The 57,671-nt window shown below is 41.2% G+C and carries 47 protein-coding genes (1 of these 47 running past the window's edge); 14 read left to right on the top strand and 33 right to left on the bottom strand.

Features of this window, described 5'->3' with window-relative positions:
- Positions 1 to 585: 585 nt before the first annotated feature.
- Complete coding sequence (locus PHAL_RS0108985; RefSeq protein ID WP_016708064.1) at positions 586 to 1,443, bottom strand: tetratricopeptide repeat protein; 858 nt, start codon at positions 1,441 to 1,443, stop codon at positions 586 to 588.
- 99 nt (positions 1,444 to 1,542) lie between these two features.
- Between PHAL_RS0108985 and PHAL_RS0108990 the strand changes: the two genes are divergently transcribed.
- The gene (locus tag PHAL_RS0108990; protein WP_016708065.1) at positions 1,543 to 2,853 is read left to right on the top strand and encodes a M20 metallopeptidase family protein; all 1,311 of its coding nucleotides are present in this window, start codon (positions 1,543 to 1,545) and stop codon (positions 2,851 to 2,853) included.
- Positions 2,854 to 2,858: 5 nt separating this feature from the next.
- On the opposite strand, the gene PHAL_RS0108995 is transcribed toward PHAL_RS0108990, so the two are convergent.
- The 4 genes from PHAL_RS0108995 to pomA form a co-directional block, all read right to left on the bottom strand.
- A complete protein-coding gene (locus PHAL_RS0108995) occupies positions 2,859 to 4,763 on the bottom strand; it encodes a DNA topoisomerase III (RefSeq protein WP_016708066.1) in 1,905 nt (634 codons plus the stop codon).
- Between the two features lie 50 nt (positions 4,764 to 4,813).
- Positions 4,814 to 5,311 (bottom strand): hypothetical protein, encoded by a 498-nt coding sequence (locus PHAL_RS0109000; RefSeq protein WP_016708067.1) that lies wholly within the window; start codon positions 5,309 to 5,311, stop codon positions 4,814 to 4,816.
- 145 nt (positions 5,312 to 5,456) lie between these two features.
- Positions 5,457 to 6,380: a flagellar motor protein MotB gene (locus PHAL_RS0109005; protein WP_016708068.1), complete on the bottom strand. Its 924-nt coding sequence runs from the start codon at positions 6,378 to 6,380 to the stop codon at positions 5,457 to 5,459.
- 2 nt (positions 6,381 to 6,382) lie between these two features.
- Positions 6,383 to 7,150: a flagellar motor protein PomA gene (gene pomA, locus PHAL_RS0109010; RefSeq protein WP_016708069.1), complete on the bottom strand. Its 768-nt coding sequence runs from the start codon at positions 7,148 to 7,150 to the stop codon at positions 6,383 to 6,385.
- Between the two features lie 303 nt (positions 7,151 to 7,453).
- On the opposite strand from pomA, the gene PHAL_RS0109015 reads away from it, so the two are divergent.
- From PHAL_RS0109015 to PHAL_RS0109030, 4 genes are all read left to right on the top strand, one after another.
- Positions 7,454 to 7,696: an exodeoxyribonuclease VII small subunit gene (locus tag PHAL_RS0109015; protein ID WP_016708070.1), complete on the top strand. Its 243-nt coding sequence runs from the start codon at positions 7,454 to 7,456 to the stop codon at positions 7,694 to 7,696.
- Positions 7,697 to 7,699: 3 nt separating this feature from the next.
- Positions 7,700 to 8,587: a (2E,6E)-farnesyl diphosphate synthase gene (gene ispA / locus PHAL_RS0109020; RefSeq protein WP_016708071.1), complete on the top strand. Its 888-nt coding sequence runs from the start codon at positions 7,700 to 7,702 to the stop codon at positions 8,585 to 8,587.
- Between the two features lie 107 nt (positions 8,588 to 8,694).
- Positions 8,695 to 10,560: a 1-deoxy-D-xylulose-5-phosphate synthase gene (gene dxs / locus PHAL_RS0109025; RefSeq protein ID WP_016708072.1), complete on the top strand. Its 1,866-nt coding sequence runs from the start codon at positions 8,695 to 8,697 to the stop codon at positions 10,558 to 10,560.
- A 418-nt stretch (positions 10,561 to 10,978) separates the two neighbouring features.
- A complete protein-coding gene (locus PHAL_RS0109030; protein WP_016708073.1) occupies positions 10,979 to 13,141 on the top strand; it encodes a YncE family protein in 2,163 nt (720 codons plus the stop codon).
- A 91-nt stretch (positions 13,142 to 13,232) separates the two neighbouring features.
- Here PHAL_RS0109030 and PHAL_RS0109040 read toward each other — a convergent pair whose 3' ends face one another.
- The 10 genes from PHAL_RS0109040 to glyA all read right to left on the bottom strand — a co-directional run bounded on the left by PHAL_RS0109040 (position 13,233) and on the right by glyA (position 23,613).
- Positions 13,233 to 16,319, bottom strand: coding sequence for a ligand-binding sensor domain-containing diguanylate cyclase (locus tag PHAL_RS0109040; RefSeq protein WP_016708075.1), 3,087 nt, complete (start codon positions 16,317 to 16,319; stop codon positions 13,233 to 13,235).
- 29 nt (positions 16,320 to 16,348) lie between these two features.
- Entirely contained in the window at positions 16,349 to 16,834 is a 486-nt protein-coding gene (locus tag PHAL_RS0109045; protein WP_016708076.1) for a phosphatidylglycerophosphatase A family protein, read from the bottom strand.
- Positions 16,831 to 17,805: a thiamine-phosphate kinase gene (thiL, locus tag PHAL_RS0109050; protein ID WP_029216092.1), complete on the bottom strand. Its 975-nt coding sequence runs from the start codon at positions 17,803 to 17,805 to the stop codon at positions 16,831 to 16,833. Before thiL ends, PHAL_RS0109045 begins: the two co-directional genes overlap by 4 nt.
- Before the next feature lie 45 nt (positions 17,806 to 17,850).
- Positions 17,851 to 18,261 carry a transcription antitermination factor NusB gene (gene nusB, locus PHAL_RS0109055; RefSeq protein WP_016708078.1) on the bottom strand — a complete coding sequence of 137 codons (411 nt, stop codon included), beginning with the start codon at positions 18,259 to 18,261 and terminating at the stop codon, positions 17,851 to 17,853.
- Between the two features lie 15 nt (positions 18,262 to 18,276).
- A complete protein-coding gene (gene ribH, locus PHAL_RS0109060) occupies positions 18,277 to 18,741 on the bottom strand; it encodes a 6,7-dimethyl-8-ribityllumazine synthase (protein WP_016708079.1) in 465 nt (154 codons plus the stop codon).
- Between the two features lie 101 nt (positions 18,742 to 18,842).
- A complete protein-coding gene (gene ribBA / locus PHAL_RS0109065; RefSeq protein WP_016708080.1) occupies positions 18,843 to 19,955 on the bottom strand; it encodes a bifunctional 3,4-dihydroxy-2-butanone-4-phosphate synthase/GTP cyclohydrolase II in 1,113 nt (370 codons plus the stop codon).
- 28 nt (positions 19,956 to 19,983) lie between these two features.
- On the bottom strand, positions 19,984 to 20,640 hold the full coding sequence (locus tag PHAL_RS0109070) for a riboflavin synthase (RefSeq protein ID WP_016708081.1): 657 nt from the start codon (positions 20,638 to 20,640) through the stop codon (positions 19,984 to 19,986).
- A gap of 40 nt (positions 20,641 to 20,680) precedes the next feature.
- Entirely contained in the window at positions 20,681 to 21,802 is a 1,122-nt protein-coding gene (gene ribD, locus PHAL_RS0109075) for a bifunctional diaminohydroxyphosphoribosylaminopyrimidine deaminase/5-amino-6-(5-phosphoribosylamino)uracil reductase RibD (protein ID WP_016708082.1), read from the bottom strand.
- 1 nt (position 21,803) lies between these two features.
- Positions 21,804 to 22,253: a transcriptional regulator NrdR gene (gene nrdR / locus PHAL_RS0109080; RefSeq protein ID WP_016708083.1), complete on the bottom strand. Its 450-nt coding sequence runs from the start codon at positions 22,251 to 22,253 to the stop codon at positions 21,804 to 21,806.
- A gap of 103 nt (positions 22,254 to 22,356) precedes the next feature.
- The gene (glyA, locus tag PHAL_RS0109085; RefSeq protein ID WP_016708084.1) at positions 22,357 to 23,613 is read right to left on the bottom strand and encodes a serine hydroxymethyltransferase; all 1,257 of its coding nucleotides are present in this window, start codon (positions 23,611 to 23,613) and stop codon (positions 22,357 to 22,359) included.
- Positions 23,614 to 23,888: 275 nt separating this feature from the next.
- Between glyA and PHAL_RS22915 the strand changes: the two genes are divergently transcribed.
- Positions 23,889 to 24,254 carry a hypothetical protein gene (locus PHAL_RS22915; protein WP_016708085.1) on the top strand — a complete coding sequence of 122 codons (366 nt, stop codon included), beginning with the start codon at positions 23,889 to 23,891 and terminating at the stop codon, positions 24,252 to 24,254.
- Between the two features lie 100 nt (positions 24,255 to 24,354).
- Here the strand turns inward: PHAL_RS22915 and thrC are convergent, their stop codons facing one another.
- The 4 genes from thrC to PHAL_RS0109110 form a co-directional block, all read right to left on the bottom strand.
- The gene (gene thrC / locus PHAL_RS0109095) at positions 24,355 to 25,638 is read right to left on the bottom strand and encodes a threonine synthase (protein WP_016708086.1); all 1,284 of its coding nucleotides are present in this window, start codon (positions 25,636 to 25,638) and stop codon (positions 24,355 to 24,357) included.
- Positions 25,639 to 25,656: 18 nt separating this feature from the next.
- Entirely contained in the window at positions 25,657 to 26,583 is a 927-nt protein-coding gene (gene thrB / locus PHAL_RS0109100; RefSeq protein ID WP_016708087.1) for a homoserine kinase, read from the bottom strand.
- A 9-nt stretch (positions 26,584 to 26,592) separates the two neighbouring features.
- Positions 26,593 to 29,010 (bottom strand): bifunctional aspartate kinase/homoserine dehydrogenase I, encoded by a 2,418-nt coding sequence (thrA, locus tag PHAL_RS0109105; RefSeq protein WP_016708088.1) that lies wholly within the window; start codon positions 29,008 to 29,010, stop codon positions 26,593 to 26,595.
- A gap of 230 nt (positions 29,011 to 29,240) precedes the next feature.
- Positions 29,241 to 29,606 carry a response regulator gene (locus PHAL_RS0109110; protein ID WP_016708089.1) on the bottom strand — a complete coding sequence of 122 codons (366 nt, stop codon included), beginning with the start codon at positions 29,604 to 29,606 and terminating at the stop codon, positions 29,241 to 29,243.
- Positions 29,607 to 29,888: 282 nt separating this feature from the next.
- Between PHAL_RS0109110 and PHAL_RS0109115 the strand changes: the two genes are divergently transcribed.
- Both PHAL_RS0109115 and rdgC read left to right on the top strand, forming a co-directional pair.
- Positions 29,889 to 31,652 (top strand): sensor histidine kinase, encoded by a 1,764-nt coding sequence (locus PHAL_RS0109115; RefSeq protein WP_016708090.1) that lies wholly within the window; start codon positions 29,889 to 29,891, stop codon positions 31,650 to 31,652.
- A 131-nt stretch (positions 31,653 to 31,783) separates the two neighbouring features.
- Positions 31,784 to 32,695, top strand: coding sequence for a recombination-associated protein RdgC (rdgC, locus tag PHAL_RS0109120; protein WP_016708091.1), 912 nt, complete (start codon positions 31,784 to 31,786; stop codon positions 32,693 to 32,695).
- Between the two features lie 87 nt (positions 32,696 to 32,782).
- On the opposite strand, the gene PHAL_RS0109125 is transcribed toward rdgC, so the two are convergent.
- Positions 32,783 to 33,622, bottom strand: a complete 840-nt coding sequence (locus PHAL_RS0109125; RefSeq protein ID WP_016708092.1) for an HDOD domain-containing protein — start codon at positions 33,620 to 33,622, stop codon at positions 32,783 to 32,785.
- A 275-nt stretch (positions 33,623 to 33,897) separates the two neighbouring features.
- Here PHAL_RS0109125 and PHAL_RS0109130 point away from each other — a divergent pair, with 275 nt between their 5' ends.
- On the top strand, positions 33,898 to 35,598 hold the full coding sequence (locus tag PHAL_RS0109130; protein ID WP_016708093.1) for a dipeptidyl-peptidase 3 family protein: 1,701 nt from the start codon (positions 33,898 to 33,900) through the stop codon (positions 35,596 to 35,598).
- A gap of 111 nt (positions 35,599 to 35,709) precedes the next feature.
- Here the strand turns inward: PHAL_RS0109130 and PHAL_RS0109135 are convergent, their stop codons facing one another.
- Positions 35,710 to 36,108 (bottom strand): HIT domain-containing protein, encoded by a 399-nt coding sequence (locus PHAL_RS0109135; RefSeq protein ID WP_016708094.1) that lies wholly within the window; start codon positions 36,106 to 36,108, stop codon positions 35,710 to 35,712.
- Positions 36,109 to 36,219: 111 nt separating this feature from the next.
- On the opposite strand from PHAL_RS0109135, the gene PHAL_RS0109140 reads away from it, so the two are divergent.
- Together PHAL_RS0109140 and PHAL_RS0109145 are read left to right on the top strand one after the other, a co-directional pair.
- Positions 36,220 to 38,445 carry a S9 family peptidase gene (locus PHAL_RS0109140; protein WP_016708095.1) on the top strand — a complete coding sequence of 742 codons (2,226 nt, stop codon included), beginning with the start codon at positions 36,220 to 36,222 and terminating at the stop codon, positions 38,443 to 38,445.
- 153 nt (positions 38,446 to 38,598) lie between these two features.
- A complete protein-coding gene (locus PHAL_RS0109145; RefSeq protein WP_016708096.1) occupies positions 38,599 to 40,236 on the top strand; it encodes a methyl-accepting chemotaxis protein in 1,638 nt (545 codons plus the stop codon).
- 131 nt (positions 40,237 to 40,367) lie between these two features.
- On the opposite strand, the gene cyoE is transcribed toward PHAL_RS0109145, so the two are convergent.
- From cyoE to PHAL_RS0109180, 7 genes are all read right to left on the bottom strand, one after another.
- A complete protein-coding gene (cyoE, locus tag PHAL_RS0109150) occupies positions 40,368 to 41,252 on the bottom strand; it encodes a heme o synthase (RefSeq protein WP_016708097.1) in 885 nt (294 codons plus the stop codon).
- 44 nt (positions 41,253 to 41,296) lie between these two features.
- Positions 41,297 to 41,656 carry a cytochrome o ubiquinol oxidase subunit IV gene (cyoD, locus tag PHAL_RS0109155; protein ID WP_016708098.1) on the bottom strand — a complete coding sequence of 120 codons (360 nt, stop codon included), beginning with the start codon at positions 41,654 to 41,656 and terminating at the stop codon, positions 41,297 to 41,299.
- The gene (gene cyoC / locus PHAL_RS0109160) at positions 41,656 to 42,276 is read right to left on the bottom strand and encodes a cytochrome o ubiquinol oxidase subunit III (protein ID WP_016708099.1); all 621 of its coding nucleotides are present in this window, start codon (positions 42,274 to 42,276) and stop codon (positions 41,656 to 41,658) included. Before cyoC ends, cyoD begins: the two co-directional genes overlap by 1 nt.
- On the bottom strand, positions 42,273 to 44,276 hold the full coding sequence (cyoB, locus tag PHAL_RS0109165) for a cytochrome o ubiquinol oxidase subunit I (RefSeq protein WP_016708100.1): 2,004 nt from the start codon (positions 44,274 to 44,276) through the stop codon (positions 42,273 to 42,275). The genes cyoC and cyoB overlap by 4 nt, the downstream gene beginning before the upstream one ends.
- Before the next feature lie 2 nt (positions 44,277 to 44,278).
- A complete protein-coding gene (gene cyoA / locus PHAL_RS0109170) occupies positions 44,279 to 45,202 on the bottom strand; it encodes a ubiquinol oxidase subunit II (RefSeq protein ID WP_016708101.1) in 924 nt (307 codons plus the stop codon).
- Positions 45,203 to 45,437: 235 nt separating this feature from the next.
- Positions 45,438 to 45,848 carry a hypothetical protein gene (locus PHAL_RS0109175; protein WP_016708102.1) on the bottom strand — a complete coding sequence of 137 codons (411 nt, stop codon included), beginning with the start codon at positions 45,846 to 45,848 and terminating at the stop codon, positions 45,438 to 45,440.
- A 369-nt stretch (positions 45,849 to 46,217) separates the two neighbouring features.
- The gene (locus PHAL_RS0109180) at positions 46,218 to 47,219 is read right to left on the bottom strand and encodes a family 43 glycosylhydrolase (RefSeq protein ID WP_016708103.1); all 1,002 of its coding nucleotides are present in this window, start codon (positions 47,217 to 47,219) and stop codon (positions 46,218 to 46,220) included.
- A gap of 493 nt (positions 47,220 to 47,712) precedes the next feature.
- On the opposite strand from PHAL_RS0109180, the gene PHAL_RS24515 reads away from it, so the two are divergent.
- Positions 47,713 to 50,313, top strand: a complete 2,601-nt coding sequence (locus tag PHAL_RS24515; RefSeq protein WP_016708104.1) for a cellulose-binding domain-containing protein — start codon at positions 47,713 to 47,715, stop codon at positions 50,311 to 50,313.
- 144 nt (positions 50,314 to 50,457) lie between these two features.
- Here PHAL_RS24515 and PHAL_RS0109190 read toward each other — a convergent pair whose 3' ends face one another.
- Entirely contained in the window at positions 50,458 to 51,690 is a 1,233-nt protein-coding gene (locus PHAL_RS0109190; RefSeq protein WP_016708105.1) for a Vgb family protein, read from the bottom strand.
- Between the two features lie 310 nt (positions 51,691 to 52,000).
- Between PHAL_RS0109190 and PHAL_RS0109195 the strand changes: the two genes are divergently transcribed.
- Entirely contained in the window at positions 52,001 to 52,381 is a 381-nt protein-coding gene (locus tag PHAL_RS0109195; RefSeq protein WP_016708106.1) for a hypothetical protein, read from the top strand.
- A gap of 178 nt (positions 52,382 to 52,559) precedes the next feature.
- Here the strand turns inward: PHAL_RS0109195 and PHAL_RS0109200 are convergent, their stop codons facing one another.
- From PHAL_RS0109200 to PHAL_RS22920, 4 genes are all read right to left on the bottom strand, one after another.
- Positions 52,560 to 54,083, bottom strand: a complete 1,524-nt coding sequence (locus tag PHAL_RS0109200; RefSeq protein WP_016708107.1) for a M17 family metallopeptidase — start codon at positions 54,081 to 54,083, stop codon at positions 52,560 to 52,562.
- 126 nt (positions 54,084 to 54,209) lie between these two features.
- Positions 54,210 to 55,892 (bottom strand): carbon starvation CstA family protein, encoded by a 1,683-nt coding sequence (locus tag PHAL_RS0109205; RefSeq protein WP_016708108.1) that lies wholly within the window; start codon positions 55,890 to 55,892, stop codon positions 54,210 to 54,212.
- Between the two features lie 189 nt (positions 55,893 to 56,081).
- Positions 56,082 to 57,134 (bottom strand): DNA polymerase IV, encoded by a 1,053-nt coding sequence (gene dinB / locus PHAL_RS0109210; RefSeq protein ID WP_016708109.1) that lies wholly within the window; start codon positions 57,132 to 57,134, stop codon positions 56,082 to 56,084.
- A 68-nt stretch (positions 57,135 to 57,202) separates the two neighbouring features.
- On the bottom strand, positions 57,203 to 57,406 hold the full coding sequence (locus PHAL_RS22920; RefSeq protein WP_016708110.1) for a hypothetical protein: 204 nt from the start codon (positions 57,404 to 57,406) through the stop codon (positions 57,203 to 57,205).
- 164 nt (positions 57,407 to 57,570) lie between these two features.
- Here PHAL_RS22920 and PHAL_RS0109220 point away from each other — a divergent pair, with 164 nt between their 5' ends.
- Positions 57,571 to 57,671, top strand: partial view of an acyl-CoA thioesterase gene (locus PHAL_RS0109220; protein WP_016708111.1) — the beginning only. It continues 328 nt past the right edge of the window; only the first 101 of its 429 coding nucleotides appear in the window; the start codon lies at positions 57,571 to 57,573; the stop codon falls past the right edge of the window.

Below are 57,671 nucleotides of genomic sequence, written 5' to 3' on the forward strand. Positions count from 1 at the left end.
TATTTAATATCTTTCGATATTGAATTGACTGTGCTGCAATAAATAAATTTATTGCTGTTGGTCACTCAGTTTCAATTGAGACTCTAAATTTGTTTGCGTTACTACCTAAGTAGCTTCGCTGTTAGAACTCAATCTGTACGAGTGCCCACACAGATGATTGCTTTATATTGTTAAAGAACGTTTGAGTTGCCTTGGCGACTCAAGGGAAGCGAATTTTACGCTTTCCTATTTTTTTGTCAACACTTAATTTTAAACTTTATTAAAAATCTAAACTCAAGTTTTACTCGACTTACTAAGTGACTTACTTGGCTCGCTATGCGTTGCCTGCTCTGCCGTCTCAGTGGGGTCGCATTATAGGGCGCCGCGAATTTTACGCAAGCGTTTTTTAATAGAAACATAAAAAAAAGCGAACTTCGCACAAAAAACGCACTAAGACACATAAAACATGTAGTTTACTGAATAAAAAACAGACAAACTTTTCTCGAGAGGATCTTAAGTATTACTTAGGTTTTGTATTTAGCAAGTTTTTAGTATAAAAAAACACCACAGTGGCGTGGTGCTTTTATTGTCTGCTACAAAACTTCCTTAATATAGTATGCTGTAGAGCTTTCTACGATATTTTGCGGCTAAGCTATCGCCATCAGGTAAAGACGCTATTACATCTAAAAAAGTAGGCTTTGCTTGAGCAAAATTTAAATCTTTTTTCAAAATGTTAAAAAGTAGCTCTAACGCTTCTTCTTTACGACCAGCCTGATTTAATGCGTCAGCAAGCTCGGCTTTAATTTCTAAATCATTCGGGTATTTTTCAACCTGAACTTGCAATGCTTTTATTTCTGGTGATTCTTGTGCTAAAAGAGCCTGCTCGCATTTTGCTTGAATATTTGTAAAGTAAGCATCACGCTCATTTTCTGCTACAGATGCCAGTAGTGCTTGCGCATCATCAAGCTTATGTATTTGTATACAGATATCTGCCAACACCAATTTAATTCGTGCATTGGTAGTGTCTAATTCGTAAGCTTGCTTTGCATAATTGAAGGCACTATTAAGATCTTGTGCTATTAAAGCCTGTTTAGCTTGCTCTAGCAGTAATTCGTGTTGTGCTGGTAAATGCTTAGCTAACACATCGCGTATTTGTTGCTCAGACTGTGCCCCCGCTAACATATCAACTGGCGCAGAATCTTTCAAAAACACAAGAGTTGGCAGTGTTTGCAAACCAATTTGTTGTGCTAATTGCGCAGCTAATTGCTGTTCAATATCACAATCTAACGTTGCAACGAGTAAATGCTCACCGTATTGGCCGACAATTTTTTCTAAAATGGCTGCTTGCGATTGACACTCAGGGCTCTGTGCAGAGTAAAAGCTAAGTAGTACCAGTTTTTGCTGTGAAGTTTCACCTAGTACTTGTTGCAGGTTTTGCGGATTAACATTGACCATATTATTCATTACGATTGATTGCCATATCAGACTATTTAGGGTTTTATATGGTGGCAGATATAATAATTACAAGCCCCGCTCACAAGCCATAAATCAAAAAGGTCTTTTATGAAATTTCACAAACTTTACGCCGCCCTACTTTTTATAAGTCCACTGGTCAGCGCCACGACGTTAGATCTCAAGCTAGATAAAACCATGCCTGCAATTGAAAAGTTTTACTTAGATTTACACCAGTCCCCCGAACTTTCTTACCACGAGCAACAAACAGGACAGAAAATAGCAAAACAACTCAAACAACTTGATTTTAAAGTCACTGACAATGTTGGTGGGTTTGGCGTAGTCGGAATTTATAAAAATGGTGATGGTCCAACAATTATGATCCGCACTGATACCGATGGTTTACCTATTATTGAGCAAACTGGCAAACCATATGCGTCTAAGGTCACTGTTACTAATGAGCATGGTGCGACTGTTGGTGTAATGCATGGCTGTGGCCACGATATTCATATGAGTTCATTCATTGGTACTGCTCAGCAGTTAGTGAAGCATAAAGATGCATGGCAAGGTACTTTAATGATGGTAGCACAACCTGCAGAAGAAGTGGGGGGTGGCGCAAAAGCAATGCTCAAAGAGGGGTTATTCTCTAAATTCCCCACTCCTGATCATGTTATTGCTCTGCATGTCAGTGCCAGCGTACCTGCAGGGAAAGTCAGTATGAAAAACGAGTACACCATGGCAAGTGTCGATTCTGTTGATATTACAGTCAAAGGAAAAGGCGGTCATGGTGCTTATCCACACACTACGATTGATCCTGTGGTCATTGCATCACGCATTGTATTAGCACTACAAACCATCACTAGCCGTGAGCTTTCACCGTTAGAGCCATCAGTAATAACTGTTGGCTCTATCCATGGTGGCTCTAAACATAATGTCATTTCTGATGAAGTGAAATTACAACTTACTCTACGCAGTTATAACCCCGAAGTGCGTTTACAACAAATTGCAGCAATCAAACGTATTTCACAAGGGATTGCATTAAGCGCTGGCTTAGAAGAATCGCTTATGCCAGAAGTGTTTGTGCATGAAGATGAATCAATTCCCTCAACTTATAATAACCCTGCACAAACAAATATTGTTCGTAGTGCAATTAGTGCTGCAATTGGTGCTAGTAATGTACTAGAAACAGAAGCGGTAATGGCTGGGGAAGATTTTGGCTTGTATGGTCGAACTGACAAAAATATTCCCATCACCTTATTTTGGTTAGGTGGAGTTGAACAAGCTCAATACGCTGCGGCACAAAAATCAGGGACCACTTTACCATCATTGCATTCAAGTAAATTTGCACCTGATTATAAAGTAGCACTGCCAACAGGAATAAAAGCGATGAGTAATGCTGCCGTTGCGTTATTTAATCAGTAAATCCGCTAAGCCGATTTTGACTTGGCTTTTCTTTTAAAACGTCGCTTTGGCGGCGTTTTTGGTAAGTGCGCAAATACATTACTATCACAATTTTTGGCTAACTCAACAAACCCAGCTAAATCTGCCAATAAGGGATTTAAAAATTGCTGATAACTCATCTGCTGCTCTGCAATACTTCCCAAAGATGCTTCCCATTTTGCAGTTAAATCTGGACTGGCTAAACCATCAGGTAACGCAGTGATCAATGCTTTACCTGTATCAGTTGCTAAAATAAGTTTACCTTGGCGCTTTAAAAACTGTCTTTTAAATAGCAGCTCTAAAATCCCCGCTCTAGTGGCTTCGGTTCCTAAACCATCAGTTTCTTTTAATATTTTTTTGATTTCTGGATCTTTAACATAACGGCTAATGCCAGTCATCGCGCCAAGCAGTGTCGCGTCATTAAAATGGGCCGGTGGCGTGGTCATTTTATCGATAACTTCGCCCCGCCCACAATGTAACTTTTGCCCTTTGCTTAATGGCGGTAATGTCTGCTCATCTTTTAATGTGGTTTTTCCCATTAATGCTTTAAAGCCTAAACTGACATCTTGTTTTGCGTTGGCTTTAAAAACCCCACCATTAATTGTTATTTCCGCTTTTGTTTCATTGTAAATGTAATCTGGATAAAATTGGATCAGATAATGACGGCTGATCAATCCATACACTTTACTTTCCTCAGCATTCAAACTTACTGATTTCAACTGCTTAGCTGTCGGGATAATTGCGTGATGCGCCGCAACTTTAGCATCGTTAAAGCACTTACTGCGTTTGCCACTATCCGCACCTTGGCAATGCGCCTCACTTTGACCACCATTAATAGCAATAGCCTTTAATATACTCGCAGCTTCTTGGTGATGATCTTTGGGTAAATAACGATTATCTGAACGAGGATAAGTAATGAGTTTATGGCGTTCATATAAATTTTGGCAAATATCCAAGACTTTTTGTGCGGGCATAGAAAATGCTTTTGCAGCGTCAATTTGTAGTGCTGATAAATTATAGGGTAATGGGGCTTGTTGTTTTTTCTGTTTTTGCTCAAGCGCCGTCACTTCACCGGGTTGCTCAGTGATACGTGATGCAACATTTTCAGCAAGACCGCGATGCAGCACTCGCCCCTCTTCATCTTGATAAGGTTCACACGCTTTGCTTGGTTGCCACTTTGCAGTAAATGGCTCTTTATTTTCGGTGCTTAAATGGGCTAATACTTCATAAAAAGGTTTCGCGACAAAATTAGCAATTTCGTTATCACGCTGAACCACCAACCCTAATATTGGTGTTTGTACTCGCCCAACAGAAAGCACGTTGCCAAACCCTGCTTTTTGCCCAGCTAAGGTATAAGCACGCGTTAGATTCATGCCAAACAACCAATCAGCACGAGAGCGTGCCAGTGCAGAAACACTTAGAGGAATAAAATCACGATTGGTACGCATACTCGCTAATGCTTTTTTTACCGCACTGACGTTTAAATCACTGATCAATAACCGTTGAATACTGTGTTTTTTGGCCTGTGATAATTTTACTTGTTCAATGACTTCATCTACAAGCAATTGGCCTTCTCTATCCGGATCGCCAGCGTGAACAAGCTGTTCGGCTTGTTTGATTAACTTTTTAAGTACTGTAAGCTGTTTACGAGTTTTTGACTTTGCTTTTAACTGCCATTGCTGTGGCACTATAGGTAAATCATCAAAGCGCCATTTTTTATATTGCTCATTATAATCGTCAGGTTCGGCTTGCTCTAGCAGATGGCCAATACACCAAGAAACGCAATCACCATTGGCTACTTCAATATAGCCATCATGCTTTTTATGCGGCTTTGGGAGGGCATCGGCAATCGCACGACCAAGGGATGGTTTTTCAGCAATGTATAATTTCATAGCAAGCCACAACAACTGTTTATATAAACAGTAGTCTAGCACACATAAATTTACTGGGAAATATTAACCTTGTTTGACGTTTCCGATTTACGGGATAATAAGTAAATCAATGGTAGATAACACACCACCACTGTTGCAGTATTAATGATAGGTAGCAGTGTTTTATACATCATCGTGCTGTAGGAGAGATCCCACAAGTGACGATCAACCAAACGAAATAATTGTAATAAGGGTGCAGCTATAACTACAAGTTGGCCAATGACACTTTGCCAAAGGTACACCTTATCTTTAATTCCTAAGTAGGCAATCAAAGCCATCCACGCTAGATCGTTAAATGCCCAAACTACGTAACGCCAAATATAAGGGTCATCAAATTCTCTTAGGCTTGAATAAATCACGGCCCCATACGAAAAGAAAAAAGCTGTAATCAAGACGAATCGAAATGCCAGCCAATCCTTACGTAAATAAAATACAAAAATAGCTGGTAGTAAAAATAACACCCAGCTATATTCAAGCATAAAAATTACATTGTTCACCCAATTAGGCATTGGCGTTACTTAACATTCTTCTCTTCTTCATCGCCACCAGAACCATTGCCCGGCATATAGCTATATATATCAACCTTTTTCATACGTCACTCCGTTACACTTGTTAAAAAGTCACTTTAAGCTAAATTAGGTACTTTGCCAAGCATCATTGACGAACATCTATTGGATCAGATTCTTTTGCCTTCCCTTGCATGATTGATATTTCTACACGGCGATTACGACGTCTATCTGCGTCAGTTTCATTAGGAACTAATGGCCGTGTTTCTGCATGGCCAACTACAACCATACGAGTTTTATCAAAGCCTTGTGCTTTTTGCATTTCGCTTGCTACCGCAACAGCTCGTTTTGATGATAAGTCCCAGTTATTGGTATACAGCTCATTAGATACTTGAAAGTCATCAGTATGGCCCGAGACCGTAATTTCACCTGGTACATCTTTTAACAGCGTGGCTATATCACGAATAATAGGTTTGAATTTAGGCTGTAAAAAGGCACTGCCAGAAGGAAATGAACCATTTTCGCGAATACGAATAATAATTTGCTGACCTAACGATTCCAGTTCAATCGCCCCATCCATTATTTGCTGTTCTAATTGCTGCGCTATTTTTTTCACCAGCTCATTAACTTGCTCTTGATCGGCTGCAGCAATTGATTGCTCAGAGGCTTGTTGTTGCGCAGTACTTTGCGACTCACCACCGCGCTTGTTACCACGTTGTTCTTGACGCCCACCCGCGGAGCTTTCATCACCCGCCTGAAATTCTAACATTTGCTGGGTCATTTCCACAGTTTGCTGTTGAATGGTTTCTATCGGAGTAGGTTCAGGTTTACCTGGGGTGAATTCCATGGCAATCACCGATGTCCCTTTGGGGATATCTTTTACTTCTATTTTATTTTGCACACCAAAAGCAAACTTCATCGAGCCCGCGATTTGTTTAAATTTCAGCACATCCATTTCTGAAAACGCGAGCAAAAGCACAAAAAAGCACATCAACAATGACATTAAATCCGCAAACGTCCCCATCCAAGCAGGAAGTCCTGGTGGTGGGCACTTGCACTCTTGCTCAGACATGCTTACTCCTCAGTATCGACTTTTCTTTTTGATTCAGCGAGGTAGTTTTTCAAAATGCCTTCGATAACTTTTGGATTCTGACCATCTTGAATACCTAACACAGCATCTAAAATCAAACGCTGGTTCATTGCTTCTTCGTCTTTACGTAGCTCTAATTTAACTTGAATTGGTATCGCCACTACGTTGGCTAAAAATGCACCATACAGGGTTGTTAAAAGTGCGACCGCCATTGCCGGGCCAATTGCTTTAGGGTCATCCATATTAGATAGCATTGCCACCAAACCTATAAGTGTACCAATCATGCCCATAGCAGGGGCAATATCGGCAAGCGCTTTAAATAAGCCCGCTCCCGATTCATGGCGAGTAGAAGTCAGTGCAATATCTTTTTGTAGTGTCGCTCTAACCACATCAGCATCATGACCATCGACAAGCATATCGACGCCCTTACGCATAAATGCATTTGGTATTTCAGCTTCTTCGAGTGCTAAAAACCCTCCTTTACGTGCTGAATCAGCAAGCTCAACGGCTTTTTCGATAAGCTCTTCGGGAGATTCGATTTTAAACATAAACGCTTTGGCAGCAACTTTACCAATGCCAAAAAACTGGCTCATTGTATAATTTGATAACACGATAAAAATCGAGCCACCAAATACAATCACTACAGACGGAGTATTGTAGAACATCGCCACTTCGCCGCTGCTACTCAAAAACATGGACATGACAATCAAGCCAATAGCGCCGAGAATACCTATAATGGTTGCTAAATCCACTTACCCCTCCAAAGGAACTCATGCTTTACTGCCCGCGACAGTAAATTTTTATTATTAACTGCTTATCGGCAATGTATTGAATTACTTAAACCATTTACTGAAAAAAATGAAATGAAAACGTTTAGCTCTATTTGGCATTTTAATCTACCACGCTTAACCTGCAAGGTTTAAATCTGAGTAAAAGCATTTAATCAGTGACAAGAATATAGTTTATTATTCAAAAAAAACGCATCAGCCTTTGACCTAGTTTAGCATTCCCCCTAAAATTGGCCTCACATTTCTATCATCTAAGTTGAATCCACTATGGCGACTAAAAAACCAGAGAACCTAAGCTTTGAGCAAGCGCTTGAAGAATTATCCTTAATCGTCACAGAAATGGAGCAAGGTGAGCTTTCGCTTGAACAATCATTAAAACAATTTGAACGCGGTATTGCTTTGGCTGGCGCATCATCTAGCAAGTTGCAACAAGCAGAACAAAAAGTCGCTATTTTGATGGGTAATGATAGTCAGTCACCGCTTACTAACTTTGATAATGATTTGGAATAACGAGTGTTAATAACAGAGCAAATAAAATGCGCTCAACGTGATGTTGAAGCCACTCTCAATCGGTATTTTGAGCAACCATTGGATACAGAGGATAGTATCAAACAGGCAACTCATTATAGTGTTTTAAATGGCGGTAAACGGCTACGACCATTTTTAGTATACGCCACAGGCAGAATGCTTGGTGCAAAGCATCAGGATTTAGATGTGTTAGCCGCCGCCATAGAATGCATTCATAGTTACTCGTTAGTCCATGATGACTTGCCTGCAATGGATGATGATGATTTACGCCGCGGTCGCCCTACTTGCCATATTGTGTATGGTGAAGCCCAGGCAATTTTAGCAGGAGATGCTCTGCAAACACTGGCATTTGATTTAATAGCCAATCATGTATTTGATGTTCCCGCTCAGCAGCAACTAAAAATGATTGCAACACTTGCCAAAGCATCGGGCATTGAAGGTATGGTTGGTGGTCAAGCATTGGATATTGTCGCAACAAACAAAGCGGTGAGTCTTGCTGAACTTGAGCGAATTCATCAACTAAAAACAGGGGCTTTGCTAAACTGCGCAATCACCTTAGGGGCACTGTGTGCAAAAGGGATTGAGCAAAAAACATTAATACAATTAAAACAGTTTGGTGATGCAATTGGACTGGCTTTTCAGGTACAAGACGATATCCTAGACATCGAAGGCGACACCCAAGTACTAGGAAAACCACAAGGCTCCGATGTTGCTGCCAATAAAGCAACCTACCCTGCACTACTTGGGCTAGCTGGTGCAAAACAAAAAGCTCAACTTTTACTTGAGCAAGCACTGCGTGCTTTAGCTGACATTGACGCAGATACCACAGAGCTTGAGCATTTAGCAAAATATATTGTTGAGCGAGAGTATTAAGCTAGATTCAGCATTTATTAGCAAATAATGATGTACAAAATAACTAAAAAACCAGAGTAACATTGCGTTATAATGATGCCTGGTTAGCGAAGGATGTATTAAAAATCATGACACTTGATAGTAGCAAGTATCCATTATTAGGTTTGGTTGACGAACCAGCCCAACTGCGTGATTTAGCGCAACAAAAATTACCTGCATTTAGCAATGAGCTGCGTGATTATTTACTTAACTCAGTGTCGCAAAGCAGTGGTCACCTTGCATCAGGCCTAGGTACTGTGGAGCTAACGGTTGCATTACACTATGTGTACAATACTCCTGAAGACCGTTTGGTATGGGATGTAGGTCATCAAGCTTACCCGCATAAAATCTTAACGGGTCGTCGCGATCAAATGCATACTATTCGCCAAAAAGATGGCTTACACCCTTTTCCATTTCGTGAAGAAAGCCAATACGATACCTTTAGCGTGGGCCACTCAAGCACTTCAATTTCTGCGGCTTTAGGCATGTCTATTGCTGCGCAAAAAGAAGGCAAAGGTCGTAAAACAGTCGCCGTCATTGGCGATGGTGCAATCACCGCAGGCATGGCATTTGAAGCAATGAATCACTTAGGTGATGTAAAGTCGGATATGTTAATCATTTTAAATGATAACGAAATGTCGATTTCAGAAAATGTGGGAGCACTCACAAACCACTTTGCACGCATTTTATCAGGCAGTTTTTATACAAACATTCGTGAAGGCAGTAAAAAGCTACTCTCAGGTGTACCACCTGTAAAGCAATTAGCGAGTCGTATGGAAGAACATTTAAAAGGTATGGTTATTCCAGGCACTTTTTTTGAAGAGCTGGGCTTAAACTATATCGGTCCTATCGACGGTCACGATGTAAATATGTTGGTAGATACATTACGTAATATGCGTAATTTAAAAGGCCCACAGCTACTTCACATCAAAACGCAAAAAGGAAAAGGCTATAAACCTGCTGAAGCCGACCCTATTGGTTATCATGGTGTACCAAAGTTCGACCCTGCTATTTCAAGCTTACCAAAATCAACACCTGGCGCAGCCACCTTCTCTAAAGTATTTGGCGACTGGCTATGTGATATGGCAAGCCAAGATAGCAAATTGATGGCCATCACCCCTGCAATGCGTGAAGGCTCTGGAATGGTGCGTTTTTCGAAAGAATATCCTAAGCAGTACTTTGATGTTGCTATTGCTGAGCAACATGCGGTTACCTTAGCGGCTGGTTTTGCGTGTGAAGGCTTAAAACCCGTTGTTGCTATTTATTCTAGCTTTTTGCAACGCGCCTATGATCAGCTTATACATGATGTAGCACTGCAAAACTTACCAGTACTATTTGCCATTGACCGTGCTGGTATTGTGGGTGCCGATGGCGAGACCCACCAAGGTGCATACGATTTAAGTTTTATGCGCTGTATTCCAAACATGATCATCATGGCGCCAAGTGATACCAATGAATGCCGGCAAATGCTTTACACCGGTTATCGTTGTAACAGCCCTGTCGCTGTGCGCTACCCTCGTGGTAGTGCTGGTACCACCGAAATAAGCGAGCAAATGACTGAGCTTGAGATCGGTAAAGGCCGTGTAATTAAACAAGGTGCTAAAATCGCGATTTTATCTTTTGGTACTTTACTTGAAAATGCTCAATTAGCAGCAAAAGAGCTCAACGCCAGTCTCGTCGATATGCGTTTTGTTAAGCCACTAGATAGCGCATTAATCGACAGTTTATTAGCTGATCATGAGGTGCTTGTAACACTTGAAGATAATGCCATAGTTGGCGGTGCAGGCTCTGCTGTGAATGAATATTTAGCCGCAATAAAAGCAAATGTCAGCATCCTAAATTTAGGGATTCCCGATGAATTCATCAAGCATGGCACACAAGAGCAAATGCACGATGAAATGGGCTTAGGTTCACAAGGCATACTCAACAGTATAACTAGTTTTATTACTGACTAAGCGATATAACGAGTAAATCTCTCGAGAAAGTCTGGTTAAATAATAAAAAGGAGCATGGCTCCTTTTTTATTATAAAAATCATAACATTAAAAAAAATTCAAGTTATTTCCATTTTTTTGCATCCAATTATTTCTCTGCCACGTTTATTCACTGAGGTTAACTCGTGAGCAAAGCGTTCACGCTTTTATATAATACCAATCGACTTAAATATTTAGCCTTTCTAGCGTGCTAAATAAAGCGCTAACGGCGTTATAAATTTTTCATGTGGAACAACTACACATTAAAATTTATGCCTTGTTATCACTCTATTTATCCGTCGCTATAAATGACTAATAACTTAACACGATTGATATAAGCTGTTCTAAGCAAAACTCTTTGTATGTTCACATTTGATGGAATATTTAAGAAGGTACAAACTATGAAAACGTTTAAATCAGAGGCAACAACTCAGTCTATCCACACTCAATCAATGGCAGGTAAACTCTGCTTATCGGCACTTACTTTAGCAATTGTGTTTAGTTTAACTGGCTGTGATGGTGACGACGGCAACGATGGTGTAGCAGGAGCTCAGGGTATAGCTGGAGTTGCAGGCACTAACGGAACAAATGGTACCGACGGCACAAATGGCAGTGACGGTACTGATGGGGCTGATGGCACCACAGGTTTTGCAGCGGCAACCTTTATCCTCGCTAATAATGGTACCGATAACGCAGGTACAGTAGACCTAATAGACCAAAATGCTGCGAAATTAAAAACATTTAATAGTGGTGCGAATGAAGGTGTTGCCTTTGATGGCTTAGGTAATTTAATACAAGCCAGTGACTCTGGTAATGGTGCTATTAGCACAGTTTGCCAAGTTTTGAGTCGTGCAGACGGCACAATGTTTGACAGCAACCGTGACCGCACTATTACGGGTAGTACTACTACCTTAGTCAACCCTAAAGGTATTCATGTATCGACTAAACGTGGACTTATTTTTGTCGCTGACTTTAATGCCATGCAGATCACTGTTTTTGGCGCTACCGCAGCGGGTGATGCAACACCTTTAGCAAGCACAGTCACAGACGCAAAACCGTGGGATGTTACTTATGATGATGTAAACGATCGTTTATATGTGGCGCTAACCAATGGTGATGTGGGTGTATACGACAATTATGTTGATGGTGGCTTTGTCGCAATGCCTACACGTACTATCACCCCAAGTAATGAAGCCGGTGAGAAAATATCAGTCAACATTCATGGTATTGCTTATGATGCTCACACCAATAAATTAGTGCTTTCTGATGTCGGTAGTGCCAGTGATGCAACCGATGGCGCTTTGTTTGTGATCAATAATGCCTCTCTTGCAGATGGTAATATCAGCGTTGCACGTAGCATTGCAGGCCCAGCAAGTATGCTTGGTAACCCTGTTGATATAAGCTTAACAGGCAGCGACCTGCGCGTCGCTGAGAAATCAAATGACGCGGTACTGGTATTTAGTAATATCTTTTCCGGCGCTAGCGGCGATATCAGTCCAGATAGCGTTACTGCGACTATTAAGCCAGAATCAATAACAGAAACAGTTATGCACAATGACATGGCGGACGTGTCGGATAGCTATATAGCTAATATGCCATTAATGGCTGTTGCCGTCAGCAGCAACCCTGGCACTGCCGGCCCTACAACTGGGCAAATATCACGTTTAAATGCGCCACTTACCAGTGAGTTAGGCAATTTTAATGCAAACCAAACAATTGAAAGCGTTACTTTTGATAAAGCAGGTAATAGTTATGCGACCTTTGATAACAGCACCACCTCTACCGGTGGAATTGTCATTGCAAATAAAGTCGCCATGCATCGTGATGGTGAGGTATTTACGCTCAGTCAAGATTCAATTATTAGTGGTTCAAATACAGGCCTAATCTCTCCTAAAGGTTTAGATGTAGCATCAGACAGTGGGTTAGTTTTTGTTGCTGAAAATAACGCCGCCACCCCCGGAATTTTAGTATTCTCTACTTGTACCACTGGTGATGCAAGCCCACTAATCACACTGACACCAAGTAACAGCGCACGCCCTTGGGATGTCGATTACGATGTTGTCACGGACCGAGCATTTGTTGCATTAACCAATGGTACTATTGCCGTATTCGATGAAGTAAAAAGAAAACTTATGGCAGGTATGAGTGTAATTACAGGGGAAGATCGCTTGATCACACCCGCAACCGCTGGCACAGCATTCCCTGCTCCAACGAATATTCATGGGATAGATTATGATCCACTCAGTGATTCGTTAATCGTATCGGATGTAGGCAGTGCAGCAGACGCCACTGATGGCAAGCTATTTGTATTAAATAATGCTGGTACTAGCTCTGGATTGAGCAATGTCAGTGTCAATATCGCAGGCCCGGCGACTATGCTTGGTAACCCTGTCGATATTATGTTTACAGGCAACCACCTTTATGTGGCCGAGAAATCAAATAGTTTAGTCATGCGCTTTGATAATATTTTAAATAGCCCAGGTGGTGATGTTGCTGCTAACTTAAGCTACTCATTCACAGCCCCTGAGTCAGTCGCTATTTTACCCGCTTGGTTAAACCACTAACCCATCAAGGGCAGCAACTTAACTGCCTTTAGTTGGCCTCCCAATGCCTTAACGTTATACGTTAGGGCATTTTTATTACTCTGTATTTTAACTAGCGCATCCATACTTTGATATCAGCTAACCCGTTGGCCTGCAAAACGCTCAACTGCTGCTCAATATTATTGGTTTGTTCAAATTCAAAGGCATCTAACTGCTCATCAAAAGTGATGTTTGCAACGCCATCGCCACCACGTTTTTTTACTTGATGCAGTGCAATATCCGCTAAGTTAACGGATGTTTCCCAACCAATTACTTGGCCACCAAGTAATGGCAATGGGTAAAATGAGAAGCCAATGGATGCTGTTAAGCTAATAGTGTCGCCACTAGGAAGCCTAAAGGAATGTTCTGCAATTACTTTACAAAGCTCTGCAACATAACTATCGATGGCGCTGCGTTTAAAGTCACGCAATAGCAGTAAAAACTCATCACCACTCCAACGCGCTACATAATCTGAACCCTGAGTTCGCGAGTTGAGTAAAGCAGCCATCTGCTGTAAGCAACTGTCGCCACCTAATGGGCCATGCGCGTCATTAATGCGGCTAAAATTATCAAAATTAATGATCAACAGCACTAAGGATTTTCCCTGCGCCTGCAGTGATTGCGAATTACGCTGGAAGTGCTCTATATCTTTTGGTAGCTGATCAAATAAGAATCGCCGACTTCTAAGCCCTGTTAACTCGTCAGAATGACTCATCAGCTTCAACTGTGAATTAACCTGATTAAGCTTATCATTTGCTTGGCGTAACTCACCGGTGCGTTCTGTGATCAGACTTTCAAGTGCCATTTGTTTACGGCGCTCTTGTCTTCTAAACGCCCAGAACACCAGGTAAAATAACAAAATAAAGCTACCAGTGATCAGCAACCTAAAATAAATTGTTTCATCAAACCGCCTTGGCACCACAAATGAATACTCTGTACGCTGTGCCTTTTGCCACCCTTCACCTTGGCGTTTAGCCTCAAGTTGAAATAAAAATGCCCCTGGTGGTAAGTTTGTATAAATCGCTTCACGACGGGTATTGGCATAACGCCAATCACTATCAAGGCCAGTTAAACGATAACGGAATTCAATACTGGTGGGAGCATAATAATCTATTGCCGTGTATTTTAAAGTGATATCACGCTCATCAGTTTCTAACTGAGGATTGCGCCCTAATGCCGCAGTGGCAAGCTTGCGTAACCCTGTATTTAAATTCTCAACTTTTGGTTGTAATGGTTTAATACCAAATAGTTCAATGTCCTTAGGAATTTCAACCACACCTTGCAAGCTTGGATACCAAATCGAATTACCCGACTCAGCCACCGCATCATGGCCAAGGCCGGTACAACATTGGCTTGCTTTACCATCAAGTTGACGATCGTATGATGAAATCACTTGCTCTACTTTTAGGCTTTCAATATCACCGCTAAATTGCTCAACAGGCATACGGTAAACGCCCTTCATGGTACTCACCCAAATGCGCTTAAGCTTCTCATCATAGCGTAAACTAAAAATAGAGCCATAAGGCAAGCCATTGGTTGCATCTAATTGACGCCAATGTCCTTGTCCACTGCGATAAAACAAACCATCATTTAATGAGCCGATCAAGATTCCGACCCCATCGATATTGAGAATACTGGTAACATAAGCGCTCTCAAGACTGGTTTGATCGCCAATTTTTTCAATCCCACGATCAGTAAAGTAATAAGCACCTTTACTGGTACCTATAAGGCCAAAATTAGCCTCATCAACAACATAGGTAATAAACTTACTGCCTAAAAAAGCGTTATATGCAAACGGTGTTAAACCACCGTAACTGAGTCGATACATTCCTCGCCCAGTACCAAGCCAAAAGCCGCCTTTACTAGAGCGGCTAATTGCAAACACCGGATTATCTCTTAAGGCACGTCCAGGGACTGCGAACAAGGTATTGTTTTCATAAAAATATACACCTCGACCAGTGGCGATATATAAGCGCGATCCATCAAACTGTAAATCATGCACAGCTGCACGACCATATTGATTACTGGGAATTTGATTAATGAAGTTTTTATCGAGGTCAAAATAACCTACTCCACTGCGATTTGCCACCCATAAACGCCCATCAGGGGCTTGGCTGATAGCCATTACCGCTTCGGTCATTTGCGATATTGCAGAGTGACGTTCAATACGCCCTTCATGGGCAAGCCATAAGCCTTCACTAAAACTGGCAAGCCAAATATTATTATCATTATCGCGAAATAAATCGGCAAACCAAATACTTTGGTCAAGTTGGCTGGGCTCAACCCATTGCCAATCACCTGAGTTATCACGAAATAATAATCGCCCATAGGTCGAAATCCATAAAGCGCCGTCAGAGTCGCTCATAAACTTATAAACCGCGGAGTTATTAGCATTCGGCAGTGGGAAAGGTCTTAATTCATCATCTAAATCTAAAAAGTAGGCACCGAGCTCTGAAGCCAAATATAAATTACCTTCAAGCCAAGCTAAATCATGGATTATGGTTTGCGCTAAGCGCTCTGGGAGCGATATTTTTGCAGTTAACTCTAAACGCAACTTAGCAAAATCAGAAGACGAGTTTGTCAAGCGTAGTAAGTAACGCTCGTTTACCAGCCAAATACCTTCTGGCGATAATGCCAACTGACTCACCGTACCAGCAATTTGTTTTACAGAACTGGCTGTTACTACAGGCGTGTAAGAGTCATATTTGCTATTGAGGTTGATTTGATTGCGAGACACAAAATATAAACCATTGGCTGCGATCCATAAGCTGCCTTTAGCGTCTTCTATAATATCGCGCACAGGGCCTTTTACAGCAAATTCTTGCGCCGCCATTGTGCTTGGATCAATAACGACAAGGCCATCTTTGGTCCCAATCCATAAATAGCCTTCACTATCGACCAGTAATTTATTGATACCATTACTGGGCAAAAAATGGCTATTTAAAGTGTTGTAGTTAGTGAATGTATTACCGTCAAAGCGACTGAGACCAAATTGAGTGCCTAACCACATATAGCCTTGCCCATCTTGCACCACACTTTTCAGTGATTGCGAAGGTAAGCCGTTTTGCATATTCCATTGCTTTACAACATAGTCAGTAATTGACGCCTTACTTGGCATACTGCATAACAGCACAATAATAACCAATAAAAACCGCATCATAACGTCAACACCTCGTTGCAAAACTAAGGTTAAAAGGGCAAATAACCCATTTTAAACAATGCCTGAACACAAATTAAAGAAAATATACCCGCTAAAACATCATCAGCCATAATACCTAAGCCGCCGTGTAAGCGTTTATCGAGTATTCTGATCGGCCCAGGTTTAACGATATCAAAAAAGCGAAACAGGACAAAACCAACTAATAAAGATTGCCAGCTGATCGCGGCACCTATCATGGTAATGTAAAAGCCGGCCACTTCGTCCCACACAATTGCAGGATGATCATGCACCCCAAGATCATCAGCGGTTTTTCCACACGCCCAAAGACCAAAAACACTGATCACCACTGCAAACACTATTTGTAACCACAGTGGAAAATACATAGTAGTAAAAATAAACGGCAGTGCTGCAAATGTACCAAATGTACCTGGTGCTTTAGGTGCCAGCCCTAAACCAAAGCCCAAACCAAAGAATTGGTGAGGGCGTTTTAAATTAAATAACGCGGGTTTATTCAAACCGACTCCTTGGTGAAGTGCTCAAAACCAGTATGTTCATATGCTAGCTTTTCGCCATCAAGCATTAGCTCAATTTGCCCTTCACCACTTTTTATTTGACCAATACAGGCGGCATCAACCCCATATTGCTGTAATTTCACTTCCAACATGCTTTTATTACTATCAGGCACAGTAAAAAGTAACTCATAGTCATCCCCATAATTGAGAATAAAAGGCAGTTGCTGATTTTTATCTAAAGTAGCACGCATTGCATCTGAGGTTGGTATTTTATTAACATCAATACACGCACTTACTTGAGACATTGCCAGTACATGCCCTAAGTCTGCAACCAGTCCATCAGAGATATCAATAGCCGCCGATGCTAAGCCACGTAATACTTGTCCTGCTGCAACACGCGGTGTTGGATAATCAAAGCGCTGATTCATATAACTTAAATACTCGGGAGCGACTTTGATCCCTTGTTTACGCGCCTCAATAGCAAGGCCAGCATCACCTAGTGGCCCTGTAACATAAACCCAATCACCTACTTTAGCGCCACTTCGACGCAGGGCTTTACCTTCAGGCACGGTACCTTTTGCGCAAATAGTGATTGTTAACGGTCCTTGTGTGGTATCACCACCGATAATTTGCACGTTAAAGTATTCAGCAATTTCGTGCATACCTTCGGTGAACTCTTCAAGCCACTCAACGTCAATGCTAGGTAAGGTTAATGCCACTGAAACCCATGTAGGTTCAGCCCCCATTGCGGCTAAATCACTTAAATTTACCGCTAATGCACGGTGTCCTAAAGCACGTGGTGCAATGTCATCGAAAAAGTGTACGCCTGCGACTAGTGTGTCCGTGGTGACGGCTAGTTGACAATTCTCAGGCACAGTAACCAAAGCACAGTCATCACCAATCCCTAAATTAACATCACGGCGACTAATACCGCGACCTTTAAAGTAGCGATTAATTAATTCAAATTCCTTCATACACAAAAAAGCCGGCCTATGCCGGCTCTCCTTTTACGGTGCACATTACTTACGTAACTGCTTTACCGCTTTATCAAGTACACCGTTAACAAATTTATGGCTATCTTCAGCGCCAAAAATCTTAGCAAGTTCAATACCTTCATTGATAGCCACTTTATATGGTACATCTTCACGGAATTTCAGCTCATAGCTGCTTAAACGTAAAATTGCTTTTTCAACCATATCTAACTCATCAAATGGACGCGTTAAATGTGGCGATACAGCTTCATCTAGTTGCTTATGATTTACCGCAACACCACGCGAAAGATCTTTAAAGTATTCAACATCAATTTTAGTCACATCGTTTTCGATCAACATTTGTTGTTCAATATCGGCAATTGCATTGCCGCTAAGTTGCCAAGAATAAACGGCTTGAAGTGCTAAGATACGTGCTTTACGTCTTGCTGCTGGTTTCACAAAAATTCCTTAAACTTAAATTTTATCTAACACATTAACCATTTCAAGTGCACCTAAAGCAGCTTCACCGCCTTTGTTGCCCATTTTAGTGCCCGCGCGTTCAATCGCTTGCTCAATGCTTTCTGTGGTTAATACGCCAAATGCAACTGGGATATCATACTCAAGCGACACTTGCGCTAAGCCTTTATTAGACTCGCCTGCGACAAGATCAAAGTGTGGTGTTCCACCTCGGATCACAACGCCTAGAGCAATAATTGCATCATACTCTTTTTTTGCTGCAACGCGTTTCGCTGCTAAAGGTAATTCAACGGCGCCCGGTACATAAACTACCGTTATATCATCATCTGATACACCACCAGTACGTTTCAATTCATCAACAGCACCAGCTAAAAGGCTGCTACCAATAAAGTCATTAAAGCGAGAAATTACGATAGCGAATTTCTTACCCGGAGCGTATTTATTACCTTCAATAATTTTCATTCGATAACCCTAAAAAATAAGTTCAAGCGGTTGCGATTGCGCAAAAATTGCTGCGTATCATACCATATAAATAAAATAATAGCCTAGTTTAAGCGTCGTGCTTATTGTGGTTCAACGTAGTCAACCACTTCCAGATGAAAGCCTGATAGTGCATGGTACTTTTTAGGTAGACTCATTAAGCGCATTTTTTCGATGCCCAAGTCAGCCAAAATTTGTGAACCTACACCAACAGTGCGTGATGTTCCTTGGAACTTACGATGCGCCACTGTTTCACCAGCATCTTCCGCAGCAAAGGCTTTAACTGTCGCTTCTAATTCATCTGTACACTCTTGTTTACCAAGGATCACTAACACCCCTTGGTGTTTTGCGATATAAGCCATCGCATCTGATAAACCCCAGCTTCTATCGGCGCTGCGATCAGATAATAAAATGTCATTAAAGGTGCTTTGTAAATGTACGCGAACTAAGGTTGGTTCATTGGCTTTCACTTCGCCATTGAGCAATGCGTAATGCAATTGACCATCAATAGTGTCTTTATAAGTCACTAAATCAAACTCACCGTGCACAGTTGGCAATTTACACTTTGCCACTTGTTCAATCGTCGTTTCATTCATATTGCGGTATTCAATAAGGTCGGCAATAGTACCAATTTTGATATTATGCTGCTCGGCGAATACTTCTAAATCTGGACGGCGTGCCATAGTGCCATCGGCATTTAGGATTTCAACAATCACCGATGAAGGCTCTAAACCTGCTAAACGCGCTAAATCACAACCGGCTTCAGTATGCCCCGCACGAGTTAACACGCCACCTGGCTGTGCCATAATAGGAAAAATATGCCCTGGCTGTACGATATCACTTGGCACTGCACCTTTCGCAATGGCCGCTTGTACTGTACGTGCACGATCAGCAGCTGAAATACCTGTGGTCACCCCTTTAGAGGCTTCAATCGACATAGTAAAGTTAGTGGAAAATGCCGCACCATTATTTTTCACCATTAGTGGTAAATCGAGTTGTTCACAACGCTCTTGCGTCATGGTTAAGCAGATCAAACCACGGCCGTGAGTTGCCATAAAATTGATTGCTTCAGCACTGATATGTTCAGCGGCAATAATTAAATCACCTTCATTCTCTCTGTCTTCATCGTCCATCAATATAACCATTTTACCGGCTTTAATGTCATCAATAATTTCTTGTGCGCTGTGTAAATTCATAATCTGCTCGTGTAAGTTGTGGAGTTTATCAGGACTTAATAAAACCGGCTTGGGCGAGTAAGCTCATTGAAATATCAGAACTTGCTGGTTGCTCCGCCCCTTTGATCAAGCGCTCTAAATAGCGGGCAATTTGATCAACTTCGAGGTTCACTTGCGTGCCTACTTTAAAATCAGCAATCGTTGTTTGTTCGCTAGTATGCGGCACGATAGTCAATTTAAATTTATTATCTTCTACTGCATTAACCGTAAGGCTTATACCATCAATACAAACCGAGCCTTTGTAAGGTATGTATTTCATTAGTTGGGGATCGGTATTTAACCAGTACTCAGTCGCACGTGCATTGGCCGTAATAGCTGTAATGGTGGCAATTCCATCAACGTGCCCAGACACTAGATGCCCCCCCAGTCGCGACACCGGTTGCATCGCTTTTTCAAGGTTTACTTTTTGCCCTTGTTTATAATGGGCAAAGCCAGTTAACCCTATCGTTTCATTCGATAAGTCAGCGCTAAAGCCGTCGCTGTGCTTTGCCACTACGGTCAAGCACACACCATTTGTTGCAATGCTGTCACCTAAATTGACATCCGACATATCAAGGTTATTACTTTGAATGCGAATAGCTAAGTCGCCTTGTTTTTGCTGTAATTCGCTGATCGTGCCAGTCGCTTCGATGATCCCAGTAAACATAGTCGTTACTCTTTAAATAATTTGGTTAAGGCAATGCAACTCAACGCGGTATTGCAGTTATACGAATATCATTACCAATCAATACACATTCATTAATTGTTAAATCGACCGCGTTTTGCATAGAGGTTAGTTCGGCAAAGTTTAGTAAGCTTTTAGCGTCATTTCCTAACAGTTTCGGTGCTAGATAGATAATATATTCATCAATTAAATGACATTCAGCCATTTTACCCGCTAAGGTTGCCCCTGCTTCTAACCAAATATGGTTAAATTGTTGCTCTTGCGCCAATTGTCGTAAAGCGATCTTTAAATCAACTTTACATTCTTTTTCAGGCACCACAATATGGCTTACGTAATGCGGCCATTGTACTGATTTATCAAGCTCAGTGGTGATAATTATTATCTCGCTTGCAATGCTAAATAAGGCTAAATCTGGCGTTAAACGATTTTGTGAATCGATAATGATACGCACAGGCTGACGAACCGGCAATTGAGTGGGTAATGGCTCAGGCAGCTCATCAACCCGCACATTAAGCTTTGCATCATCCATTAGGACGGTGTCTGCACCCGTTAAAATAGCGCAACTTTGGGCACGCTGTAATTGCACATCTTGGCGAGCAGGACTGCCCGTGATCCACTTGCTTTGGCCGTTTTTAAGGGCTGTTTTACCATCAAGACTTGCCGCCATTTTGCAGGTGATAAACGGCATCCCCTGTTCCATGCGTTTTAAAAAGCCACGGTTTAACAAGCGAGCTTCTGACTCTAACAAGCCAGATGCAACCTCAATGCCTGCATCAGCTAAAATGGCTAAACCTTTACCTGCCACTTGCGGATTAGGATCCACCATAGCGGCAATTACTTTTACCACACCTGCTGCTTTTAAACCTTCGGCACAAGGTGGTGTGCGGCCATAGTGGCTGCATGGCTCTAAGGTAACATAAGCAGTGGCACCTGTAGCTCGTGTACCTGCCATCAAAAGTGCATTTACTTCGGCGTGACCTTGGCCGGCAACTTGGTGAAAGCCTTCACCTACAATAGTTCCGTTTTTTACCAACACGCAACCTACATTAGGGTTGGGTGTTGTGGTAAAGCGCCCTTGCTTGGCAAGCGCGATCGCACGTGCCATATAAATATGATCTTGCTCAGTGAAATGTGATAGGGGCATTTTATTCTCCCAAGCGGGCGATCTCTTCACCAAATTCTCGGATATCTTCAAATGAGCGATATACGGAGGCAAACCTTACATAAGCAACTTTATCAAGCTTCTTCAGTGCTTCCATTATACATTCACCAATTAAGTGACTTGATATTTCTCGCTCGCCGGTGGCACGTAGTTGCGATTTTATAATGTTAACTACTTCATCTACTTGCTCTGTACTAACGGGGCGTTTTTCTAATGCGCGATGTAGACCATTAAGGAGTTTATCTTCATTAAACGGTTCACGGCTGCCATCTTGTTTGATCACTCTTGGCATTACCAACTCTGCCCCTTCAAAGGTAGTAAAGCGTTCATGGCATTCATTGCATTCACGACGACGTCTTACTTGGTGACCACCGCCAACAAGGCGCGAGTCAATCACTTTGGTATCTTTTGCGGTGCAAAATGGACAATGCATAAGTATTAGCTTCCGTTAAAAAACAAAAAAGGCCGCTTTTAAGCGGCCTTTATAATAGCAAAAAACAACGCTATTGTGATCTAAATTACTGCTAGCTTAACAATTAAGCGTAAACTGGTAATTTTTTACAGATTGCTTTAACTTTCTCTTTTACTTGTGCTTGCACAGACTCATCATTGATGTTGTCTAGTACATCACAGATCCAGCCAGCAAGCTCTTTTGATTCAGCTTCTTTAAAACCACGACGTGTGATTGCAGGAGAACCAATACGCAGACCTGACGTTACAAATGGTGAACGCGGATCATTAGGTACAGAGTTTTTATTTACTGTAATGTTTGCATTACCTAGTGCGGCGTCAGCGTCTTTACCAGTGATATCTTTATCGATTAAATCAAGTAAGAACAAGTGGTTTTCTGTTTTGTCAGAAACGATTTTGTAGCCGCGCTCTTGCATAACTGCAACCATAGCTTGCGCATTTTTAACAACTTGCGTTTGATATTCTTTAAACTCAGGTTGTAGTGCTTCTTTAAATGCTACTGCTTTTGCAGCAATGATGTGACATAAAGGACCACCTTGGCCACCTGGGAATACAGCGCTATTTAGCTTTTTGTAGATAGCTTCATCGCCACACGCAGAGATGATTAGACCGCCACGAGGACCCGCTAAAGTTTTGTGCGTAGTCGTGGTAACAACGTGCGCATGTGGTACTGGACTTGGGTAAACACCCGCAGCAATAAGACCTGCAACGTGAGCCATATCAACAAATAGGTAAGCACCTACTTTATCAGCGATTTCACGGAATTTAGCCCAATCAACAATACCTGAGTATGCAGAGAAACCACCGATAATCATTTTTGGCTTGTGCTCAAGCGCAAGCGCTTCAACTTGTGCGTAATCAATTTCGCCAGTCGCTTCATCTAATCCATATTGGATTGCATTGTAAAGCTTACCAGAGAAGCTTACATGTGAACCGTGCGTTAAGTGACCGCCATGCGCTAAGCTCATGCCAAGTACCGTATCACCTGCTTCTAATAATGCTAAGAATACAGCTGCATTAGCTTGTGAACCTGCATGAGGCTGTACGTTTGCATATTCAGAGCCAAATAGCTCATTAGCGCGGTCAATAGCAAGTTGCTCAACAACATCAACGTGCTCACAACCACCGTAGTAACGCTTGCCTGGGTAGCCTTCAGCATATTTGTTCGTTAACTGAGAACCCTGCGCTTCAAGTACGCGTGGGCTACAGTAGTTTTCAGATGCAATTAGCTCAATGTGTTCTTCTTGACGAGCAGTCTCTTTGTTGATTGCGTCAAATAACTCTGGATCAAAATCCGAAATATTCATGCTACGTTCTAACATGGGGGCTCCTAGGGCAACGTGTATGGTATTTTTTAAAGGCTGAATTATACGCTGAAAACGTCAATTTGCCTATGGTGTTAAGATGAACATATTTAAACAGGGATTGAATTTAATTCACAGTGTTTTTGTAATGATATTTTTTTATTAAAACATAAGTAAAACTAATAAATTAAAGTGTTCGACATTTATATTCTTAATGCTAAAGTTCTTTATATTTACCAGTTATTACACTAGGCTTGTATGAAATATAATCATGGATGATGAACTAATTTATTATGCTGGCTAAACCTATCTACGAATCAATTCCTTATTTTTATATCGCTTTTGGTAGCTTTTGCATGGTCGTTTCCAGCGCCTTACTGCCAACCGCATTAGGTGTGTTGCTATTTTTTAATGGTGCAAATATTTGGCGACTACGTTCTAATGCGCGACGAAAAGATCACCAAGTAAATCGTATCCGTGCTAATAAAAACTTTTACTATTATGAATTTAAGCCATTTCTACTACTTATAGTAGGCATACTAGTAATGCGCTGGATACCTTATAAATTTATATATCCTGCGGGTGTTGTGATCTGTTGTTGTGGGTTATTAATTTTATTTTTGCGTATTTTAAATCGCCGAACTCGTTCTCTAGTATAAATAAAAGAATGCTGTATCCAATACGTTCTAAAGATTAAAAAAAACGGTATGACAGATTGCCATACCGCTCATTTTTCAAACTTAGTTCTACAATCTAGTACTAGCCTAACTTGGCTAATAGAATGTCGCGTAAAACGTTATAGTCATCACTAATATCTTCAGCTAAACACGTTTTAGCTAGTGCATCTGCTAACGGTTTTGGCATTTCAAGTTCAATATCAAGTATTTCTTCAACACTTTCTTTGAATTTAGCAGGGTGTGCTGTAGCTAAGAAAATACCTGCAGAATCAGCAGCTAAGCTAGCTTTCAAGCCTTGATATGCAATCGCAGTATGAGGTTCAGCAATATAACCTGTTTGTTGAATTTTTTTCATCACTGCTTGTGTATCGTTTTCATCAACGCTAGTTGAATAAAAGTCATCATAACTAAACCAATTGTTATCAAGCATGGTTTGTACGCGAGGCCAATTATTAGGTTTGCTCACGTCCATTGCATTTGATAGCGATTCAATTGTTGCATTTGGTGCCCAGTTTTTATCAAGAATAAAACGCGGTACAGTATCATTCTGATTTGTTGTCGCACTAAGTTTACCAACTGGCATGCCGATAACAGCACCAATCATTGCGGCACATACATTACCAAAATTACCACTTGGCACTGAGATATGCGCGTTAGCGCGCTGATCTTTTGGTAATTGTGCGATTGCTTCAAAGTAATAACACACTTGAGCAACTAGGCGACTGATATTTATTGAGTTAGCTGAATTTAACCCTAAGCGCGATTTAACTTCATCATCTAAAAAGGCATTCTTAACCATCGCTTGGCAATCATCAAAGCTGCCTTCAACTGCATAGCAGTGGATGTTATTACCCAGTGTTGTAAACAGTTTTTGTTGCGCTAATGAAATTTTTCCTTTTGGATATAGGATAACAACATCGATATTTGGTTTATTATAAAATGCGTGCGCAACTGCGGCACCAGTGTCGCCTGAGGTGGCCGTTAGTATAGTGGTTTTTTCACCTTGGCTAAATTGCGCTAAGCACTCAGCCATAAAGCGGCCACCAAAGTCTTTAAACGCAAGGGTTGGTCCGTGGAACAGCTCTAAACAATAAATGTTGTCTTCTACTTCAACCAATTTAACTGGGAAGTTAAAGGCATTTTGCACCATCTGTGCAACGGTATCCGCTGGTAATTCATCACCAATTAGATGCGATAAAATCTTACTGCTACGCGATACAAAGTCCATGTCCAGCAACGCATCAATATCACCTATTGGTGCTAATGATTCAGGAAAGAATACCCCTTGATTGCGCCCTAAACCTGTTTTAACCGCTTCAACGAACGACACTTTTTGTGAATCATCTTTCAAATTATGTAATTGCATTATTAATTCCTTAAATTCTTATAACTGACGCGTGCCGGCGTTATCGAGCTTACAAATATGGCAAAAGCCTTGTTCATTGATATAGTTTTGTTCAAGCCACTGTGCACATTGCTGAGCCGCTGCAAGTGTTTTACACACGGTAAATAATGTCGGCCCTGCGCCTGAGATACTGACTATTTCCGCGCCTAAATCGGGTAATGCGAGTTTCGCTTCATTAAACCCAGCGATAAGCGGTGCGCGATAAGGTTCAGCTATTTCATCGCTCATTATTGATAATGCCTCATCAAAACGACTGGTTAGCAATAGTGTACTAAACGCAGATAAGCGCTGCGCAAATTCAACGCTGGCATGCATACTTAATTCTTTTGGCAACACTGAACGTGCTTTGGCAGTATTAAGTGAAAAGCCAGGGAAAGCGGCCACATAATACCAGCTTTCATCAACCGGCAAGGCGATTGATTTGTTTGGAATTAGATCACCCGTTAGCTGCAAACCACCTAAGTAACATGGTGTGATGTTATCGTAATGACGACCACCACTGACGATTGCTTCAAAGTCTGCCATTAACTCAATAAGTTGCACTTGGCTAAGTTTAGTGTCGGCAAATTTATCCAATGCAGCAAACGTTGCCACAACAGAGCAGGCACTTGAGCCTAAACCAGAACCTATTGGTAAATTCTTTTTCAACTCCAATTTTACGCTTGGCATGGTTGGCGCAACATGTTCACGAAAATGCACCAAACACTGATACGCTAAGTTTTCGCTGGCATCACTTGGCAGCTTGTGGGCGTATTCACCAGAGCAAATAAATTCATCGTTTTGTGCAGGACTTACCGCAACCACATCACCTAATAAAGTGCCATCAATAGGTGCAAGTGCTGCACCTAAGGCATCAAAACCGACTGCAAAGTTGCCTATTGAGGCCGGAGCATATACTTCAATCATACGATTCTCCTAGCGTGATAACGTTTTTAAGATATCAGCAAATACACCGGCTGCGGTAACCGCAGAGCCCGCTCCATAACCACGAATAACAAATGGACGTGGTTGATAGTACGCACTTAAAATTGCCAGCGCATTTTCACCATCACGAATAACTGAAAGTGCATGTTTGCTATCTACCGCTTCAATACCCACTTTACAGTGACCTTCTTTAATTGTGCCTACATAGCGCAGCACTTTCCCTTCACTGGCTGCACTTTCGATGCGATCGTTAAATGCGGCATCTAAACTCGGTAGTTTAGCCATAAACTCCTCAACACTGTCACCTTGTGCAAACCCACCAGGCAGTACTGATTCCACTTCAATATCGCTAAGCTCTAGTTTCATACCGGCTTCACGGGCAATGATTAATAGCTTACGAGCAACATCGGTGCCCGATAGGTCATCACGCGGATCAGGCTCTGTAAAACCGCTTTCTTTGGCTTTAATCGTTGCTTCAGATAATGATAAACCATCTTGTAGCGCACCAAACATATACGACAATGAACCAGATAAAATACCGCTAAACTCAAGTAACTCATCACCTGCACCGAAGAGTGATTGTAAATTATCAATAACAGGAAGACCGGCACCTACGTTAGTTTCGTATAAAAACTTACGATTGTTCTTACGTGTTGCTGCAATTAAGTCTTGATAATACACATACGAACTAGTGTTAGCCTTTTTATTTGCCGCTACCACATGGAAGCCTGCGTTTAAAAAGTCCACATATTGAGCGGCTAACGCATCCGACGACGTGCAATCAACCAGTACGGGGTTGATCAAATGGTTTTGCTTTACAAATTGTTCAACTAGTTTTAAGTCAAACGCTTGCTCAGATACAGCAAGCTTTTGCTGCCAGTCATCAAAAGCAATACCTTCGCTATCAAGGTGTAACTGACGAGAGTTTGCTACGCCATATAAGTTAAGCTTAATGTTACGCTTTTCAAGCCATGCTTGCTGACGCTCTAGTTGTTGAATCAGTTCTTGACCAACTAGACCACAACCTAATAAAAATACATCGATAGATGGAATATGAGTGAAGAAGTTTTCATGACATACTTTTACTGCATCGTTACACAACTCGCCGTCGATCACGGCGGAAATAGCACTTTCTGTTGAATCTTGCGCTATAGCAACTATATTCACTTGAGCTTGGGCAAGGGAAGCAAAAAAATTAGCCGCTAACCCTTTGTGAGCGCGCATATTGTCACCTACTAAAGTAACAATCGCTAAGTTTCGTTGTACATGTACAGGTTCAATCAGTCCCGCTTGCGACTCAAGTTCAAAAGCACTTTGTAATGCCTCTAGCGCCAGTGGCAAATCAGATTCATGAACACAAAAACTGATACTAAATTCACATGAAGACTGAGTGATCAACACTATTGATACATTATCATGAGCAAGGGCATTAAATACTTTTGACGCCATGCCCACTTTACCTTTCATACCAGGGCCTGACACCGTTAACATGGCAAGATTTTGTAAACTAGATAACGCTTTAACTGGCTCTGATGAGACATTATCGTTACTGATCAATGATCCCTGTGCATCTGGGTTGTGAGTATTCTTAATTTCACACGGTACGCCCGCTTTAGCACACGGTAGAATTGTTTTAGGGTGAAGAACTTTTGCACCAAAGTAGGATAACTCCATCGCTTCTTTATATGATAAAAAATCAACTTTAGTGGCTTTCTTAATATAACGAGGATCCGCGCTATACACACCATCAACATCAGTCCAGATCTGGCAGACCTCTGCATCTAAACAGGCTGCTGCAATCGCTGCGGAATAATCAGAGCCATTACGTCCTAACGTTGTTAACTGACCTTGCTCATTGCTCGCGGTAAAACCGGGCATGATATAAATAGTGGCAGGCGCCGCTTTTAGGGCAGCTTGAAAGCGCACTTTACTCGCAGCTAGATCCGCTTCAGCATCAATGAAGCCACCCGTTGAGGCGATACAATCTGTTGCTTCAAGGTAACGAGCATTATGTGAGCTAAGGAGGCTTTGCATTAATGACACGCTGATCCGCTCGCCAAAGCTGATCACATACGCACGTACCTGATCAGGACAGCATTTTATTAATTTAACACCAGCCAGTTTATTCTCTAATTCATTTAAATCAGGCCAGTTTTGTACTTCTCCAAAGTCAGCTGTAACAGCGGCTTTTAAACTATCGCAGCGCGTTACGAGTGCAGACCATTGTTCGCTATAATCAAGCCCCTGCTCTGCGGCACTGGCTAAAGCAACCAATGAATCGGTCATGCCACCAGGTGCTGATAACACCAATAAAATTTCATCTTTTAATTGCGCTTTAACTAACTGAGCTACCTGTTGTAAACATGCAAAGTCGGCAAGCGACGACCCGCCAAATTTTAATACTCGCATTTTTTATGTTTCCTCATCCCATAAAACGAAAAAAGGCCTGTGTTCTTAGTGAACACAGGCCTTTAAATTTGTTGCACCGACCTATGCCACTATCCAGTTAGAATGGTGGTTGTAATAATAATGGTCAATACGTGATTATTTGTTTTCATAGCCTTTAGACTGCCTTAAATATGACTATAATGTCAACCCTTAATAAAAAGATAAATTATGCTTTTTGGTTATAAACAAATCTAATGAATGCCAAATTTATGCAGGATTTTATGTAATCTGGTTTTATCTATTGGTTTATCAATAAAGTCAATAGCTCCTAATTTTGCAACACGTTGCTTCATCGCATCTTGAATATCGGCAGAAATAACCAGCACAAAACATTCAATTTTCTGCGCCTTGATACTCTCAAGCACCTGCACCCCATCAATTTCAGGCATTGTTAAATCAAGACACAATAAGTCAAAATTATGCATTTGCAGTAATTCTAGGGCTTCTCGGCCATTTTTTGCTTGCATGATGTCTGCTGTAATACATTCATTTAAACAGCGCACAACTTGTTTGCGTGCTACTGTAGAATCATCACATACCAATACGGAAAAATTCATACTATTGACAACTAAAATACCGATAATAGATCATTAAGTGCAGCAAAACGTCACTCAAAAATCATAATGTTATAAAGTGAGTGTGATTTTATAGCACAAAAATTTAACAGCGATAAGCTTAACTTTTTGCTAAAAAAAGAAAAGTTGGTAATGTTTGTGTGGTTAAATAAGATTATTTTATTTATTTTTAAACATTTATTAGCTAACTTTAGTATAGGATGTACTCGTTGCTAGGGTATGAATTAAGCTTTGTGTATAAAATAAAGGAGCTATGGGACACCCATGCTACAAAAAAGCCTGTCAAAGAAGCTACTTACCAGTGTGTTGTCCGTCTACTTTTTATTAACTTTTGTAGTGACGTGCGGGCAAGTAATTGCTGAATATATCAACACGAAAGACTATATCCGTGACGAATTAACAACCCTGCAAAAAACATTCAGCCGTAGTTTAACTCGTGCAATTTGGGAGCTTAACACCAAACAAACCATCACTACCGCTGAAGGTTTATTAGCGATCCCAATGATTGAAGGCATTATTGTCCGTGATGATAGCGGCGAGATTATTTCTCAACTTGGCCGCTCTTTGGATATTCGCGAGCTATACAGTCAGCAGTTAGTGCAAGAAGAAGCCATCATCGAAGACACCCCCTCGGGGCTATTTGGCTATACCTTTCCATTGATTTTTGAATTTTCAGGACGTGCCACTCAAGTGGGTGACGTAACGCTGTTTTCAAGCCGTGAGGTGGTATTTAGCCGGATAATGATCTCTATTTATTTTTTAATTGGAAATGCCATGATCAAGACAACTTTCTTGATTATTTTATTTCTAATGGCATTTAGAAAATTACTCACCGAACCATTAGCACAACTGACCGAGCAAATTGAAGACCTTGAATTAAATGATCTTGAAGGCCAACATATCGAAATTGAAACCAGTGAGCACAACGAATTAAAAGTAATGGAGGAGTCATTCAATAAACTAATCGATAAGGTCGTACAATACCGCAAAGAACTTGAACAGACACAAAAAAAATTGATAATCAGTAACGAAAAGCTGGATCAACAAAACCTGCAATTAGAGCAAGAAGTAGCACGAAAAACCTCAAACCTTAGTCAAGCAATGATGGATTTACAACAACAAAAATATGAACTAGAAAAACAAAAACTAACACTTACTGAAGAGATTGATTTACGCCGTCATACTGAACAAGAATTACTGACTAAACAAACCGAAATGCAGCGCTATGTCGATGAACTTAATATGGCGCAAGAGCGCCTAGTTGGCTCCGAAAAAATGGCAGCTTTAGGTGGGCTTGTAGCGGGCATCACTCACGATATTAATACCCCCGTTGGCATTGGTGTTACTGCGACCTCATTTTTACAAGAACGATTGCTACAAATAGAAGCTGCGTACCAAGATAAAACGCTTTCCCCAAAAGCATTGGAAGAATTTATTAATGATGCCAAACAAAGCACGAGCTTGCTTACCACCAATTTAGACAGAGCCTCAGAGCTGGTTGCCAGCTTTAAGCAAATAGCCGTCGACCAAGCCAGCGAAGCGGTGCGCACAATCAATTTTAAAGAATATTTGGGTGAGGTTATTCGTTCGCTGCATCCTAAAATTAAAAATACCAGTCATCACATTAATTTAGATTGCCCAACAGATTTAACTCTAAACTTGCCCGCTGGTGCCATTAGCCAAATATTCACAAACTTGATCATGAATTCATTGATCCACGGGTTTGATGGTATCAAAAATGGCATGATTGATATTACAATTAAAGATGAAGACGACCAGGTAATTATCGACTTTAAAGATAATGGCAATGGCGTTACTGAACAACAACTTGAAAAGCTGTTTGACCCGTTCTTCACCACTAAGCGCGATCAAGGCGGCAGTGGGCTCGGTACTCACATCACCTTTAATCTGGTCAAACAAACTCTCAGTGGTGAGATCGAGGTAACCAGTTCACCTGGTGAAGGCCTGCATTACCATATTAGTTTCCCTAAAGACATGCCCAAGCCTTTGTCGATATTTAATAACTAGCTGCACTGAATGTGCTTAAACTGTTTGCCTAACTCTTGGCTTAATTGCTAATCGTTTGGGCAATCAGTCATTTGCGCATCAGCTTTTTATTGTTATGATTGGGCAAATTTACCGAATGGATCAATCTCCCTATGTGGTTTAGTAACCTTATTTGTTACCGCTTTAAACAAGACGTTTCATATACCCAAGAAGACTTTGAAAAAGCATTAGAACAAGATTTGTTTCGTCCTTGTGGCAGCCAAGACTTAAATACTTTTGGCTGGACTAAAGCCTTTGGTAAACACGGTGACACCTTGTCACACTTCTCACAAAAAAGCATTTTAGTCTGTGCTAAGCGTGAAGAGAAAGTATTGCCAGCAGCTGTGGTCAACGACATGCTTGCTGAAAAAATAGAGCTTATCGAAGCTGAAGAAAACCGCCCAGTTAAGAAAAAAGAAAAAGATGAACTGAAAGAAAACATCTTACATACTTTATTACCGCAAGCTTTTAAAAAATCGAGCTTACAGTTTGCTTTTATCGATCAGGAAAATGGCTGGGTTGTTGTCAATAGCGGCAGCTTTAATAAAGCAGAAGAGCTATTAGCACTCTTACGTAAATCATTGGGGACATTACCTGTTGTTCCTGCGTTTGCGAACTATGATCTAGACGTATTTTTAACTGATTGGCTAACTAACTTTAGTACCCCTGAAGGCTTTGCTATTGGCTCTGACGCTGAGCTTGAAGAAGCTGATGACAGTGGTGCACAAGTAAAACTTAAAGGCCATGACCTTGCCTGTGATGAAGTAAAGTCGCACCTTGAAAGTGGTAAACGTGTCACTAAACTAGCTCTTGATTGGCAAGAAAGATTGAAGTTTATGTTGCAAAACGACGGTTCAATTAAGCGCCTTAGTTACTCTGAAACATTAAAAGAAGAAAATGCTGACATCCCTAAAGAAGATATGCTGGTTAAACTGGATGCTGACTTTATTCTCGCTTCAGAAGAAATAAAGCTTATGTTAGAAGAATTAACAGCGGGCTTAGGCGACGTTGAAGACTTAGCCTAATATTAGTCTGAGGATTACCCCCAGTAATTGGATAGCCCAACTATTGGGGGTCACTTCATTTGGCGCTTTTTTATTTATTCGTAATTGTTAACTAAATACTGATTTAACATCATCAAGCACATCGTTATATTCATCCGTAGAGAAAATATCTAACGAAGAAATCACCCCTTTATCGATATAGGTTTGTAGCGCGGCTGATTTATCTGAAACCTGTAAGATACCTTCCATAATTGCTCCAATCCGAATGAAGTCCACATAACTAATATGCTCAGGTCGATAATTAGGATTAGCCCAGCTCTCTGCTACCTCAATAAACTCATCAGTAAACTCCCACGCTCGCATAATTGCACCACCGACTTTACCACTGAGCTTTTGAATTGCGTGCGCTAAAAAGCTTGGATTCGCAAATACTTCAGGGTGGCGTTCTGCTTCAGTTAAAATAGGTAATACACCGATGTTATACACGAGTGAAGCTAGTGTGATGGTATCGCGATTGAGTGATGTTTTTTTATTTTCTTTTAAAAAGAACTCCATCAAGGTAATAGAATGACACGCTACTTTGAGTGTTTTTTGCCATGCTTTATCCATATACCCTTTGATCAATTCATTGTTTGAAACAAATAGTTGCTCCATCGCCATTGCTGTCGCAATATTCTTAATTTGACGCAAACCAATTCGGGTGACTGCTTGATTAAGGTTCGTAACTTTAACTGAGCGCCCCATAAAGGCACTGTTTGCAACTTTTATCATGCGTGCAGCTAATGCCGGATCATGGGAAATAACATCAGCCATTTGCGCTAAATTTACATCTGGATTATCGGCAGCTTGGCGTACACGCACCGCAACCTCAGGAAGGGTTGGTAAAACTAATGTGTCATTATTAATACGATCAACCAAAATGGTCAGTAGTGCGTTTTCTGTTGACATAGATGTGCCATCCTTTTGTATTGATTTGTTGAAATGCTCAAATCATGGATTCTTATAGATACAGTATTGTCTAAGTTACCGCTAAAGTTAAGAAAATTACAGAAATTAGTTTAGTTTATTTTGCTAATAAATTTTATATCTCAAACCTTAGCGCAACACAACCTAGGAAGCTTGCTATTTACGCACAAGATTTGTTTTAATGCTGGGATAACAAGGAAGCAGTAGTCCTTTGTACCTAGGGCATATATTCAACTCACTTTTTAACAGGCAACATAATGACTCTTAATAAAATAAGCCAAGCACTCTTTCTCAGCGGTGTCGTGTTTCTTAGCGCATGCTCTGAACCTGCTAACACTTCGAAAACATCGACTGACGTTACTGCTGCACCAGTAAAACAGCAACAAGATAGCGGCCCACAACTTATTAACACTGACGCTAGTCGCCTAGATATCTATACTGACTTTAGCTTAACCACCGATTTATCACATTTAAGCGACAATCAAAAAGCTCTAATAGCAAAACTTATCGATGCTTCAAAAATTATGGATGAGCTATTTTGGCGTCAAGCTTTTGGTGAAGATAAATCCGCTTTTTTAGCCAAAATTAACGATCCTAAAGTACAGAAATTCGCAGATATCAACTACGGCCCATGGGATAGACTCAACGGCGATCACGTGTTTTTATCTGGTTATGAAGAAAAAACAGCCGGTGCACAATTTTACCCAGCAGACATCAGCAAAGAAGAGTTAAACAACGCCGATGTAACTGATAAAAGCGGCCTTTATTCAGTTATCAAACGTGATGAAAATGGCAAACTTTATAGCGTAGCCTACTCGATTGAATACGCGCAAGCTCTTGAAAAAGCGGCAAACCTACTGCGTGAAGCAAGTAAACTGGCCGATGATAAAGAATTTGCTAACTACTTAAACCTTCGTGCCGACGCGCTACAAAGTGATGACTATCAAGCATCTGATTTTGCATGGATGGACATGAAAAACAACCCCATTGACGTGGTGATTGGTCCAATCGAAACCTATGAAGATCAATTGTTTGGTTATCGTGCAGCGTTTGAATCTTATGTACTAGTAAAAGATTTAGCCTGGAGTGAACGCCTAGCAAAGTTTGCTGCTTTTTTACCTGAGCTACAAAAAGGCTTACCAGTAGATGCGAAATACAAACAAGAAGTCCCAGGTTCAGACGCTGACCTAAATGCATATGACGTTGTTTATTATGCTGGTCACTCAAATGCGGGTAGCAAAACCATTGCTATTAACCTACCAAATGATGAGCAGGTACAACTTGAAAAAGGCACTCGCCGTTTACAACTTAAAAATGCGATGCGCGCCAAGTTCGATAAAATTTTAGTACCAATTGCCGAACAACTCATTGTGCCAGAGCAACGCAAGCATATTACCTTTGATGCATTTTTTGCCAATACGATGTTCCACGAAGTAGCGCACGGTTTAGGCATAAAAAACACTATTACAGATAAAGGCACAGTGCGCCAATCATTACAAGAGCACGCCAGTGCCCTTGAAGAAGGCAAAGCCGATATCTTAGGTTTGTATATGGTTGAACAGTTACTTAAAAAAGGTGAAATCACTGAAGGTACACTAGAAGATTACTATATTACCTTTATGGCTGGCATCTTCCGTTCGGTACGTTTTGGCGCATCAAGTGCTCATGGGAAAGCGAATATGATCCGTTTTAACTTTTTTGCACAAGAGGGCGCATTCTCTAAAAATGAGCAAGGTCTTTACAGCGTAAACATGGGAAAAATGGGTCAAGCAATGGAAAAATTATCACGCTTGATTTTAACCTTACAAGGAGATGGTGATTACCAAAAAGTGGATCAACTGATTGCCACTCATGGTGATATAAAAGCCGAGCTTGCTCAAGATTTAGAAAAACTGAGCCAAGCGAATATTCCCGTCGATGTAACCTTTAAACAAGGCAAAGACGTGTTAGGCCTATAACGGCAACTTTAAAGTGTTACAGCCTAAGCTGTAACACTTTGCAATTTATGATTATTACAAAATCGCGATGAAGATCTCAAGCGACTCTACAATGAGAAGTAACTGCCATGCTTACACAAAGTTTTTCTTTAACAGCTCTATTTGATCTTGTGTATATGGCTTTGCCGTAAATTTACCCCACACAGGTGCAGGCCATGCAGCATCGCTTTTAAAGCGGGCAATATGATGAATATGTAACTGTGGCACCATATTACCAAGCGCAGCTACATTGAGTTTATCAGGGTTAAAAACATCTTTTAGTAATAGGCTTAGCTTGGCTGATTCTTGCATCAGGACCAATTGGTCTTGTTCGCTTAAATCGATACTTTCTTTTAGCCCAGCTTGGCGGGGAACTAAAATGAACCACGGGTATTGGCTATCGTTCATAAGTAACACTTTGCATAAAGGCCAATCCGCTACTTCTATGCAATCACGTGCCAGCTCTGGGGCTAAAGAAAATTCAGTCGTCATTTTTTATTCCTCACTCATTAGTGCTTTTTAGCTACTTTATAGCATTTAGTTGCAGTTGCCCACGCTTGCCTTTACCATCGTGGCAGTTTTTATTCGAGCGAAGGTAAACACGTGTTAAAAAAAATTAAACACCTCTCATGCTTACTTCCTTTGGTGGTAACAGCCATCACAGTGCAAGCACAACCACTTACGTTAGAACGTATTTTTGATGATCCTAGTTTAGCGGGTAAAGCGCCTGTGCAACTTAAGTTTTCACCTGATGGTAGTCGTGTTACCTATTTGCAAGGTAAAAGCGATGATTACAACCGCTATGATTTATGGGAATACAATTTAAAAGACAATAAGAATCGTATTTTAGTGGATTCTGCACAGTTATTTTCTGGCCCAGAAAACCTTTCTGATGAAGAAAAAGCACGTCGCGAACGCCAACGTATTTTTGGTAAAGGTATTTTAGAGTACAAATGGTCAAAGGATGGTAAAGCGCTATTATTCCCGCTTAATGGTGACCTGTATTATTACGATCTATCATCAGCAAAAAGTCGCAAGTTAACGGACACAGCAGCATTTGAAACAGATGCCCGTTTTTCACCAAAAGGTAATTTTGTTTCATTTGTTCGTGAACAAAATTTATATGCGCTAAATCTCAAATCAGGAAAAGAAATCCAACTGAGTAAAGATGGCGGTGGCGTGATCAAAAACGGGATGGCTGAATTTGTAGCACAAGAAGAAATGGGCCGCATGACAGGTTACTGGTGGTCAGGTGATGAATCAAAAATTGCTTTCACCCGTATTGATGAAAGCCCAGTTAAAGAAGCTATACGCAACGAAATTTATGCTGAAGAAGTTAAATTATTCAACCAGCGTTACCCATTTACTGGTACTAACAATGTAAAAATTCAACTTGGCGTTGTGGCTATTAATGATCAAAGCGTTGATTGGGTCGATTTAGGTAAAGATGACGATATCTACATCGCTCGTGCAAAATGGTTAGAAGATAACAACACGCTATCATACCAATGGCAAGACCGCTCTCAGCACACACTAGAATTACGCTTTTATAACAGCGACACAAAAGAGCAAAAAGTTGCGTTAACTGAAACCAGTGATACCTGGATCAACCTCCATTTTGACTTACAATTTTTAAAAGACAAAAAACACTTTGTTTGGGCCTCAGAGCGTAATGGCTTTAAACACTTATACCTTTACCGCACTAATGGTAAATTAATCCGCCAAATCACTGACGGTGATTGGGTCGTTGATAGCTTAAAGGGAATTGATGAGAAAAAAGGCATTGTCTATTTTGCTGGACGTAAAGATACTCCTCTTGAAAGCCACTTATACAGTGTCCCGCTATTTAAAAAGGGTGATATTAAGCGTATTACTGAGCAAGGCCAATACCACAATGTAGTGATTGCCAAAGACAGTAAAACATTTATTGATAACAGCTCGTCAGTAAATAAACCAGGCTCTGCTGCACTGCGTAAAATAAATGGCGAGTTTATTACTTGGCTTGAGGAAAATAAACTAGATAAAACTCACCCTTTAACACCTTACCTCACTGATTTGGCTGAGCCAGAATATGGCACAATCAAAGCTGATGATGGTCAAGTAATGCATTACCGCTTATTTAAACCTGCTACTATTGCTGATGGTAAAAAGCACCCTGTACTTGTCAATGTATATGGCGGCCCACACGCACAACGTGTGACTAACAGCTGGCGCAGCAAAAACTTATACTTTCAATACATGGCGCAACAAGGTTATGTGGTATTCCAACTTGACAATCGCGGCTCGTACAATCGCGGTAAAAAGTTTGAAGATGCCATTTACAAGCACTTAGGTGTAGTTGAAGTAGCCGATCAAATCAAAGGCGTAGAGTTTTTACGCACTCTTGATTACGTTGACCCACAACGCATTGGTATTTATGGCCACAGCTACGGCGGCTATATGGCTCTGATGACCATGTTTAAAGCGGGTGATTACTTTCAAGCAGGGGTATCTGGCGCACCAGTAACCGATTGGGCACTCTACGACACTCATTATACTGAACGCTATTTAGGTCATCCTGAGACTAACGGCAAAGGTTATACCGACAGTGCGGTGTTCCCATACGCTGAAGGCTTAAAGGGCCCATTAATGATTTATCACGGCATGGCGGACGATAATGTACTGTTCACACATGCCACTAAATTATTTAAGCAATTACAGGATAACGAGCAACAGTTCGAAATGATGACCTACCCAGGCTCAAAACATAGTTTACGTGGTAAAAATGTTCAAACACATTTACATCAAACCATTACCAGTTTCTTCAACCGCCATTTTGACGTTGAATAACACTGTAAACTTATTTTAATTAACTCATAAAAGGCTAATTATATAATTAGCTTTTTTTTGCACTTATAACCGCTTATTACCTAGATTTTTATACCTTTTTAGCTACGCTTAATGTTATTCGCGAACAATGCGAGCACACACAAAGGATCTTCTATGTCGTATCTCCGCCGTTTTACAATTTTTCAGCGTTTAGCAATGCTGGTCAGTGTAGTGGTAATTGGCTTACTTTTTTTAAGTATCACGAGTCTTACACAACAATACAGTTCTTTAAAAACTGAGCAATACACTAAAACAAAGAACTTGGTAGAAGCCGCTCATAGTATTATTAGCCACGCTTACTCATTAGAGCAAAATGGCACTCTCAACAAACAGCAAGCCCAACAACATGCCTTAGATACCATTGCTGCCATGCGTTATGACGAAAACAACTATTATTGGATCAATGATTATCAACCAAACATGGTGATGCACCCAATTAAACCTGCACTGAATGGTAAATCTTTAGCTAACAACAAAGATCCCGATGGCACGCTATTGTTTGTTGAAATGGTAAACATAGTAAAACAGCAAGGTAGCGGTTTTGTACCTTACAAATGGCCAAAGCCTGGCAAAGAGCAGCCTGTAGATAAAATTGCATTTGTGAAAGGCTTTACGCCGTGGCAGTGGATCATTGGTTCAGGAGTCTATTTAGATACGATTGATGAAGCTTTTTCGGATCTACAAACCCTAGTGATCATCAATGCTTGTATTATTCTATTACTATTCATTGTTTTAAGTTATCTGATTGCACGTAGCATCTTATTACCTACACAACTTGCAGCCGATATGATGAAAGATATTTCTCAAGGTGAAGGTGATCTAACACAAGTGTTAGATGAAAGCGGTAATGATGAAGTATCGCGTTTATCGCGCTACTTTAATTTATACACCACAAAAATTCGTGAATCACTTAAGCAAGTGGCAACAAATGCTTATGATGTAAACCATCATGCGCAAACTGTGGATGATGCGAGTAAAACCAATCATTCTTTTATTGAACTGCAAAACGACAGCTCAACCCAAGTAGCAGCAGCAATGGAGCAAATGACCCATCAAATTCATGATGTAAGTCGTAATGCTGAAGCCGCCGAGCATGCAGCCGTTGATGCTGCAAGTAATGCCTCACAAGGTAAGGAAATCGTAGCAAAAACAATTAAAGCTATTGAAACTCTATCACAGAATATTGAAACCGTAAGCCAAGTAACAGCAGACTTAGCCCAAGAAAGTAACAATATTGGCTCAGTGCTTGATGTGATCAGAGGAATTGCGGAACAAACCAATTTACTCGCGCTCAATGCCGCAATTGAGGCGGCGCGCGCAGGTGAACAAGGCCGTGGTTTTGCCGTAGTTGCCGATGAAGTGCGTACACTGGCAAGTCGTACAGGTAAAAGTACTGATGAAATTCAAGCCATGATAGCTAAACTGCAAAAGGGTGCTCAAGCAGCTGTTGAAGCTGTTACTGCAAGCCAACAACTTTCCAGTAGCACCGTAGAGCAAGCTGGCACTGCCAACACCTCATTAACTGAGATTGAGCGACTCGTGTCGGTGATCACCGATATGAATGGTCAAATTGCCCGTGCGACTGAACAACAATCCAGTGCTGCCGATGAAGTTAATTTACGTATTAATGAATTGTCACAATCAACTGAGCATTCATTAGCAAATACAGCACAACTCTCTGGCGCCAGCGATAACTTAAAACACAGCAGCCAAGAATTAAGTGATGTCGTTAGTCGCTTTAAATTAGATTAATTAAAGTGACGGCACATGGATTTGATGTGCGGCACTCACCTATACAAAGAGTAAAGTTTGCCGTACCGTAGACATAAAAAAGGCTCCTCGATATAACTCAGAGCCTTTGGTCAACTTTGGAATTAACTCGGTTAACTTATAGCAAGTAAATGTGGTGTGAGATTTTGGTAATCAACTGCCATAGCAATGCTTAGCGCAGTAATATTAAGGATTGAAAACGCAAACACTTGGCGCGCCCAACCACTAATATCAATGTTACGGCGGTAGCCTCTAAGCGCCATTAACAACCACCAAAAACTAGTGGTACAAGCAACGGCTAAAAACGCCATTCCGGTATAACCACCAATGGTTAATAACATCACCACTAACGCATAGACTGCGATATACAACACAATATGATGCTTAGCTTTATCAATACCGTGCGCTACTGGCAGCACTGGAATGCGCGCAGCTTGGTAGTCTTTATAGCGAAAAATAGCAATCGCATAAGAGTGTGGCATTTGCCATAAACTAAACATTACCAATAAAATCAATGCACCTGTATCAAACTGTGCCGTCACGGCGCAATAACCAACGACTGGTGGTACAGCACCAGATAAGCTGCCTACAAATGTGCCATATACTGAGCGACGCTTCATATATAAGCTATAAACACCCACGTAAATAACATAACCAAACACAGCAAAAAACACTGCAATCCAGTTAGTAAAAATCACTAGTAGAGCAAAGCCAACTACGCCAAGTGCTGTACCATGCAGCAAAGCGGTCTTCGCAGACATCTCCCCCGTTACAGTTACCCGTGTTCGCGTGCGCGCCATGCGAATATCAATATCACGGTCAATCACGTTATTGATTACGCAACCAGAGGCTACTACCAGCGATAAACCAACTAATGTAGCAAGCATTAGCCAGCCATCAATATCACCACGCGAAGCAAGTAAAAAACCACCCGCAACCGAAATCACATTGCCCATAATAATACCGGGTTTAGTGACCTTTAAATAACGACGAAACATCTGCTGTCCCCTATTCTTTGCTTTTAACAATGTACTAGCTGGGGCTAGTACATCATCATGGCGTTCGATTCGTAAATGATCCATACCGACAGCCCTACTACCATCACGATGATCAGCGCACTGAAGATGAACGATAACGAACTGGCTTTACCGTCTTCGGTAGTAAAGTTAAGGTGCAAGAAGTATTTTAAGTGCACCCAAATTTGCACTATGGCCATTACCACGATACACGCAAAAGTCGTTGGTTTTGACAAAGTACCACTCATCACAGCCCAAAATGGTATAGCTGTCAGTACAATTGATAAAACAAAACCTATTAAATAATCTTTAACACTGCCGTGTGCGGCATCGCTATGGCTTTGCGTTTGTAACTCGTTTAATACATGTGATTCACTGTGGCTCATTACATCACCCCCATTAAGTAAACAACGGTAAATACGCAGATCCACACCACGTCTAAAAAGTGCCAGAACAAGCTTAAGCAGCTTAAGCGAGTAACCGTGGCAGGGTTTAAACCACGACGTGACACTTCAATCATCATCGTCGCCATCCATATTAGGCCTGCGGTTACGTGCAGACCATGTAACCCTACTAATGAGAAGAACGAGGTCAAAAATGCACTACGCTGCGGGCCATTACCATGAGCAATTAAATGATGAAATTCATAGACTTCCATGGAGATAAACACAACACCAAAAGCAAAAGTAATGGCCAGCCAAATTAAAGTTGTGGCTTTCTTTTGCGCATGAGCAGAGATCATCGCAAAACCAAAAGTGATACTACTCAGTAGTAGTGCTGCGGTCTCAACCGCAACAAAGTCCAGTTCAAAAATATCTTTACCCGACACACCACCGGCGGTGTTCATATAAAGCACAGCGTAGGTTGCAAAAAATGAAGCAAACAATAAGCAGTCGGTCATTAAATAAAGCCAAAAACCAAATACCGTATCGCCGCCTGTATCATGATGCTCGTGAGCATGAGCATCATGATTGATGATATTTATATCAGCAGGGATCGAACTCATGCGCTGAACTCCTTACCTTGGTTAAATGTTGTTGCACTGGCATTATGTGCACTTTCAATTTCAAGAATTTCTTCTGGTTGCACGTAGTAATCAACGTCACTGGTATAACAACGTTTAAAGAATACTGCGGCTCCAGCAATTACACCGACAATGGCCAGCCACCAAATATGCCAGATCATGGCAAAACAGAATGTGGTAAAACAGGCACTCATCATCACCCCTGCCGCGGTATTTTTTGGCATATGGATAGGCGCATAACTCGATTTTTGCTGATATGCTTGGCCTTTTTCTTTCATGTCAGTCCAAGTATCGATATCGTGCACATGCGGTATTGTCGCGAAGTTATAGTATTGCGGCGGTGACGATGTTGACCACTCAAGCGTATGGCCATTCCACGGATCGCCGGTTGTATCTTTAAGTGCTTGACGGTTTTTAAAGCTCACCAACAGCTGCACAACTTGGAATAAGATACCGAACATAATGATCACTGCACCAACAAAAGCAATGTACAACCAAATATTCCAATCTGGATTATTTGTGTGGTTTAAGCGACGCGTCATACCTAAGAAGCCAAGTACGTATAACGGCATAAATGCAACAAAGAAACCGACTAACCAGCACCAGAATGATGCTCTTCCCCATCCTTCGTGAAGTTTAAAGCCCATTGCTTTGGGGAACCAAAATGCAAAGCCAGCTAAGTAACCAAATACCGCTCCACCAATAATAGTGTTATGAAAGTGAGCAATCAGGAATAAACTGTTGTGCAGAACATAATCAGCCCCGGGAATAGCTAGTAATACCCCTGTCATCCCGCCCACTGTAAAGGTCACCATAAAGCCTAACGTCCAAAGTACTGGCACCGTAAAACGTAAGCGGCCACGATAAATAGTGAATAGCCAATTAAACAATTTCACACCGGTGGGCACCGCAATGACCATAGTCATTACGCCAAAAAAAGCGTTTACATTGGCACTGGATCCCATAGTGAAAAAGTGATGTAGCCATACTACAAAGCCTAATATTGAAATTGCACCGCTGGCATAAACCATTGATTTATAACCAAACAAACGTTTTCCAGTAAAGGTAGAGATAACTTCAGAAAAAATACCAAACGCAGGTAAAATCAAAATATAAACCTCAGGATGACCCCAAGCCCAAAATAGATTGATATACATCATGGCGTTACCGCCTGCGGCATTAGTAAAAAAGTGAAAATCTAAATAACGGTCGAGGGTTAACATAGTCAACACTGCGGTTAAGATTGGGAATGATGCAGCAATTAAGATATTTGCCCATGTACAAGTCCAAGTAAAAATAGGCATTTGCATTAATCGCATACCAGGGGCACGCATTTTAAATACGGTCACTAAAAAGTTTACCGCCGTTAATAACGTACCAATACCGGATATTTGCAGCGCCCAAATATAATAATCGACCCCGACTCCGGGGCTAAAAGACATCTCCGATAGCGGCGGATACGCCACCCAACCCGTTTTTGCAAACTCGCCACAAAACAATGAAATATTAATTAATATTGCACCACCAGCAGTTAACCAAAAACTTAAGTTATTTAAAAACGGAAATGCCACATCACGCGCACCAATTTGCAATGGTAATACAATGTTCATTAAACCAATCATAAATGGCATTGCCATAAAAATGATCATGATCACCCCATGCGCGGTGAAGATTTGATCATAATGCTCTGGCGGTAAATAGCCTGATGCGCCACCTGTGGCTAACGCCAATTGCGCACGCATCATGATGGCATCGGAAAAGCCCCGAAACAGCATGATCAATGCAAGAATAATATACATCACGCCTAGGCGTTTATGATCAATAGAAGTGATCCAATCGTGCCATAGCACGCCCCATTTTTTATACTTTGTGATTAAGGCCGCAATCAATGCACCAACAATCACAACCACCGCTAATGTCACCATCAAAATAGGTTCATGAAACGGAATGGCATCGAACGATAATTTACCTAATAACGACATAATTATTCCTCACCCTCACTGTGCATTGTGTGATTTGCATGACCACTGTGCTGCGGCATGGCTTTGTGCATCTTGTTCATATCACCGTGAGCTTGCATGTACTTCATAACGATGGTGTGGAACAAGCCCTCTTCAACATCACCAAAATAAGTTACTGGGTTATTTTCACTCGGTAATGCCAATGCATCGTAATCAGCTTTTGCAAGCGTATTGGCTTGGCCCTTTACTTTGTTTACCCACTTGTCAAAATCAGCCTCAGTGGGTGTAGCGATGGCATTAAACTTCATACCGGTAAATCCTGCACCACTGTAATTAGCCGAAAAACCTTTAAACGTACCCGGCTCATTGGCAATTAAGTGCAATTTGGTTTCCATGCCCGCCATTGAGTAAATTTGACTACCAAGCTGAGGAATGAAAAACGAGTTCATAGTACTTTCTGAGGTGATTTTATATTCCACAGGTACATTGGCTGGGAAAACCAATTCATTTACCGTAGCAATACCTTGCTCAGGATAAATAAATAACCATTTCCAATTCAGCGACACCACTTCAACAGTTAGGTGCTTACCTTTGCCTTCAAGAGGTTTATAAGGATCAAGCTGTTGTGTTGATTGCCAAGTGATAACACCTAGAATAATCACTATTACAATAGGAATAGCCCAGACGGCAGCTTCAATTTTTCCTGAGTGTGCCCATTTGGGCGCATAAATTTGCTGATCTTGTCCATCACGATATTTCCACGCGAAGTACAAGGTCATGACAATGACGGGAATAACCACAATTAGCATTAGCACTGTGGCGATAATAATCAGATTTTTTTCATCTATCCCAATTTGCCCCTTTGGATCAAGCACGCCACCTTTACAGCCGGTTAGTGCGAGCACAACGGTGCCCAGAGCAATATTACAGAGGTTTCGAATTAACAAAGGACTATCCTACAACCTAAAATTTGACGTGTGCTGCCTTACCCAAGAATACCAAGGTCAAAACAACGGTTTAAACTATTCCTGATGCGGTTAAAACCTATAACAACAGCTTTAAACACTAAGGAAATTTAATAGGGGTGGCCGAATCGCAGACACACTGCGGCTAAGCATTATTAGTGAAGAAACGAAATTAGTAAGCGACTAACTCAGTCAAGCCATCAATAACGAGTAGCGTTCAACCAAGTACAAGAGGTGGAGCACGGCAGCCGTGAGCGCTGTGTACAACAAGTGATGCTTTAGGAGCACGAAAAGCAAAGGCTGCTTTACGTAAAATAACCCCAGCACGACGTGCTGGAAAAAAGTGAAAAATCAACCAACATAAACCAATTAACAACTGGCATGAAACAACCGGATACGCTAAAAAACTCAATACATTAATTAAAGACGACTCTGCAGCCCCTTCAGTTAACAAACTCTTTAACTCTGTTGCCTCTTCAACACTGCCATTTATCAACATAGCTGAATTAATTAATAAAATAACTAATGCAGAGAACAGTTCACGTCCGGCAAAAACTGTACGCGCACGCAGCTGCCAACGTGTAAACGTTGTTTGCAGTAGTGCTTTTGGACAATTTTTTGAGTTCAAACGTACTGGCCTTATAGATTTAGTATGCAGTAAGAAACAGCGCCTACGCTATTTCTTACTTTGTTAGTATGATCTACATCAATAAAGTTTCAGTAATTACTGAAATTTCGGGAGGATTATAGCAAAGTCAACACAAGCTACAAGTGAAAAACAGCGAAGTTGACTATTTTTTTAGCTAAGCGTTTGCTTTTAGCAAACCCCCGCTGATATTTCAGGAAAAAACTGATGCAATCTAGTCTGAATCCTATAAACAGCCTATTGACGGCTTTAGAGGGCAAGCACACTGTTTAGGCTCTACCTAGCTAACAAGCAAATACTGGCTTGGTTATATAAGGTGCTCAAAAATCAAACTACAAAGATAATCAGACCTTAGTAAAGCGCAAACAATGGTCGGCCATTCTCATCATATTTTACTTCCAAAGCACGTGCGTGACGGTTTGGATCATAAAGTGGATCTTTAACAATTTCAGCTAGTGGCCGCGTGTCAGTTTTTGGTACTACACTTGGTTCACCAATAGCACTTTCGTAATCACGTGCATGATAGATACATAACGGTGTTACATCATCTTCTGCCACTGTAAAACAGTTATGACCTGGGCCATAAATTTGCTTCTCAACGTCAGTTTCAAGCACCGGCATACGCGTTTTAGTCCAAGAGTTACGATCAAGTAGGTCAGCATTTTCGTCGGCTTCCATATAACCCATACAATAACATGCACCTGTGGCACTGGCTGAAAAAGCAATAAAGATTTTGCCATTATGTTTTAATACGGCTGGCCCCTCGTTCACCCAAAAGTCAACGCGCTCCCAATCATAATCAGGAGTTGTTAGCATAAACTGCACGGTTTTTAGCTTAATAGGCGATTCCATTTCAGCTAAATACAAGTTAGATGCAGCAAATTGCCCTCCCGTTTTTTCAGCCCAACAAAAGTAACGTTTACCGTTATTTTCAAAAATAGTCGCATCCAATGAAAAATCAGTGAAGGACTTATCATCGCCCTTAGCAGCTTGCATCATACCTAATTCAATCCACTCATCATTAAGTGGATCTTGGCCTTTACATTCAAGTACATAAGGGCGCAGCGCCCAAATATCTGTTTCTTCACTGGCAGCAAAATAGATATACCATTTACCATCTAAGTAATGTATTTCTGGAGCCCAAATATGGCGACTCATTGGGCCGTTGTCATGCTTAAACCAAATATCAAAGGTTTCAGCGCTTTTAAGACCAGTTAATGTTTTTGATTTTCTGAGCTCAATCCGATCATATGTTGGTACTGAACCTGTAAAATAATAAAAACCATCGCTGTGCTTATACACAAATGGGTCGGCCCGCTGCTCTACTAACGGACTATTTGTTTGTACTGTCATCATTCAACCTGATTATTAATTTCAATTTGTATTATTTTATTACTTTTTATATAAAACACAAATATAACATTATTTTTAATAATGTGAGAGTAATTATAAATCACAATAATGGGTGGTTAACCAACATAAAACCCCAGTAATTATGATAAAAACATGGACTAAATCCCCAACTTTTTGCACACATTACAACACGCCTAGGCCCTGAAATAATACTGCAAATATCGATTAACAATTCTTTATAAAATATTTTTTAGCTCAATCTATAGTTTTTGTCCCGTATATAGATAAATTAACTATTAAATATCAAGCAATTAAAAATTACCCACCCATAAAACCTAGTATATGACTGTTTATTTTCTTGCCTAATGCATTTGACAGCGCTGTCAGGCGCGTGCTAATTTATTTTTATGTTAAAAAAATGATAACCAAAAGTTACACCAAATGTAATTAACCACTAATTGTCGCACTAAAATTATAAAGTAAGGAAAGTAAAATGAAGAGTCCCCTGATTGGGCGTAAACCCAGTAAAACTTTTATTGCTGTATCACTTGCCACCAGCGCTGTAGTATCAGGCAACGTTTTTGCCGCCAGCTGTGATGCTATCAATACCTATCCTAACTTCCCCCAAGTAGACTGGCAGGGTAATCCAAGCCATGCAAATGGTGGTGACTTAATGCAACATGAAGGGAGTGCTTACAAGGCAAAGTGGTACACCAACTCTGTACCTGGTAGTGATGGTAGTTGGGCTTTTGAGCATCAGTGCGGTAATACAACGGATCCAACTGACCCAACAGATCCGACTGACCCTACCGACCCACCTGTGACAACTGATCCTAAGCTAGGTGAGATATGTAAAGACTATACGATTTGGAACCAAGGAACTGTCGCTAAAGCAGGCGATATACTGGTTAACGATGAGTATATTGCTTACACCGCGAAATGGGAAACATCTTCTCGTCCAGGTAGCGACGATACCTGGAATTGGAAAGTGAACTGTGACGGTACTGAGCAAGGTACTGCGCCCTTGCTTTCGCTACCGAATACAAGTGATCCGGTTAATCTAGAAATGCCTGGTTGGCCGAGCCACTTTGTGGTTGCAAGCCCATCATCACCAGCTCCTTTAACCACCACTGCAACGGTTTTAAATAGCACAGACTTAACTGATATCACTAAATTAACTGATGGCTTTGTAGCTCTGATCCAGCTTGCTACGCAAGCGGGGACTTCATCTGTCATTCTACAAAGCAACGTACTGGATAATATCACTCAAGATAAAGGGCTCTCTTTAGGTTCAATTAGTGTTAAACAAGCATTAACTGATGCACTAGCTACAACAAATACTCACAGCATCAATGTCGCAGATATTGATGCTTTAAGTGATGATGCTGCAGGGTGGGCTCAGGCGCAAAACTTAATTATGAGTGAGCTGGCACCCAATGCAACCTTTGGATGGTCATTAAGTATTGGTGATTTTGCTTACGACAACCACTCAGGTAAACGTTCCGTTTGGAATGCTGCGGCAAAAGCCACTGCCGACCTCCTCGATACGCTCACGCTTTATAAAGGCGCTGCAAAAGCTGACTTTATTGCTTTTACTAAATCAAGTAACTCTGCAAGTTTAACTGCTGATCAATGGCATAATGCTTTGGAATACGTTAAACAAGTCACTGATTTCGTGCAATCCCCTGCACTACTGTCTTCTGTACCAACAACACAGGCAACGACTTACTTTATGGGTAATACCCTAGGTGAAAGTCATATTCGTAAAGCCGCACATAACAATATTTTTGCGATTATTTTTGATACAGATAGCGCTGACTTAAGTAGTAAAATAAATCGTTATCAGAGTAATACCGTTCCACTTTACTATGTTGGCGCCCCAGCTAATGTTACTGCACTGACAAGTATTACATCACTAAACAATGACTTAACAAATGCTGAAACAGTCATGGATAGTGAAGTTTTCTTGTATGAAACACCTAATTCAACGTGGGTTCCATCAACTATCTATAAATGGGCAGACTTTTTAACAGGCCTAAACTCTATGCATAACGTAGGTGTAGCTGGCGAGAAATTCTGGTTAATTGATAGCAATGCCGACGACGCTACAAATGCTATTTACGCGAAAGTCGCTATTGCCGCGTTCTTATCACAAAGTATGCAAGAAACCATACGCTTTGATGCATGCGATGAAAACAATTGGTCTGAGGTAAAATACGGCGCGGCTGTCGATTATCCAATGACAGCCAGTTGTGGTCAGTTAGGTCAAAAATATGCTGATTATGGTGTGCATCCGGTATCAGGAAAAGATCACCCTTATTCATGCCCTCGTGATGAAAAAATGGAACAAACAGCGACGACTCACGCTAAATGGTATGGCGCACCGGCCCCTATCTTTGTTGCCCCTGATGCCGTACTTGCTGAGCAAGGATTACTCGTTAACGGCAAAGTTGGTCGCTGGACCAACGCAGGGCACTGTAATACGGTTCCCACAGCCATTGATACTTCTAAACAAGTGTATGAGCGTGACGAATGTAAGCAATATGTAGGTCAAAAAGCTGGTAGTTTTATTTGGGATGGTAGTGACGAAAGTGTCCAAGGCTGTGGTTGGTGGGGCCGTGGTGTAATTCAAACTACAGGACGCCAAAATTTCGGTACTCTAAATCACTTCGTTGGCCGCTCACATGTTGACCCTGATACCATAGGCACAACGGTTGATGGTACAACAGTTGCTCCAGCACCTGAAAGCCCGTTATACGCTGACCTCGATTTATGCTCAAACCCTGGACTTGTTTGTAGCTCAGAGGAACATAAAGAAATAAAATGGATTGCCGGTTTATTCTTTTGGGTAAATTCAGTGCAGGCTTACAGTAATGAAGGTGGCCCATACGCAGATTGGAACTATCACGCTGAGCTGAAAAAATATGTTGATGGTGGCTTGCAAGGCACAGCCTTTGTGGATGCGGTATCTGGTATAGTAAATCGTGGTTGCCCTGATGACCACTGCCCTGTTAGTGGTGAAGTACACGCGATTGCCGAGCGCCGCGCTAACTTTAAACTGGTACTACAAAAGCTAGGTTTAAACCCTCAGTAAAAACAAAAATTAGCATAATTAAATTATCAGCGAATCCGATAAATGCCTACTGGTTTTAACCTGTAGGCATTTTTATATCAAAAAACTATAAAATTAGATCGCTGATTTACACTAAGAACGCTGTATTCAGTCGAAATATTCAAGTCACTTTGACCAAGTGATCTCTGCTAATTGATTAGTCGCTGTTTGGTGAATAATTAGCCCTTTATTACCCATTCGCATATGCCTGATCAACCCGGAGTAAACCCCTTCTTTACTGGGTATTTGCCAGCTTTGCATCGTTTCGCTTTCAAGGTCAAATCTAACTAAGGTTTCAGGTCGTTTTGCTGACTCATTAAACCAAATTGCATTATCTGCATATTCAATTGCGTACGGGTGACTATCTTCACCACTTGGGTTATCCCACTCGGTGATTTTCCCCGTTTTTGGATTAAAACGACCTAGTTTACCCATTCCTGAATTAACATAAAAAATCATATCATTAGGTGTTATAGCAAGTCGTCGAGTGTGTGTTTTAGCACCTGGTAACTTAATTTCGCTAAGCTTCATTGTGCCTTTATCTACCTTAACTAAACAATTACTACCATTACATGAAACCCAGGGGGTACCGGTTGAGTCAAGCTTTATACCGTAAGGACGAGAACCCTTAGTTGGTAAAGTAGCAAGCTGTATGTCACCACTTTTAGGATCAAGTTTACCGATCATATTACTGTGTTGCAGGGTAAACCAAAATATTCCCGCCTCATCAAATACACCGGTGTGTGGGTCACGGGCATTTTCATCAGGCATTTTATAAACTTTAAACTGCTCTGTGACTAAATCTAAATACCCTACAGTGCCATTTTTATTACCTAGGAACCAAGGGGTTTGATTTTTATCAAGCGACACACTGTGCGCATACGTGCCACGGGGTAAAGGGTATTCTTGCATAGCGCCAGTACTAGGATCTAATCGTCCTAAAATATTCCCCCATTGGCCAACCCACCAAATAATACCGTTTTTACCTTGTACAGGATCGCGTGCACGCTGCCCAAGTGTTGGTACTTGCCAATATTTAAACTGTAGCTTGATATCACCCTCTACAACGGTTGATCCGCGATGAGTATTTACAGGATAATGAGTTGCTAAATATTCACCTATATCTTCTTTTAAGTTGCTATTTTCCCCAGTATCAACCATGTAGCTAATAAGCGTTTGCCAGTCTTCCTTACTATAACCTGCGCTGCGCTTTAGATTGCTTAAACTATGACATGTAGAGCAAAGCTGCTCAACTAATTGACTTGATTGTTTATTTTCGGCTGATACAGCTGCTGCAAATACACCTAACACAGCCGTTGTGGCAATATACTTATTAAATAAAAACTTATAGTTACTCATAACGCCCCCCCCCCTTGTTTTAATTATTAAAGCACAGAGAAAATGCCTTTGCTATGCTTTAATAATGCGCTTGTGAGAGAGCAAATATTTTTAATTATAGAAAAGTAAGCTGTAGGTTAAATAACCGACCCAATTACAATTGTGTTTGCTTAATTCAGTAAAGAGTCAGTCCCACTTTGCTATCACTATTACTGCATTTTTTGGTGTTGTATGAGTCGTAAAACGCTTTGCTTAACCTTAACCAAAGTTGGGGTCAACTATTGAATGCTAAATTTGATTGTAACTAGTTTATAGAGGCCAGCAGCACATTATGACAAGCACTTTTTTAAGTAAGCCACAACAAGTCGCACTACAACAAGCACTGAGCCGCACCAAGCTACTTAATAACGACAAACTAACTCATGAACACATCGTCAGTGCTGAACAAAAAGCCTATAGCTTAGTTGCAGTCATGTTATACCGTTTTAATTTACAAAAAATAAAATGGTCATCTTTTTTAAGTACAGCAATAAAGACGACAACCAATGTATGTCAATGGTTAGCCAACGAACTAACTCGCTGCCAACATGACTATAAGGCACAGCCTAATGAGGGAGTGATCAGTGAGCAAAGCGCATTTATGAATGGTATTTTTAGCGAGGAGCTCGCCTACATTGATGCCTTACTCGGCACAGAAACACAAGCAAACTAAAGATATCGGGCTTGTGCTTGTAGAAGTACTGGGGATATTAAAGAGGGTAACTTCCTCCACGCGCTTATCAATTGCCATTAAATTAGCGATCTAACGATAAAACACTAATCACAAAGCAAAAGCTATCACAACCCCACCATACTAAATGGCGGGGTTACGTATAGCTAAACTCTAAATACTATAAACAGTAACGTGCAAATAAACTGCTTAAGCCTGCAGCAGTAGGTTTACCATGCTGCCAATCGCCACCTTCAACACCGCTTCCAGCAATATCCATATGCACATATGGAATTGGCTGAGCAGAGTCGGTGCCATGTTTATCAAGGCCGCCGACAATCGCTAAGAACGCCATTGGAAATTGATGTCCGCGAGCAGTTACCGCAGATGCCGCATTGTTACTTGATAGCACATCATCGGCGAGTGTACGTGGTTTGATAAAATCATAGTCTTCACGGCGACTACGAGATACTTCAGCACCATCTGCCCATAAATCGCCACAATCAGCTAATTTACGAGAGATATGAGCGGCACGTGCAGGGCCATTTTCCACATATGCACTGTATGGTCCCATGGCGCGAGCAGCATGACCGGTTAATGTAGCAACCGTAAAAATCTCTGGATTAACTGCAGTTTTAGCAAGCTCTTTCATTTCACTGAGTAAATCGCCCATTGCTAAGCGACCTTCTGCATCGGTATTACCGATTCGCACACGTACACCTTCACGACTAGTGATAATTTCATCTGGTACAAAGCAATCAGAACCAATCGAGTTACGTACAACGGCTAAAAAGGCAATCACTTTGACGCCTTTAGGAGCAAAGTCCGCCACTGATTTCATAAACCCAGCAACTGAAGCTGCGCCGCCTTTATCACGGCTCATACCCGCCATAAAGCCACCGACTTTTAAGTCTGCGCCGCCGGTATCGTACACTAAGCCTTTTCCAACAAACATCAAGGTGCGCGTTACTTCACCCTCTGGCACATATTCAAGCTTTACAACGCGTGGATGATGACGCTCTACGGCATATGAAGCGCGAGCAACTGTACTCATCATTGGGTACTCTTTATCAATCGTCGCAATATCTGCAATCACTTCAACACTGACTTTAGAACCTTTAAATAAATCGACGCAGTAATCAGCAAAGCGCGGGGGAGCCATACGCTCAGGTTCAGTACCACATAAGTCACGCGCCGCGTATTGCCCAGCAGCAATCGCATTTACAGCTTTAATTGTTTGCTCATTGGCACCAAATAGCGCAATTTGGGTTATAGGCTCAATGCTTTCACCATGATGTTCACGCGCTTCAAGCGGCTGCCACAGCGCTTGGCATGCTCCTAAATAAGCCACTTCTAAGGCATACTGATAACGGCTGTCTTGGCTAGCTTGCGGTAAATAAATAGCAGGTTTAGTACTGCCTGATGCTTTCGCTTCGTTAATAGCAAGTTTAGCGGCATCAAAATAACGACGAACATCATCATAATCACGGTTTAACGGACCTGTTGGCGCTAAAATCACGCGCTTTGAGTCAACCACAAGGAATGTAACTTGTTTCCCGATACGTGCATCTACGGCCATTTGCGATTTAATCGCTTGGCTTAGATTTGGATCGTCTAATTCAGAAAAATTATCGGCAATAATAATAAGCGCATCATGTTTTGCGTTATCTAATTGCGGAGCTGCAACTGCGTGAGGATATGCCATAAAAAAGGTCCTGTTGTCGAAAAAACTAAGGACCTTATTATCATTGATTTAAATAGCTATTGCCAGCAAACCACGACAAGCTAATATGCCGCTGGCAACTTGCAGTTACAGTGTGAAATAAATCGGCTATTCCTTACCCTGCGATTTATTTTCAGCGCGATGCTTTGCAATGACAGACCACGCTTCTAGCATCACCAATACACTAATGATTAAAACAATAATATCCAATGTCACTAATAACCAGTTACCTTGTTGGTAGTACTCGCCTAGTTTGATCACACCAGCAAAAAATGCCATCACTAACACAAAACTCATTGGAATAAGCGTGTACTTAGCTGGGCGGTTTGCTTTGATCAACATCACTGAAATAACTAATAAGGTAAGACTCGCTAAAATTTGATTTGTTGAACCAAACAACGGCCAAATGATCATGCCACCACTGCCATCTGCGCCACCAGCACCAAAGGCTAATAATAAACAACTTAGCACTGCAATAAGTGTGGCTATTACACCATTTTTAATCACTTTAATATTATAAATATCACCCCACTCTTGGATGATGTAACGCTGTAAACGCACGCCTGAGTCCATCGTCGTACCAGCAAACAGCACCACCATAACAGCCAATAAGGTTGACGCTATTTCGTTGGAAATGCCCCAACCAGTTTCGATGAGATTCGCGCCACCATTGACAAAAGCTGCGACACTACCGGCACCTAAATGGCTGTATATTTCATGCCATTCTTCGGGAGATACAGCAAGTGCAACCCCACTTACAGCAACCAAAGTGATCAGTGCTAACATGCCTTCGCCCACAGCACCTAAATACCCAACAAAACGGCCATCAGTTTCTTTATTGAGCTGCTTAGAGCTAGTACCCGATGATACAATGCCGTGAAACCCAGACACCGCGCCACAGGCAATCGTCACAAATAATAATGGAATAATACTCGGAGTATCTATCGCCGTTTGAGTGTTAAACGCAGGGGCGGTGATATCAGGCATAGAAACAAACACTGCACCATATAACAGTACTAAACCCACCAATAACTGCATGCCATTGATGAAATCTCGCGGTTGTAACAACATCCATACAGGTAACAAAGAGGCGATTGCTGCATAAACAAATAAGATCACAATCCAGTTAGCATTCGCGCTTAAACCAAATAACTCGTCAGGCAAAGTGATCGGCATGCTACTACCTAAATAGATGGTGTAATATAAAATCCCCACACCAATGAAACACAGCGGTATGAGAGAGACTTTTTTACGCAGCAATTGGCCAATCACTAACGCCACCACAATTGCAGCCCAAGCGGGGAAAACCGCATTCGGGCTACTAATAAATGATTTTGCAATCACCACCCCAAACACCGCATTAACCATTAGTAACACCAAAAAAACCACAATCATAAATAACGCACGAGTACGTTTACCAATCACGGTTTCGGAAAGTGCGCCCATTGATTTACCTTTATTTCGCGCACTGGCCCATAGTGCGCCCATATCGTGCACACCGGCAAAAAAGATAGTGCCCAGTACAACCCATAACACGGCAGGCACCCAGCCCCAATAAACAGCAATCGCAGGACCAACAATGGGCGCAGCCCCCGCGACAGAGGTAAAATGATGCCCCCAAAGCACCACTTTATTGGTAGGCACAAAATCCTTACCATCTTCGAGTTCATGTGCTGGGGTGACAAAACTGTCATCCATTTTGAAAATCTTTTCGGCGATAAATTTAGAATAAACAAACCAACCAAAAAGCATTCCGACCATACCCAGCAGTACAATTACAACTGATTGCATAGCTCTCTCTCTTATTGTTAACCTAAGCTCTGGATAATAAATTTATTTCCAGCTGGAGACTGTGACTAATATTTATGAATTTAAATCAATATATTAGTAAACCTCTATCCAGAGTCCAGGTTGATTATATAAATGTGTGTTGTTCATTTTCTACACTAGCAAGGTTTGAGCAAAAAACACTCTAAACCTTTAGTCTAATATACTTAACTGAAGGTGCTGTTGCGGCTCGTTTTTTACACCAATCCCAATACCCAGTAATCGTACCGGTTGCTGCTGACCACGTTGATACGCTTTGCTTAACAGTTCAGTAAATATAGCCGTGTCAATTTGATGATAGGACTGATCTGCCGATGTCACCACAAAATTAGCAAATTTAACTTTCACACTGAGTTTATTGATACGCTGTTGTAATTGCTGTTTTGTTAACCGCCGAGTCAGTTCCTCTAGCAAAATAGGTAGCTGATCTAGGCACTCTTGTAAGCTGGTTTTATTGTATTCGTAGGTATGTTCAACACTTAAAGATTTACGCACTCGCTCCGTCGATACGGAGCCTATATATAAGCCCGCACATTTTTGATACAAGGAAACGCCAAAGTTACCAACATGCTGTTGCATCCAATTAACGCCTTTTTCGCACACATCTGCACCTGTATATAAGCCCTTTAAATTGAGTTTCTCTAAAGTGACTTTACCAACCCCTGGTATTTTACCTAAAGGTAATTGTGCTAAAAACTGATCAACTTGCTCAGGTAACACCACAAATTGACCATTTGGTTTATTTTCATCACTGGCAATTTTGGCAATAAACTTTATCGGCGCCACCCCCGCCGATGCGGTTAAACCCGTTGCCGCAAAAATATCGGCACGTATTTGCTCAGCCATTAACGTGGCACTGCCTTTACATGCTGTGCTGTCGGTGACATCAAGGTAGGCTTCATCTAAGGAAAGGGGCTCAATTAAATCGGTATAACGCTGAAAAATGGCACGAATTTGTTGGGAGATTGCTTTATATACTTGCATGCGACCAGGCACAATCACTAAATCAGGACAGCGTTGTTTAGCATGATAGTTTGACATCGCCGAGCGCACACCGTATTCACGAGCAATATAATTGGCCGTCGACAATACGCCTCTTCGGCTATTACCACCTATAGCCAACGGTACATTAGCTAACGCTGGATTGTCGCGCATTTCTACCGCGGCATAAAAGCAATCCATGTCGATATGAATAAACTTTTTCATTTCCAAAACCAAACAACTGTATATATGAACAGTTATTATTAATTAACTTTACCCTAATTAGCAAGTTATCAACTGGGGGATTGTTCTTCTATACTTTTTTTACGTGAAAATAATTTATGACCAAATAACCAAAATACTCCTTCAAAGACAAAACCAAGGATAACTAAAGCTATTGCTCCCGAGGCATTTCCCATTGCGTAGCAAGTAATTGCTAAACACAACAGTGCAAGCAGGGCCAACCACTTTGTAATTTTTGCTGCAACCACGTTCATAATTTGCTCCTTTAAATCATCAAAAAATATAGCCAAACTATATCTATCGTTTACGTAAGCGTGAACTACTAAAGTTAGCATGTTTTGGTGATTTTTCTAATTTTCTTGAGCTAAAAGCAGCATATTGCTAACCTGAGCGTTCATTACAGTAATCGAGTTTGTTTATGCAATCGTTTATAGAACAACACCCTATTCACACCAAAATTAATGTTGCTTGGGGTGAAATGGATGCCTTACAACACGTTAATAATGTCGTTTATTTCCG

This window comes from Pseudoalteromonas haloplanktis ATCC 14393, assembly GCF_000238355.1.
GTDB classification, from domain to species: domain Bacteria; phylum Pseudomonadota; class Gammaproteobacteria; order Enterobacterales; family Alteromonadaceae; genus Pseudoalteromonas; species Pseudoalteromonas haloplanktis.

What these genes read in the sequence shown, in the direction of transcription:
- glyA (WP_016708084.1), bottom strand. Translation starts at nt 23,613, where the DNA reads ATGTTAGAACGTAGCATGAATATTTCGGATTTTGATCCAGAGTTATTT.
- cyoB (WP_016708100.1), bottom strand. Translation starts at nt 44,276, where the DNA reads ATGTCGTTATTAGGTAAATTATCGTTCGATGCCATTCCGTTTCATGAA.
- PHAL_RS0108990 (WP_016708065.1), top strand. Translation starts at nt 1,543, where the DNA reads ATGAAATTTCACAAACTTTACGCCGCCCTACTTTTTATAAGTCCACTG.
- PHAL_RS0109205 (WP_016708108.1), bottom strand. Translation starts at nt 55,892, where the DNA reads ATGCAATCAGTTGTAATTGTACTGCTGGGTATGGTCGGAATGCTTTTT.
- PHAL_RS0109135 (WP_016708094.1), bottom strand. Translation starts at nt 36,108, where the DNA reads ATGACGACTGAATTTTCTTTAGCCCCAGAGCTGGCACGTGATTGCATA.
- PHAL_RS0108995 (WP_016708066.1), bottom strand. Translation starts at nt 4,763, where the DNA reads ATGAAATTATACATTGCTGAAAAACCATCCCTTGGTCGTGCGATTGCC.
- cyoC (WP_016708099.1), bottom strand. Translation starts at nt 42,276, where the DNA reads ATGAGTTCGATCCCTGCTGATATAAATATCATCAATCATGATGCTCAT.
- nrdR (WP_016708083.1), bottom strand. Translation starts at nt 22,253, where the DNA reads ATGCATTGTCCATTTTGCACCGCAAAAGATACCAAAGTGATTGACTCG.
- PHAL_RS0109125 (WP_016708092.1), bottom strand. Translation starts at nt 33,622, where the DNA reads ATGTCAACAGAAAACGCACTACTGACCATTTTGGTTGATCGTATTAAT.
- PHAL_RS0109040 (WP_016708075.1), bottom strand. Translation starts at nt 16,319, where the DNA reads ATGATGCGGTTTTTATTGGTTATTATTGTGCTGTTATGCAGTATGCCA.
- PHAL_RS0109190 (WP_016708105.1), bottom strand. Translation starts at nt 51,690, where the DNA reads ATGAGTAACTATAAGTTTTTATTTAATAAGTATATTGCCACAACGGCT.
- thrB (WP_016708087.1), bottom strand. Translation starts at nt 26,583, where the DNA reads ATGATTGAAGTATATGCTCCGGCCTCAATAGGCAACTTTGCAGTCGGT.
- PHAL_RS0109000 (WP_016708067.1), bottom strand. Translation starts at nt 5,311, where the DNA reads ATGCCTAATTGGGTGAACAATGTAATTTTTATGCTTGAATATAGCTGG.
- PHAL_RS22920 (WP_016708110.1), bottom strand. Translation starts at nt 57,406, where the DNA reads ATGAACGTGGTTGCAGCAAAAATTACAAAGTGGTTGGCCCTGCTTGCA.
- PHAL_RS0109070 (WP_016708081.1), bottom strand. Translation starts at nt 20,640, where the DNA reads ATGTTTACTGGGATCATCGAAGCGACTGGCACGATCAGCGAATTACAG.
- PHAL_RS0109115 (WP_016708090.1), top strand. Translation starts at nt 29,889, where the DNA reads ATGCTACAAAAAAGCCTGTCAAAGAAGCTACTTACCAGTGTGTTGTCC.
- PHAL_RS22915 (WP_016708085.1), top strand. Translation starts at nt 23,889, where the DNA reads ATGCTGGCTAAACCTATCTACGAATCAATTCCTTATTTTTATATCGCT.
- PHAL_RS0109030 (WP_016708073.1), top strand. Translation starts at nt 10,979, where the DNA reads ATGAAAACGTTTAAATCAGAGGCAACAACTCAGTCTATCCACACTCAA.
- PHAL_RS0109110 (WP_016708089.1), bottom strand. Translation starts at nt 29,606, where the DNA reads ATGAATTTTTCCGTATTGGTATGTGATGATTCTACAGTAGCACGCAAA.
- PHAL_RS0109015 (WP_016708070.1), top strand. Translation starts at nt 7,454, where the DNA reads ATGGCGACTAAAAAACCAGAGAACCTAAGCTTTGAGCAAGCGCTTGAA.
- rdgC (WP_016708091.1), top strand. Translation starts at nt 31,784, where the DNA reads ATGTGGTTTAGTAACCTTATTTGTTACCGCTTTAAACAAGACGTTTCA.
- ribBA (WP_016708080.1), bottom strand. Translation starts at nt 19,955, where the DNA reads ATGAATTTACACAGCGCACAAGAAATTATTGATGACATTAAAGCCGGT.
- dxs (WP_016708072.1), top strand. Translation starts at nt 8,695, where the DNA reads ATGACACTTGATAGTAGCAAGTATCCATTATTAGGTTTGGTTGACGAA.
- dinB (WP_016708109.1), bottom strand. Translation starts at nt 57,134, where the DNA reads ATGAAAAAGTTTATTCATATCGACATGGATTGCTTTTATGCCGCGGTA.
- PHAL_RS0109145 (WP_016708096.1), top strand. Translation starts at nt 38,599, where the DNA reads ATGTCGTATCTCCGCCGTTTTACAATTTTTCAGCGTTTAGCAATGCTG.
- thiL (WP_029216092.1), bottom strand. Translation starts at nt 17,805, where the DNA reads ATGAAGGAATTTGAATTAATTAATCGCTACTTTAAAGGTCGCGGTATT.
- PHAL_RS0109195 (WP_016708106.1), top strand. Translation starts at nt 52,001, where the DNA reads ATGACAAGCACTTTTTTAAGTAAGCCACAACAAGTCGCACTACAACAA.
- PHAL_RS0109180 (WP_016708103.1), bottom strand. Translation starts at nt 47,219, where the DNA reads ATGACAGTACAAACAAATAGTCCGTTAGTAGAGCAGCGGGCCGACCCA.
- ribD (WP_016708082.1), bottom strand. Translation starts at nt 21,802, where the DNA reads ATGCCCCTATCACATTTCACTGAGCAAGATCATATTTATATGGCACGT.
- PHAL_RS0109005 (WP_016708068.1), bottom strand. Translation starts at nt 6,380, where the DNA reads ATGTCTGAGCAAGAGTGCAAGTGCCCACCACCAGGACTTCCTGCTTGG.
- thrA (WP_016708088.1), bottom strand. Translation starts at nt 29,010, where the DNA reads ATGCGAGTATTAAAATTTGGCGGGTCGTCGCTTGCCGACTTTGCATGT.
- ribH (WP_016708079.1), bottom strand. Translation starts at nt 18,741, where the DNA reads ATGAAAATTATTGAAGGTAATAAATACGCTCCGGGTAAGAAATTCGCT.
- cyoD (WP_016708098.1), bottom strand. Translation starts at nt 41,656, where the DNA reads ATGAGCCACAGTGAATCACATGTATTAAACGAGTTACAAACGCAAAGC.
- thrC (WP_016708086.1), bottom strand. Translation starts at nt 25,638, where the DNA reads ATGCAATTACATAATTTGAAAGATGATTCACAAAAAGTGTCGTTCGTT.
- PHAL_RS0108985 (WP_016708064.1), bottom strand. Translation starts at nt 1,443, where the DNA reads ATGAATAATATGGTCAATGTTAATCCGCAAAACCTGCAACAAGTACTA.
- cyoE (WP_016708097.1), bottom strand. Translation starts at nt 41,252, where the DNA reads ATGTTTCGTCGTTATTTAAAGGTCACTAAACCCGGTATTATTATGGGC.
- PHAL_RS0109130 (WP_016708093.1), top strand. Translation starts at nt 33,898, where the DNA reads ATGACTCTTAATAAAATAAGCCAAGCACTCTTTCTCAGCGGTGTCGTG.
- PHAL_RS24515 (WP_016708104.1), top strand. Translation starts at nt 47,713, where the DNA reads ATGAAGAGTCCCCTGATTGGGCGTAAACCCAGTAAAACTTTTATTGCT.
- PHAL_RS0109200 (WP_016708107.1), bottom strand. Translation starts at nt 54,083, where the DNA reads ATGGCATATCCTCACGCAGTTGCAGCTCCGCAATTAGATAACGCAAAA.